At 65.9% G+C, this 55,878-nt stretch carries 57 protein-coding genes (2 of these 57 cut by a window edge); 50 read left to right on the top strand and 7 right to left on the bottom strand.

From position 1 onward, the window contains the following. From EJO66_RS03000 to EJO66_RS02865, 27 genes are all read left to right on the top strand, one after another. On the top strand, positions 1-116 hold the 3' end of the coding sequence (locus tag EJO66_RS03000) for a shikimate kinase (RefSeq protein WP_124957437.1). It extends 433 nt beyond the left edge of the window; 116 of the gene's 549 nt are visible here — the last part of the coding sequence; its start codon lies beyond the left edge, outside the window; it ends in the stop codon at positions 114-116. A 32-nt stretch (positions 117-148) separates the two neighbouring features. Further along, positions 149-1,261, top strand: coding sequence for a 3-dehydroquinate synthase (gene aroB, locus EJO66_RS02995; RefSeq protein ID WP_125964575.1), 1,113 nt, complete (start codon positions 149-151; stop codon positions 1,259-1,261). 22 nt (positions 1,262-1,283) lie between these two features. Further along, entirely contained in the window at positions 1,284-2,414 is a 1,131-nt protein-coding gene (locus tag EJO66_RS02990) for a deoxyguanosinetriphosphate triphosphohydrolase (protein ID WP_125964574.1), read from the top strand. Then, positions 2,411-3,673: an MFS transporter gene (locus EJO66_RS02985; protein ID WP_124957434.1), complete on the top strand. Its 1,263-nt coding sequence runs from the start codon at positions 2,411-2,413 to the stop codon at positions 3,671-3,673. The genes EJO66_RS02990 and EJO66_RS02985 overlap by 4 nt, the downstream gene beginning before the upstream one ends. After that, complete coding sequence (locus EJO66_RS02980) at positions 3,670-4,245, top strand: DUF1415 domain-containing protein (RefSeq protein WP_124957433.1); 576 nt, start codon at positions 3,670-3,672, stop codon at positions 4,243-4,245. Before EJO66_RS02985 ends, EJO66_RS02980 begins: the two co-directional genes overlap by 4 nt. Then, positions 4,242-5,123, top strand: coding sequence for a class I SAM-dependent methyltransferase (locus EJO66_RS02975; protein WP_125964573.1), 882 nt, complete (start codon positions 4,242-4,244; stop codon positions 5,121-5,123). Before EJO66_RS02980 ends, EJO66_RS02975 begins: the two co-directional genes overlap by 4 nt. A gap of 39 nt (positions 5,124-5,162) precedes the next feature. Then, positions 5,163-5,858: a transposase gene (locus EJO66_RS02970; protein WP_124957431.1), complete on the top strand. Its 696-nt coding sequence runs from the start codon at positions 5,163-5,165 to the stop codon at positions 5,856-5,858. 183 nt (positions 5,859-6,041) lie between these two features. Then, on the top strand, positions 6,042-10,790 hold the full coding sequence (locus tag EJO66_RS02965) for a glutamate synthase-related protein (RefSeq protein WP_124957430.1): 4,749 nt from the start codon (positions 6,042-6,044) through the stop codon (positions 10,788-10,790). Positions 10,791-10,824: 34 nt separating this feature from the next. Beyond that, positions 10,825-12,303: a glutamate synthase subunit beta gene (locus tag EJO66_RS02960; protein WP_124957429.1), complete on the top strand. Its 1,479-nt coding sequence runs from the start codon at positions 10,825-10,827 to the stop codon at positions 12,301-12,303. A gap of 65 nt (positions 12,304-12,368) precedes the next feature. Further along, the gene (locus EJO66_RS02950) at positions 12,369-13,229 is read left to right on the top strand and encodes an ABC transporter ATP-binding protein (protein WP_124957428.1); all 861 of its coding nucleotides are present in this window, start codon (positions 12,369-12,371) and stop codon (positions 13,227-13,229) included. A 25-nt stretch (positions 13,230-13,254) separates the two neighbouring features. After that, a complete protein-coding gene (gene mlaE, locus EJO66_RS02945) occupies positions 13,255-14,037 on the top strand; it encodes a lipid asymmetry maintenance ABC transporter permease subunit MlaE (RefSeq protein WP_124957427.1) in 783 nt (260 codons plus the stop codon). 38 nt (positions 14,038-14,075) lie between these two features. Beyond that, complete coding sequence (gene mlaD, locus EJO66_RS02940; RefSeq protein WP_124957426.1) at positions 14,076-14,567, top strand: outer membrane lipid asymmetry maintenance protein MlaD; 492 nt, start codon at positions 14,076-14,078, stop codon at positions 14,565-14,567. Continuing rightward, complete coding sequence (locus tag EJO66_RS02935) at positions 14,564-15,310, top strand: MlaA family lipoprotein (RefSeq protein WP_124957425.1); 747 nt, start codon at positions 14,564-14,566, stop codon at positions 15,308-15,310. Before mlaD ends, EJO66_RS02935 begins: the two co-directional genes overlap by 4 nt. Before the next feature lie 186 nt (positions 15,311-15,496). Continuing rightward, positions 15,497-16,156 (top strand): MlaC/ttg2D family ABC transporter substrate-binding protein, encoded by a 660-nt coding sequence (locus tag EJO66_RS02930; RefSeq protein ID WP_124957424.1) that lies wholly within the window; start codon positions 15,497-15,499, stop codon positions 16,154-16,156. A 4-nt stretch (positions 16,157-16,160) separates the two neighbouring features. Then, positions 16,161-16,433, top strand: a complete 273-nt coding sequence (locus EJO66_RS02925; protein WP_124957423.1) for an STAS domain-containing protein — start codon at positions 16,161-16,163, stop codon at positions 16,431-16,433. Positions 16,434-16,520: 87 nt separating this feature from the next. Then, positions 16,521-17,468, top strand: a complete 948-nt coding sequence (locus EJO66_RS02920; RefSeq protein WP_124957422.1) for an ABC transporter ATP-binding protein — start codon at positions 16,521-16,523, stop codon at positions 17,466-17,468. Between the two features lie 5 nt (positions 17,469-17,473). Further along, on the top strand, positions 17,474-18,229 hold the full coding sequence (locus EJO66_RS02915; protein ID WP_124957500.1) for an ABC transporter permease: 756 nt from the start codon (positions 17,474-17,476) through the stop codon (positions 18,227-18,229). A 19-nt stretch (positions 18,230-18,248) separates the two neighbouring features. Further along, entirely contained in the window at positions 18,249-18,491 is a 243-nt protein-coding gene (locus EJO66_RS02910; protein WP_012746311.1) for a BolA family protein, read from the top strand. A 38-nt stretch (positions 18,492-18,529) separates the two neighbouring features. Beyond that, the gene (gene murA, locus EJO66_RS02905) at positions 18,530-19,819 is read left to right on the top strand and encodes a UDP-N-acetylglucosamine 1-carboxyvinyltransferase (RefSeq protein WP_124957421.1); all 1,290 of its coding nucleotides are present in this window, start codon (positions 18,530-18,532) and stop codon (positions 19,817-19,819) included. Next, the gene (gene hisG, locus EJO66_RS02900; protein WP_021005882.1) at positions 19,816-20,457 is read left to right on the top strand and encodes an ATP phosphoribosyltransferase; all 642 of its coding nucleotides are present in this window, start codon (positions 19,816-19,818) and stop codon (positions 20,455-20,457) included. The genes murA and hisG overlap by 4 nt, the downstream gene beginning before the upstream one ends. A 19-nt stretch (positions 20,458-20,476) precedes the next feature. Next, entirely contained in the window at positions 20,477-21,847 is a 1,371-nt protein-coding gene (hisD, locus tag EJO66_RS02895) for a histidinol dehydrogenase (protein WP_125964572.1), read from the top strand. Between the two features lie 34 nt (positions 21,848-21,881). Further along, complete coding sequence (locus EJO66_RS02890; RefSeq protein ID WP_124957419.1) at positions 21,882-22,253, top strand: hypothetical protein; 372 nt, start codon at positions 21,882-21,884, stop codon at positions 22,251-22,253. Then, positions 22,250-23,341, top strand: a complete 1,092-nt coding sequence (hisC, locus tag EJO66_RS02885; protein ID WP_124957418.1) for a histidinol-phosphate transaminase — start codon at positions 22,250-22,252, stop codon at positions 23,339-23,341. Before EJO66_RS02890 ends, hisC begins: the two co-directional genes overlap by 4 nt. Continuing rightward, the gene (hisB, locus tag EJO66_RS02880; protein ID WP_124957417.1) at positions 23,338-23,961 is read left to right on the top strand and encodes an imidazoleglycerol-phosphate dehydratase HisB; all 624 of its coding nucleotides are present in this window, start codon (positions 23,338-23,340) and stop codon (positions 23,959-23,961) included. The genes hisC and hisB overlap by 4 nt, the downstream gene beginning before the upstream one ends. A 19-nt stretch (positions 23,962-23,980) precedes the next feature. Further along, the gene (gene hisH, locus EJO66_RS02875; protein WP_124957416.1) at positions 23,981-24,637 is read left to right on the top strand and encodes an imidazole glycerol phosphate synthase subunit HisH; all 657 of its coding nucleotides are present in this window, start codon (positions 23,981-23,983) and stop codon (positions 24,635-24,637) included. Between the two features lie 63 nt (positions 24,638-24,700). Then, entirely contained in the window at positions 24,701-25,444 is a 744-nt protein-coding gene (gene hisA / locus EJO66_RS02870; protein ID WP_012746319.1) for a 1-(5-phosphoribosyl)-5-[(5-phosphoribosylamino)methylideneamino]imidazole-4-carboxamide isomerase, read from the top strand. 23 nt (positions 25,445-25,467) lie between these two features. Then, complete coding sequence (locus EJO66_RS02865) at positions 25,468-26,643, top strand: AAA family ATPase (protein ID WP_124957415.1); 1,176 nt, start codon at positions 25,468-25,470, stop codon at positions 26,641-26,643. A 12-nt stretch (positions 26,644-26,655) separates the two neighbouring features. On the opposite strand, the gene EJO66_RS02860 is transcribed toward EJO66_RS02865, so the two are convergent. Together EJO66_RS02860 and EJO66_RS02855 are read right to left on the bottom strand one after the other, a co-directional pair. Continuing rightward, positions 26,656-27,573 (bottom strand): amino acid ABC transporter substrate-binding protein, encoded by a 918-nt coding sequence (locus EJO66_RS02860; protein WP_125964571.1) that lies wholly within the window; start codon positions 27,571-27,573, stop codon positions 26,656-26,658. 8 nt (positions 27,574-27,581) lie between these two features. After that, positions 27,582-28,889 (bottom strand): dicarboxylate/amino acid:cation symporter, encoded by a 1,308-nt coding sequence (locus tag EJO66_RS02855; protein WP_124957413.1) that lies wholly within the window; start codon positions 28,887-28,889, stop codon positions 27,582-27,584. Between the two features lie 194 nt (positions 28,890-29,083). Between EJO66_RS02855 and EJO66_RS02850 the strand changes: the two genes are divergently transcribed. The 9 genes from EJO66_RS02850 (at position 29,084) to tatC (ending at position 33,960) form a co-directional block, all read left to right on the top strand. Beyond that, positions 29,084-29,920 (top strand): D-hexose-6-phosphate mutarotase, encoded by an 837-nt coding sequence (locus tag EJO66_RS02850; RefSeq protein ID WP_124957412.1) that lies wholly within the window; start codon positions 29,084-29,086, stop codon positions 29,918-29,920. A 21-nt stretch (positions 29,921-29,941) separates the two neighbouring features. Further along, positions 29,942-30,721, top strand: coding sequence for an imidazole glycerol phosphate synthase subunit HisF (gene hisF / locus EJO66_RS02845; RefSeq protein ID WP_124957411.1), 780 nt, complete (start codon positions 29,942-29,944; stop codon positions 30,719-30,721). A gap of 30 nt (positions 30,722-30,751) precedes the next feature. Beyond that, positions 30,752-31,150, top strand: a complete 399-nt coding sequence (hisI, locus tag EJO66_RS02840; protein WP_185738262.1) for a phosphoribosyl-AMP cyclohydrolase — start codon at positions 30,752-30,754, stop codon at positions 31,148-31,150. After that, the gene (locus EJO66_RS02835) at positions 31,147-31,527 is read left to right on the top strand and encodes a phosphoribosyl-ATP diphosphatase (RefSeq protein ID WP_124957409.1); all 381 of its coding nucleotides are present in this window, start codon (positions 31,147-31,149) and stop codon (positions 31,525-31,527) included. The genes hisI and EJO66_RS02835 overlap by 4 nt, the downstream gene beginning before the upstream one ends. An 11-nt stretch (positions 31,528-31,538) precedes the next feature. After that, positions 31,539-31,928, top strand: a complete 390-nt coding sequence (locus EJO66_RS02830; protein ID WP_124957408.1) for a DUF4870 family protein — start codon at positions 31,539-31,541, stop codon at positions 31,926-31,928. Continuing rightward, entirely contained in the window at positions 31,918-32,277 is a 360-nt protein-coding gene (locus EJO66_RS02825; protein ID WP_124957407.1) for a histidine triad nucleotide-binding protein, read from the top strand. The genes EJO66_RS02830 and EJO66_RS02825 overlap by 11 nt, the downstream gene beginning before the upstream one ends. Positions 32,278-32,342: 65 nt before the next feature. Further along, positions 32,343-32,594: a Sec-independent protein translocase subunit TatA gene (gene tatA / locus EJO66_RS02820; RefSeq protein ID WP_124957406.1), complete on the top strand. Its 252-nt coding sequence runs from the start codon at positions 32,343-32,345 to the stop codon at positions 32,592-32,594. A gap of 13 nt (positions 32,595-32,607) precedes the next feature. Continuing rightward, the gene (gene tatB / locus EJO66_RS02815; protein WP_124957405.1) at positions 32,608-33,066 is read left to right on the top strand and encodes a Sec-independent protein translocase protein TatB; all 459 of its coding nucleotides are present in this window, start codon (positions 32,608-32,610) and stop codon (positions 33,064-33,066) included. A gap of 78 nt (positions 33,067-33,144) precedes the next feature. After that, on the top strand, positions 33,145-33,960 hold the full coding sequence (gene tatC / locus EJO66_RS02810) for a twin-arginine translocase subunit TatC (RefSeq protein ID WP_124957404.1): 816 nt from the start codon (positions 33,145-33,147) through the stop codon (positions 33,958-33,960). Between the two features lie 4 nt (positions 33,961-33,964). Here tatC and EJO66_RS02805 read toward each other — a convergent pair whose 3' ends face one another. Further along, positions 33,965-35,125, bottom strand: coding sequence for a trypsin-like peptidase domain-containing protein (locus tag EJO66_RS02805; protein ID WP_124957403.1), 1,161 nt, complete (start codon positions 35,123-35,125; stop codon positions 33,965-33,967). A gap of 288 nt (positions 35,126-35,413) precedes the next feature. On the opposite strand from EJO66_RS02805, the gene EJO66_RS02800 reads away from it, so the two are divergent. From EJO66_RS02800 to pdxA, 3 genes are read left to right on the top strand one after another with little or no spacing between them, the layout of a single operon-like run. Then, entirely contained in the window at positions 35,414-36,757 is a 1,344-nt protein-coding gene (locus EJO66_RS02800) for an MFS transporter (protein ID WP_124957402.1), read from the top strand. Continuing rightward, positions 36,754-37,527 (top strand): Nif3-like dinuclear metal center hexameric protein, encoded by a 774-nt coding sequence (locus EJO66_RS02795; protein WP_124957401.1) that lies wholly within the window; start codon positions 36,754-36,756, stop codon positions 37,525-37,527. Before EJO66_RS02800 ends, EJO66_RS02795 begins: the two co-directional genes overlap by 4 nt. Next, positions 37,524-38,582, top strand: a complete 1,059-nt coding sequence (pdxA, locus tag EJO66_RS02790; protein ID WP_124957400.1) for a 4-hydroxythreonine-4-phosphate dehydrogenase PdxA — start codon at positions 37,524-37,526, stop codon at positions 38,580-38,582. The genes EJO66_RS02795 and pdxA overlap by 4 nt, the downstream gene beginning before the upstream one ends. A gap of 23 nt (positions 38,583-38,605) precedes the next feature. On the opposite strand, the gene mscL is transcribed toward pdxA, so the two are convergent. Beyond that, positions 38,606-39,037, bottom strand: coding sequence for a large conductance mechanosensitive channel protein MscL (mscL, locus tag EJO66_RS02785; RefSeq protein ID WP_124957399.1), 432 nt, complete (start codon positions 39,035-39,037; stop codon positions 38,606-38,608). A gap of 111 nt (positions 39,038-39,148) precedes the next feature. On the opposite strand from mscL, the gene EJO66_RS02780 reads away from it, so the two are divergent. The 9 genes from EJO66_RS02780 (at position 39,149) to EJO66_RS02740 (ending at position 49,920) form a co-directional block, all read left to right on the top strand. Further along, complete coding sequence (locus EJO66_RS02780) at positions 39,149-39,841, top strand: phosphatase PAP2 family protein (RefSeq protein ID WP_124957398.1); 693 nt, start codon at positions 39,149-39,151, stop codon at positions 39,839-39,841. A 370-nt stretch (positions 39,842-40,211) separates the two neighbouring features. Further along, positions 40,212-41,375: a polysaccharide biosynthesis/export family protein gene (locus tag EJO66_RS02775; protein WP_124957397.1), complete on the top strand. Its 1,164-nt coding sequence runs from the start codon at positions 40,212-40,214 to the stop codon at positions 41,373-41,375. Continuing rightward, entirely contained in the window at positions 41,372-41,827 is a 456-nt protein-coding gene (locus EJO66_RS02770) for a low molecular weight protein-tyrosine-phosphatase (RefSeq protein WP_124957396.1), read from the top strand. The genes EJO66_RS02775 and EJO66_RS02770 overlap by 4 nt, the downstream gene beginning before the upstream one ends. Then, the gene (locus EJO66_RS02765; protein ID WP_124957395.1) at positions 41,824-44,076 is read left to right on the top strand and encodes a polysaccharide biosynthesis tyrosine autokinase; all 2,253 of its coding nucleotides are present in this window, start codon (positions 41,824-41,826) and stop codon (positions 44,074-44,076) included. The genes EJO66_RS02770 and EJO66_RS02765 overlap by 4 nt, the downstream gene beginning before the upstream one ends. 342 nt (positions 44,077-44,418) lie before the next feature. Then, complete coding sequence (locus EJO66_RS02760; RefSeq protein ID WP_124957394.1) at positions 44,419-45,132, top strand: sugar transferase; 714 nt, start codon at positions 44,419-44,421, stop codon at positions 45,130-45,132. Positions 45,133-45,171: 39 nt separating this feature from the next. Next, positions 45,172-46,320 carry a polysaccharide pyruvyl transferase family protein gene (locus tag EJO66_RS02755; RefSeq protein ID WP_223262183.1) on the top strand — a complete coding sequence of 383 codons (1,149 nt, stop codon included), beginning with the start codon at positions 45,172-45,174 and terminating at the stop codon, positions 46,318-46,320. 9 nt (positions 46,321-46,329) lie between these two features. Then, a complete protein-coding gene (locus EJO66_RS02750) occupies positions 46,330-47,397 on the top strand; it encodes a glycosyltransferase family 4 protein (RefSeq protein ID WP_124957392.1) in 1,068 nt (355 codons plus the stop codon). Continuing rightward, positions 47,397-48,674, top strand: a complete 1,278-nt coding sequence (locus EJO66_RS02745) for a glycoside hydrolase 5 family protein (RefSeq protein WP_240648498.1) — start codon at positions 47,397-47,399, stop codon at positions 48,672-48,674. Before EJO66_RS02750 ends, EJO66_RS02745 begins: the two co-directional genes overlap by 1 nt. Positions 48,675-48,690: 16 nt before the next feature. Continuing rightward, positions 48,691-49,920 carry a lipopolysaccharide biosynthesis protein gene (locus EJO66_RS02740; protein WP_124957390.1) on the top strand — a complete coding sequence of 410 codons (1,230 nt, stop codon included), beginning with the start codon at positions 48,691-48,693 and terminating at the stop codon, positions 49,918-49,920. Positions 49,921-49,984: 64 nt separating this feature from the next. Here the strand turns inward: EJO66_RS02740 and EJO66_RS02735 are convergent, their stop codons facing one another. The 3 genes from EJO66_RS02735 to EJO66_RS02725 form a co-directional block, all read right to left on the bottom strand. Further along, entirely contained in the window at positions 49,985-53,080 is a 3,096-nt protein-coding gene (locus tag EJO66_RS02735; protein WP_124957389.1) for a YjbH domain-containing protein, read from the bottom strand. Beyond that, positions 53,077-53,697 (bottom strand): YjbF family lipoprotein, encoded by a 621-nt coding sequence (locus tag EJO66_RS02730; RefSeq protein WP_164547762.1) that lies wholly within the window; start codon positions 53,695-53,697, stop codon positions 53,077-53,079. The genes EJO66_RS02735 and EJO66_RS02730 overlap by 4 nt, the downstream gene beginning before the upstream one ends. 134 nt (positions 53,698-53,831) lie before the next feature. Then, positions 53,832-54,125 carry a hypothetical protein gene (locus tag EJO66_RS02725; protein ID WP_125964569.1) on the bottom strand — a complete coding sequence of 98 codons (294 nt, stop codon included), beginning with the start codon at positions 54,123-54,125 and terminating at the stop codon, positions 53,832-53,834. A gap of 283 nt (positions 54,126-54,408) precedes the next feature. On the opposite strand from EJO66_RS02725, the gene petA reads away from it, so the two are divergent. Together petA and EJO66_RS02715 are read left to right on the top strand one after the other, a co-directional pair. Continuing rightward, positions 54,409-55,026 carry a ubiquinol-cytochrome c reductase iron-sulfur subunit gene (gene petA, locus EJO66_RS02720; RefSeq protein WP_124957387.1) on the top strand — a complete coding sequence of 206 codons (618 nt, stop codon included), beginning with the start codon at positions 54,409-54,411 and terminating at the stop codon, positions 55,024-55,026. Between the two features lie 14 nt (positions 55,027-55,040). Next, on the top strand, positions 55,041-55,878 hold the 5' portion of the coding sequence (locus EJO66_RS02715; RefSeq protein ID WP_124957386.1) for a cytochrome b. Its footprint extends 599 nt past the window's final position; the window shows 838 of its 1,437 coding nt (coding positions 1-838); the start codon lies at positions 55,041-55,043; the stop codon falls past the right edge of the window.

The following is a 55,878-nucleotide window of genomic DNA, read 5'->3' as shown; positions in this document are numbered from 1 at the left end:
AGGTGGTCGACACCGGGCGCCCCTCGATCGCCATGCTGGTCAACATCATCGTGATGCAGCTGGAGCTTGCCGGCATCGTGGCTGCGGGCACGCCGCCCGAAGAGCCCTCCGACTGAAGCGCCGGCGCGCAGCGCCTAAACTCGCTGCCATGCCATTGCCCGCACCTTCCGCATCGCCAGAACGCGTCGACATCCAGCTCGGCGAACGCAGCTACCCGATCCTGATCGGCGCCGGCCTGCTGGACGATCCCCAGAGCTTCGCCGCCGTGCCCGCGGCCGCCAGCGCGCTGGTCGTCAGCAACACCACCGTGGCGCCGCTCTACGCCAAGGCCCTGCGCCAAGCGCTGGCCGGGCGCTTTCGCACCGTCCACCTGCTCGAGCTGCCCGACGGCGAGGTGCACAAGAATCTGCGGACCCTGAACCTGATCTTCGATGCCTTGCTCGGCCACGGCAGCGACCGCAAGACCGTGCTGTTCGCCCTCGGCGGCGGCGTGGTGGGGGACATGACCGGCTTTGCCGCCGCCAGCTACATGCGCGGCGTGCCTTTCGTTCAGGTGCCGACCACGCTGCTGGCGCAGGTCGATTCGTCGGTCGGCGGCAAGACCGCCATCAACCACCCGCTCGGCAAGAACATGATCGGCGCCTTCTACCAGCCGCAGCTCGTGGTGTGCGACCTGGACACGCTGCAGACGCTGCCGCCGCGCGAACTGAGCGCGGGCCTGGCCGAGGTCATCAAGTACGGCCCGATCCACGACATGGCGTTCTTCGACTGGATCGAGGCGAATGTCGACGCCCTCGTGGCACGCGAGCCCGCCGCGCTGGCCTACGCGGTCAAGCGCAGCTGCGAGATCAAGGCGCTGGTCGTCGGCCAGGACGAGCGCGAGACCGGCCTGCGTGCCATCCTGAACTTCGGCCACACCTTCGGCCATGCGGTCGAGTCGGGCCTGGGCTACGGCGAGTGGCTGCATGGCGAAGCGGTCGGCTGCGGCATGGTGATGGCGGCGCACCTGTCGCAGCGGCTCGGCGGCGTCGATGCGGCGTTCGTCGAACGGCTCACGCGGCTGATCGAACGCGCCGGCCTGCCGACCGTCGGCCCCGCGCTGGGCGCCGACCGGTACCTCGAACTGATGCGGGTCGACAAGAAATCCGAGGCGGGCGAGATCCGCTTCGTGGTGATCGACAAGCCGGGCTCCGCCGCCGTGAGCAGTGCGCCCGATGCATTGGTGCGCGAAGTGCTCGCGCAGTGCTGCCGGGCGGAATGAGCGCGGTGCCGAGGGTGCATCGATGAGCCTCGCGGCCTATGCCTGCCACCCGGCGCGCTCGCGTGGGAGGCGCCATGCCGAGCCGCCGGCGCCCACGCGCGACGCCTTCCAGCGTGACCGCGACCGCATCGTGCATTCCACCGCGTTCCGGCGGCTGGTCTACAAGACGCAGGTCTTCCTGAACCACGAAGGCGACCTGTTTCGCACCCGGCTCACGCATTCGCTCGAAGTCGCACAGCTGGGCCGCTCCATCGCGCGCGCGCTGCGCATCAACGAAGACCTGGTGGAGGCGATCGCCCTCGCGCACGACCTCGGCCACACGCCGTTCGGCCATGCGGGCCAGGACGCGCTCAACGCCTGCATGGAAGGCCACGGCGGCTTCGAGCACAACCTGCAGAGCCTGCGCGTGGTCGACGCCCTGGAGCACCGCTATCCGCAATACGACGGCCTGAATCTCAGCTTCGAGACGCGCGAGGGCATCCTCAAGCACTGCTCGCGCGCCAATGCCGAGCGCCTGGAGGCGGGTGAGCCCAACGGCGTGGCGCGCCGCTTCCTGGATCGCACGCAGCCGGGCCTCGAGGCGCAGCTTTGCAACCTGGCCGACGCGATCGCCTACAACGCGCACGACATCGACGACGGCGTGCGCTCCGGGCTCATCAATGTCGAGCAGCTCGGCGAGGTGGAGCTGTTCGAGCGCTACCGTCGCGAAGCGCTGGCCGAATATCCCCGACTGGAAGGGCGGCGCGTGCTCTACGAAACCATCCGGCGCATGCTGAGCGCCCAGGTCTACGATGTGATCGACGCCACCCGCGCGGCCCTGGAAACAGCGAGGCCGGCCGATGCCGACGGCGTGCGCACCGCGCCGCCCCTCGTCGCGTTCAGCGAAACAATGCAGGCGCAATCGAACGAGCTCAAGGCCTTCCTGTTCCGCAACCTCTACCGCCATCCGCAAGTGAGGCAGACCACCGACCAGGCGCAGCAGGTGGTGCGGGAACTGTTCGAAGCCTATCTGGAGCGCGGCGCCGAGATGCCTGTTTCCTATGCAGACCGCCGCGACCGGCATCGCGCCGTGGCCGACTACATCGCCGGCATGACCGACCGCTTCGCCATGCGCGAGCATGAACGGCTGACCGGCCGGCGAGGGATTTCATGAGTTCTGCGGCCGTCGCGTCCGCGCGCGTCCCTGCCGCCGCTTTTGCGGTGGTGCTGGGCGGCGTCAGCGCCGCGCTGCACCTGGGCAAGCTGCCGCCCGCCGTGCCGGCGCTGCAGGCGTCGCTCGGCATCGACCTGGTCGAGGCCGGGTTCCTGCTGTCGCTGGTGCAGGTGGCGAGCATGAGCCTGGGACTGATCGCCGGACTCGCGGCCGACACGATTGGTCTGCGCCGCAGCATGCTGACCGGCCTCGTGGTGCTGACGGTGGCGAGCCTGCTGGGCGGCGCCGTCGGTGCGGGGCTCCTGGGCGGCGCCTTTGCGGTGCAATGGCTGCTCGGGCTGCGCGCGCTCGAAGGCATCGGCTTTCTGCTGGCGGTCATGCCGGGACCGGGGCTGATCCGCGCATTGACCCCTGCTGGTGCGGACAAGGCCGCGCTGGGCGTATGGGGCGCCTACATGCCGCTGGGCGTTGCGCTTGCGCTGCTCTTCGGGCCGGCGCTGATCGCCTGGGGCGGATGGGCCGACTGGTGGTGGACGCTGTCGGCCGTGTCGGCCGCCGCGGCGCTCTGGCTGTGGCTGGCGGTGCCCGCGGATGCGTTGCGCACGGGTGCGGCGCGCGGCATGGCCGGCGGCTGGCCGTTGCGACTGCGTGCCACCGTCGGAGCGCGCGCACCCTGGATGATCGCGCTGACCTTCGCCGTGTATTCGGCCCAGTGGATGGCGGTGATCGGCTTTCTTCCGGCCATCTATGCCGGTGCCGGCGTGCCGGCCGGCTGGGGCGCGGTGCTCACTGCGGCGGCGGCGGCGATGAACATCGCCGGCAACGTCGCGGGCGGCCGCTGGCTGCAGCGCGGCGTCGCGCCCGAGCGCCTGCTCCGGGCGGGATTCCTGGCGATGGCGCTGGGCGGTTTTGCGGCCTTCGCGCAGGTGGGGCAGGGCGCCGACGCACTCGGCCTCCCGCCGGTGCTTCGCTATGCCGCGGTCTGCGTTTTTTCACTGGGCGGCGGCATGGTGCCGGCGACGCTGTTCCTGCTCGGGGTCCGGCTGGCGCCTGGTCCGTCCACGGTCTCCACCACCGTCGGACTCATGCAGCAGGCGTCTTCGCTGGGGCAGTTCCTGGCGCCGCCGGCGGTGGCCTGGGTGGCCTTGCGTGCCGGCGGCTGGCACTGGACGTGGACCGCCACGCTCGCATGCTCGCTGGCGGGCATGGCCCTGGCGCGGCGCCTCGGCAAAATCCGCCCTTCGGCGGAGGTGGCATGACCAGCCCGGCGACAATCGATGCCATCCAGGCCGAAGCCGACATGCGGCGCTGGCTCGAACGCGCGGTGATCGGGCTCAACCTGTGCCCGTTCGCGAAGGCGGTGCACGCGAAGGCGCAGATCCGCTATGCCGTGTACCTGCCCACCGACGAAGCCGCGCTGATCGACGCGCTCCTGGCAGAGGCCGATGAACTCGCCGCGCTCGATGCCTCCGTGCGCGACACCACCTTGCTGATAGCACCCAACACCTTGGCCGATTTCCTGGACTTCAACGACTTCACGGCACGCGCCGAACGCCGGCTCGCGCGCGCGGGCTTCGACGGCGTGTTCCAGCTCGCGAGCTTTCATCCGCATTTCCAGTTCGCGGGCACCGATGCCGACGACATCGGCAACGCTACCAACCGTGCGCCTTACCCCACGCTGCATCTGCTGCGCGAAGACAGCGTGAGCCGGGCGGTCGAGGCCTTTCCGGAGGCCGAGGCCATTTTCGAACGCAACATCGAGACGCTCGAAGCGCTGGGGCCGGACGGCTGGGCCGCGCTGGACGTCGGTCCCGGGAGCGCCCGGCCATGAACGTGCCGGCGACCAGGGCCGTGAAGACGGCCAAGACCGCCAAGGCCGAAGCCGAGCTGGCGGAGGTTTTGCGTCCAGGCCAGTCCATCGAGCTCCTGAAGGAACTGCACATCCTCACGCGCGAAGGCCGGCTCAACCAGGATTCGCGGCGCAAGCTCAAGCAGGTCTACCACCTGTTCCAGTTCATCGAGCAGCTGCTGCGCGAACTGCCGGGCGGCGGCGCGGAAGCCACGCTGGCCGACCATGGCGCGGGCAAGTCGTACCTGGGCTTCATCATCTACGACCTGTTCTTCCGCTCGCGCGAGGGCGGCCATGTCTACGGCATCGAGACGCGCAGCGAACTGGTCGAGAAATCGCGTGCATTGGCACGCCAGCTCGGCTTCGACCGCATGTCCTTCCTGAACCTCACCGTGGCCGAGTCGGCCCAGGCGAGCGAACTGCCGGAGCGCATCGACGTGGTCACCGCGCTGCACGCCTGCGACACGGCCACCGACGACGCGATCGCCTTCGGGCTCGCGAAGAAGGCGCGCTGCATGGTGCTGGTGCCCTGCTGCCAAGCTGAGGTGGCGGCCTGCCTGCGAGAAACCAAGGCGCTGGCCCTTTCGCGTACGCCATTGGCCGAACTCTGGCGCCATCCGCTGCACACCCGCGAGATCGGCAGCCAGCTCACCAACGTGCTGCGCTGCCTGTATCTCGAGGCCAATGGCTACAGCGTCACCGTCACCGAACTGGTGGGCTGGGAGCACAGCATGAAGAACGAGCTGATCCTGGCGCGCCACACCGGCCAGCGCAAGGCCGGTGCGGCGGCGCGGCTCGGCGAGCTGCTGTCGCAGTTCGGGCTCGACACCCTGGGCCAGACGCGGTTTCGTCTGCCCTGAACGCCCGCCGAAGCGCGTTGCGTCACGTCTCGTCACGCCATGGCCCGCCTGCCCCGCCTCACGCTCCCCGGCCTGCCGCACCACGTGATCCAGCGCGGCAACAACCGCCAGGCCATCTTCATCGACCGCGCGGACCACGAGCGGCTGCTCGGCCTGCTGGCGGAGGCAGCCCCGCGCTTCGGCGTGGCGCTGCATGCCTATGTGCTGATGGACAACCATTTCCATCTGCTGGCAACGCCCGACACGACCACCGGGCTGCCCCAATTCATGCAGGCGGTGGGGCGCAGCTACGTGCGCTATTTCAACGACCGCCATGGCCGCAGCGGCACCCTGTGGGAAGGGCGCTACAGGTCGACGCTGATCCAGACCGACCGCTATCTGCTGACCTGCATGGCGTACATCGATCTGAATCCCGTGCGGGCCGGCCTGGTGTCGGACGCGCGCGACTTTCCATGGTCCAGCCATGGGCACTACGCGGGCCTGCGGCATGACAAGCTGCTGACGCCGCATCCGCTGTACTGGGATCTGGGCAACACGCCCTTTGCCCGCGAGGCGGCGTACGTCGAACTGGTGCGCGGCGGCGTGCGCGCGGCCGACCAGGGCACGCTGACCGAAGCGACCTTGCGGGGCTGGGCGGCCGGCGATGCGGATTTTCTTGCGTCGCTTCAGAAGGCAACCGAACGCCGCGTCGCCAAAGCCAAGGCCGGGCGTCCGCCCGCAGCCTCCGATTCTTGAGCTGATGCCTTCTCCTCTTCGCGGGGCGGTGGAAGTTTTGCTGCTTTTTTTGATGTGTCCCTAATTTTATTCTGACTAGAAAAGTCGGGATTTAATTAGAATCTGACCCTATTTAAAGTGTTTGGCATTCTTTGTGCATCGCAATATCCTTCTCATCCCTGCGAAAAACTGAAGGAGTGCGCCATGACGACGGCTGCCGAGATCGAACATCTCCAACAACACGGTCTGTATTCCGGTGCCGATGAGCACGATGCCTGCGGCGTCGGCTTCGTCGCGCACATCAAGGGCGAGAAGAGCCATGCCATCGTGCTGCAGGGCCTGAAGATCCTCGAAAACCTCGACCATCGCGGCGCAGTGGGCGCTGACAAGCTGATGGGCGACGGCGCCGGCATCCTGATCCAGCTGCCCGACCGCCTCTACCGCGAAGAGATGGCCAAGCAGGGCGTCACGCTGCCGCCGCCCGGCGAATACGGCGTCGGCATGATCTTCCTGCCCAAGGAGCACGCTTCGCGCGAAGCCTGCGAGCAGGAAATGGAACGCGCCATCAAGGCCGAAGGCCAGGTGCTGCTGGGCTGGCGCGACGTGCCGGTGAACCGCGACATGCCCATGTCGCCCACGGTGCGCGCCAAGGAGCCGCTGCTGCGCCAGGTGTTCATCGGCCGCGGCAACGACGTGATCGTGCAGGACGCGCTGGAACGCAAGCTCTACGTGATCCGCAAGACCGCCAGCGCCAACATCCAGCGCCTGAAGCTCAAGCACAGCAAGGAATACTACGTTCCGAGCATGTCCAGCCGCACCGTGGTCTACAAGGGCCTGCTGCTCGCCGACCAGGTCGGCACCTACTACCTGGACCTGCAGGACAAGCGCTGCGTCTCGGCGCTGGGCCTCGTGCACCAGCGCTTCTCGACCAACACCTTCCCCGAGTGGCCGCTGGCCCACCCGTACCGCTACGTCGCCCACAACGGCGAAATCAACACGGTCAAGGGCAACTACAACTGGATGAAGGCGCGCGAAGGCGTCATGTCCTCGCCCGTGCTGGGCGCCGACCTGCAGAAGCTCTATCCCATCAGCTTTGCCGGCCAGTCCGACACCGCCACCTTCGACAACTGCCTCGAGCTCCTGACGATGGCCGGCTACCCCATCAGCCAGGCCGTGATGATGATGATTCCCGAGCCCTGGGAACAGCACGCCACCATGGACCCGCGCCGCCGCGCGTTCTACGAATACCACGCCGCCATGCTGGAGCCCTGGGACGGCCCGGCCTCCATCGTGTTCACCGACGGCCGCCAGATCGGCGCCACGCTCGACCGCAACGGCCTGCGCCCGTCGCGCTACTGCGTGACCGACGACGACCTGGTCATCATGGCCTCGGAATCGGGCGTGCTGCCCGTGCCCGAGCAGAAGATCGTGCGCAAGTGGCGCCTGCAGCCCGGCAAGATGTTCCTGATCGACCTGGAGCAGGGCCGCATGATCGACGACGAGGAGGTCAAGGCCACCCTCGCCAACAGCAAGCCCTACAAGCAGTGGATCGAGAACCTGCGCATCAAGCTGGACAGCGTCGAGGCCGAGCCGGTCCCCGCGCCGGTCTCGCAGGTGGCGCTGCTCGACCGCCAGCAGGCCTTCGGCTACACCCAGGAAGACATCAAGTTCCTGATGAGCCCGATGGCGCAGGCCGGCGAAGAGGGCATCGGCTCCATGGGCAACGACAGCCCGCTGGCCGTGCTCTCCAGCAAGAACAAGCCGCTGTACAACTACTTCAAGCAGCTGTTCGCGCAGGTGACCAACCCGCCGATCGACCCGATCCGCGAGGCGATCGTGATGTCGCTGGTGTCCTTCATCGGCCCCAAGCCCAACCTGCTGGACATCAATCAGGTCAACCCGCCCATGCGGCTCGAGGTGAGCCAGCCGATCCTCGACTTCGCCGACATGGCCAAGCTGCGCGACATCGGCACCTACACGCAGGGCAAGTTCAAGAGCTACGTGCTCGACATCACCTACCCGCTCGCCTGGGGCTACGAGGGCGTCGAAGCCAAGCTCGCGTCGCTGTGCGCCGAAGCGGTGGACGCCATCAAGGGCGGCCACAACATCCTGATCGTGAGCGACCGCGGCGTGAGCCCGACGCAGGTGGCAATCCCCGCCGTGCTGGCGCTGTCGGCCGTGCACCAGTACCTGGTGCGCGAGGGCCTGCGCACCACCGCCGGCCTGGTGGTGGAAACCGGCTCTGCGCGCGAAGTGCATCACTTCGGCGTGCTCGCGGGCTACGGCGCGGAAGCCGTGCACCCCTACCTCGCGATGGAAACGCTGGCGGCCATGCACGCCGATCTGCCGGGCGACATGAGCGCGGAGAAGGCGGTCTACAACTACGTCAAGGCCATCGGCAAGGGTCTGTCCAAGATCATGTCGAAGATGGGTGTCAGCACCTACATGAGCTACTGCGGCGCGCAGCTGTTCGAAGCCATCGGCCTCAACACGGAGACGGTCAACAAGTACTTCACCGGCACCGCCAGCCGCGTCGAGGGCATCGGCGTGTTCGAGATCGCCGAGGAAGCCATCCGCATGCACAAGGCCGCGTTCGGCGACGACCCGGTGCTCTCCAACATGCTCGACGCCGGCGGCGAATACGCCTGGCGCACGCGCGGCGAAGAGCACATGTGGACGCCCGACGCCATTGCCAAGCTGCAGCACAGCACGCGCTCCAACAACTGGAACACCTACAAGGAATACGCGCAGCTCATCAACGACCAGAACCGCCGCCATCTCACGCTGCGCGGCCTGTTCGAGTTCAAGCTGGATCCGGCCAAGGCCATTCCGGTGGACGAGGTCGAGCCTGCTGCCGAGATCGTCAAGCGCTTTGCAACGGGCGCGATGTCGCTCGGCTCGATCAGCACCGAGGCGCACTCCACGCTCGCCATTGCCATGAACCGCATCGGCGGCAAGAGCAACACGGGCGAGGGCGGCGAAGACCCGGCGCGCTACCGCAACGAGCTCAAGGGCATCCCGATCAAGCAGGGCGACACGCTCAAGAGCGTGATCGGCGCGGCCAACGTCGAGGTCGACCTGCCCCTGAAGGACGGCGACTCGCTGCGTTCGCGCATCAAGCAGGTGGCTTCGGGGCGCTTCGGCGTCACGGCCGAGTACCTGCATTCGGCCGACCAGATCCAGATCAAGATGGCGCAGGGCGCCAAGCCGGGCGAGGGCGGCCAGCTGCCGGGCGGCAAGGTCACCGAGTACATCGGCAAGCAGCGCTACGCGGTGCCGGGCGTGGGCCTGATCTCGCCGCCGCCGCACCACGACATCTACTCGATCGAAGACCTCGCGCAGCTGATCCACGACCTGAAGAACGCCGCGCCGCATGCGAGCATCAGCGTCAAGCTGGTGAGCGAAATCGGCGTGGGCACCATCGCGGCGGGCGTTGCCAAGTGCAAGAGCGACCACGTGGTGATCGCGGGCCATGACGGCGGCACCGGTGCATCGCCCTGGTCGTCGATCAAGCACGCGGGCAGCCCGTGGGAAATCGGCCTGGCCGAAACGCAGCAGACGCTGGTGCTCAACCGCCTGCGCAGCCGCATCCGCGTGCAGGCCGACGGCCAGATGAAGACCGGCCGCGACGTCGCCATCGGCGCGCTGCTGGGCGCCGACGAGTTCGGCTTTGCGACGGCCCCGCTGGTGGTCGAGGGCTGCATCATGATGCGCAAGTGCCACCTGAACACCTGCCCGGTGGGCGTGGCCACGCAAGACCCGATCCTGCGCAAGAAGTTCTCGGGCAAGCCCGAGCACGTCGTCAACTACTTCTTCTTCGTGGCCGAGGAAGTGCGCCAGATCATGGCCCAGCTCGGCATCCGCAAGTTCGACGACCTGATCGGCCGCGCCGACCTGCTCGACATGCGCAAGGGCATCGAGCACTGGAAGGCGTCCGGCCTGGACTTCAGCCGCCTGTTCGCGCTGCCGATCGTGCCGGCCGAAGTGCCTCGCTACCACGTCGAGAACCAGGACCACGGCCTGGAGCGTGCGCTCGACGTCAAGCTCATCGAGAAGTCGCGTCCGGCCATCGAGCGGGGCGAGAAGGTGCAGTTCATCGAGGTGGCGCGCAACGTCAACCGCTCGGTGGGCGCCATGCTGTCGGGCGCGCTGACCAAGGTGCATCCGCAGGGCCTGCCCGACGACTCGATCCGCATCCAGCTCGAGGGCACGGGCGGCCAGTCGTTCGGCGCGTTTCTCGCGCGCGGCATCACGCTCTACCTGATCGGCGATGCCAACGACTACACCGGCAAGGGCCTGTCGGGCGGCCGCGTGGTGGTGCGCCCGAGCCTCGACTTCCGCGGTGAAGCGGTGCGCAACACCATCGTGGGCAACACCGCGCTCTACGGCGCGACCACCGGCGAGGCCTACCTCTGCGGCGTGGCCGGCGAGCGCTTTGCCGTACGCCTCTCGGGTGCCACGGCCGTTGTCGAAGGCACGGGCGACCATGGCTGCGAATACATGACGGGCGGCACGGTCGCGGTGCTCGGCAAGACGGGCCGCAACTTCGCTGCCGGCATGAGCGGCGGCGTGGCCTTCGTCTACGACGAGGACGGCCAGTTCGCCACGCGCTGCAACCTCTCGATGGTGTCGCTCGACAAGGTGCTGACCTCGGCCGAGCAGACGGCAAGCATGCACCGCAAGGTCTGGCACGGCGGCGAGACCGACGAGGCCCAGCTCAAGAAGCTGCTCGAAGAGCACCACCGCTGGACCGGCAGCAAGCGTGCGCGCGAACTGCTCGACAACTGGGCGGTGTCGCGCACCAAGTTCGTCAAGGTGTTCCCGAACGAGTACAAGCGTGCGCTCGCCGAACTGCACGACCGCAAGGTCGAACTCACGAGCAGCGGCAACAACGCGCACATGGGCCTGGAGCCGCATGCGTTGGTCGCACCCGCCACGACGGCTGCGGTCTGAGCGGCAACGAAAACGAAGAACAGAGGAAAGCACGATGGGAAAGATCACCGGCTTCATGGAGCATGAGCGCATCGAAGAGGGCTACAAGCCTGTCAACGAGCGCGTCAAGCACTACAAGGAATTCGTCGTTGGCCTGACGCCCGAGCAGGCCAAGGTGCAGGGCGCGCGCTGCATGGACTGCGGCACGCCGTTCTGCAACAGCGGCTGCCCGGTCAACAACATCATTCCGGACTTCAACGACCTCGTGTATCGCAACGACTGGCAAAACGCCTTCGCGGTGCTCGACTCGACCAACAACTTCCCCGAGTTCACCGGCCGCATCTGCCCCGCGCCCTGCGAGGCGGCCTGCGTGCTCAACGTGAACGACGACGCGATCGGCATCAAGTCGATCGAGCACGCGATCATCGACCGCGCCTGGGACGAAGGCTGGGTGGCACCGCGCGTTGCCAAGCACAAGACCGGCAAGAAGGTGGCGGTGGTGGGTTCGGGCCCGGCCGGCATGGCGGCGGCGCAGCAGCTCGCGCGCGCCGGCCACGATGTGACGCTGTTCGAGAAGAACGACCGCATCGGCGGCCTGCTGCGCTACGGCATCCCCGACTTCAAGATGGAGAAGACCCACATCGACCGCCGCGTCGAGCAGATGAAGGCCGAGGGCGTGACCTTCCGCACCGGCGTGATGGTCGGCGCCGCGAAGGATCCGCTGGGCAAGGGTTCCAAGGTCACGAACCTGGCCAAGGAAACCCTCACGCCCGAGCAGTTGCAGAAAGACTTCGATGCCGTGCTGCTGACCGGCGGTGCCGAGCAGTCGCGCGACCTGCCGGTGCCGGGCCGCGACCTCGACGGCATTCATTTTGCGATGGAGTTCCTGCCGCAGCAGAACCGCGTCAACGCGGGCGACAAGGTCAAGGGCCAGCTGCGCGCCGACGGCAAGCACGTGATCGTGATCGGCGGCGGCGACACCGGCTCCGACTGCGTGGGCACCAGCAACCGCCACGGCGCGGCCAGCGTCACCCAGTTCGAGCTGATGCCGCAGCCGCCCGAGGAAGAAAACCGCCCGCTGACCTGGCCCTACTGGCCGATCAAGCTGCGCACCAGTTCCAGCCATGAGGAAGGCTGCGAGCGCGAGTTCGCCATCTCCACCAAGGAATTCATCGGCGAAAAGGGCAAGGTCACCGGCCTGAAGACCGTGCGCGTGGAGTGGAAAGACGGCCGCATGCAGGAAGTGGCCGGCAGCGAGCAGATCCTCAAGGCCGACCTCGTGCTGCTGGCCATGGGCTTTGTGAGCCCGGTGGCCAACGTGCTGGATGCCTTCGGCGTCGAGAAGGACGCACGCGGCAACGCCAAGGCCACGGTCGATTTCATCGGCGGCTATGCCACCAACGTCCCGAAGGTGTTTGCGGCGGGCGACATCCGCCGCGGCCAGTCGCTGGTAGTCTGGGCAATTCGCGAAGGACGCCAGGCCGCGCGCTCGGTGGACGAGTTCCTGATGGGATTCAGCGACTTGCCGCGCTGATTTTTGTTTCAGTTTTGCGGGGCCGGCCACGGCCCCGCTATCATTCGCGGAAACCGCATGCCGGGATGCCTGAGAAGGTGCCCGGCTTTTTTATTGAGATGGAATCAGCCGCACCACTGCCACACCCCTTTGTCGAGTTCCGCGACGTTTCGTTCGGCTACGGCGCTCGGGCGATCCTCGGCGGTGTGTCGTTTGCCGTGCCGCGCGGCAAGGTGACGGCGCTGATGGGCGCCTCGGGCGGCGGCAAGACCACCGTGCTGCGGCTCATCGGTGGCCAGCAGCGGGCGCAGCGCGGCGAGGTGCTTTTCGATGGCCAGGACGTCGGCAGGTTCGACGCCGCCGGGCTGTACAAGGCGCGGCGCCGCATGGGCATGCTGTTCCAGTTCGGTGCCCTGTTCACCGACATGAGCGTTTTCGACAACGTCGCGTTTCCGCTGCGCGAGCATACGCAGCTTTCGGAAGCGCTGGTGCGCGATATCGTGCTCATGAAGCTCGACGCAGTCGGCTTGCGCGGCGCGCGCGACCTGATGCCCAGCGAGGTGTCCGGCGGCATGGCGCGGCGCGTGGCCCTGGCGCGCGCCATTGCGCTCGACCCCGATCTCGTGATGTACGACGAGCCCTTTGCCGGCCTCGACCCGATTTCCCTGGGCACGGCGGCGCGGCTGATCCGCCAGCTCAACGACACGCTGGGGCTGACCAGCATCGTCGTGTCGCACGATCTCGAGGAAACCTTCCGTATCGCCGACCACGTGATCATCCTGGCCAACGGCGGCATCGCCGCACAAGGCACGCCTGCAGAGGTGCGCGAGAGCGCCGATCCATTGGTGCATCAGTTCGTCAATGCCTTGCCCGACGGGCCGGTGCACTTCCACTACCCCGTGGTCGGCATCGAGGAAGACTTCGGCAATGAAGGAGGGCGGGTATGAGCGCAGCGCTGGGCAGGGGGCAGGCATGAGCTGGTGGAAGCCCGCCGACATCGGCTTTGCCGTGCGCAGCAAGCTGGCCGACCTGGGCCACGGCGCCAAGCTGTTCCTGCGCCTGCTGGTGCAGGGGGCACGAAGCTTGCAGCGCTTCGGGCTGGTGCGCGACCAGATCCACTTCCTCGGCAACTACTCGTTGGCCATCATCGCGGTGTCGGGGCTTTTCGTCGGCTTCGTGCTGGGCCTGCAGATGTACTACGCGCTGCAGCGCTACGGTTCTTCCGAGGCGCTCGGCCTCCTGGTGGCGCTGAGCCTGGTGCGCGAGCTCGGGCCTGTGGTGGCGGCCTTGCTGTTCACGGGGCGCGCCGGCACTTCGCTCACCGCGGAGATCGGCCTCATGAAGGCCGGCGAGCAGCTCAGCGCCATGGAGATGATGGCGGTCGACCCAGTGCAGCGCATTCTTGCGCCGCGTTTCTGGGCCGGCGTGATCACGATGCCGCTGCTGGCGGCCGTGTTCAGCGCGGTCGGCATCATGGGCGGCTATGTGGTGGGCGTGCTGATGCTGGGTGTGGACCCGGGCGCGTTCTGGGGCCAGATGCAGGGCGGCGTCGACGTCTGGCGCGACGTGGGCAACGGCGTGATCAAGAGCATCGTGTTCGGCTTCACCGTGACCTTCATCGCGCTGCTGCAGGGCTACGAGGCCCAGCCCACGCCCGAAGGCGTGTCGCGCGCGACCACGCGCACGGTGGTCATGGCGTCGCTTTCGGTGCTCGGGCTCGACTTCCTGCTCACGGCCATGATGTTCAGTATTTGAAGGAGCCCCGGCTCCAATCGTTCTAGAGAGTGCAAACCATGCAACGTTCCACCAACGACATCTGGGTCGGCCTGTTCGTCTTGATCGGCGGCGCGGCGCTGCTGTTCCTCGCGCTGCAGTCGGCCAACCTGCTGAGCCTGAACTTCCAGAAAACCTACAACGTCACCGCGCGTTTCGACAACATCGGCGGACTCAAGCCGCAAACGGCTGTCAAGAGCGCCGGCGTGGTGGTCGGCCGTGTGGAATCCATCTCGTTCGACGACAAGTCATTTCAGGCCAGCGTCACACTGGCATTGCAAAACCGTTACAGTTTTCCCAAGGACAGTTCGCTCAAGATCCTGACCAGTGGCCTGCTCGGCGAGCAGTACATCGGGATCGAGGCGGGCGCCGAGGAGAAGAACCTGCAAGCCGGCGACACCGTCACCGCGACCCAATCGGCCGTGGTGCTGGAAAACCTGATCAGCCAGTTCCTCTACAGCAAGGCGGCCGAAGGAAGTACCTCGACGCCGGGAACAGCCAACAAGAAATGAAAACAAGCTTTTTTTCGTCCTTCGCTATCAATAGGATAGCGAAACATGCCCGCTGGGTGGGGGCTGCAGCCGCTTTTTCGCTCATTGCAGGATGTGCGACCGGGCCCCAGGCCAATCCGGCCGACCCGTTCGAGCCCATGAACCGGGGCGTCACCCGCTTCAACGACACGGTCGACGAGGCCGTGCTCGTGCCCGTGGCCACCGCCTACCAGCGCGTGCTGCCTTCCATGGTGCGCACCGGCGTGGGCAATTTCTTCGGCAACCTGGGTGACGTCTGGAGCTTTGCCAACAGCGTGGCCCAGCTCAAGCTGCAGAACAGCGCCGAGACCTTCATGCGGGTCAACGTCAACACTTTCTTCGGCCTTGGCGGCCTTCTCGACATTGCCACCGAGGCCGGCATCGACCGCCACGAGGAAGATTTCGGCCAGACGCTCGGCCGCTGGGGCGTGGGCGCCGGCCCGTACGTGGTACTGCCGGTGTTCGGCCCGTCGACCCTGCGCGACACGGCCGCATTGCCGGTGGACCGCGCCGGCAGCGTGCTCGGCAACATGAACGACGTGGCCTGGCGCAATTCGCTGGCATTCCTGGAGGCCGTCGATACGCGGGCGAAGTACCTGCGCGCCGGCCGCCTGCTCGATGATGCGGCGCTCGACAAGTACACCTTCACGCGCGACGCCTTCCTGCAGCACCGCCGCAACGACGTCTACGACGGCAATCCGCCGGACGACGAGGGCGGAAAATAAAGCACAGAAAGGCGCGAAATAGAGGCTTTTCGCGGGCGGACGAGCGGTTTTCCTGCTTGCATCCCGTTTCAAGGCTTCACCTGCGCTTCAGGAACCCGGTCGGCCGGGAGCCTGTCGAACACGTTCTTTTCCAGGAGGCGCGGCTTCAATCCGTGCCTTGCGGATTTTCAACTCGAGGGAATTGCCATGAACAACAAGATCTTGCAACGACGCGGTTTTGGCCGCCTGGTGCTGGCCAGCGCCCTGCTTTTCGGCGCCGCCACGGCTTTCGTGCGTCCGGCCCATGCCGCCGACGAAGCGCCCGATGCGCTGGTCAAGCGCCTGTCGACCGACGTGCTCGAAACCATCAAGGCCGACACTTCCATCAAGGCTGGCGACGTCAGCAAGATCATGGTGCTGGTCGACAGCAAGATCATGCCCAACGTCAACTTCCAGCGCATGACGGCTTCCGCCGTCGGCCCGGCATGGCGCCAGGCCACGCCCGAGCAGCAAAAGCGGCTGCAGGAAGAATTCAAGACTCTGCTGGTGCGCACCTACGCTGGCGCGCTCGACCAGGTGAGCGACCAGACGGTCACGGTGCGTCCGTTCCGCGGTTCGCCTGAAGACACCGAAGTGCTGGTTCGCACCGAGGTCAAGGGCCGGGGCGATCCGGTGCAACTCGACTACCGGCTCGAGAAAACGCCCGGCCAGGGCGGCGGCTGGAAGGTCTACAACCTCAATGTGCTGGGCGTCTGGCTGGTCGACACCTACCGCACCCAGTTCTCGCAGGAAATCAACGCCCGCGGCATCGACGGCCTGATTGCAGCGCTGGCGGCGCGCAACAAGGGCAACAACGGCAAGAGCTGACGCCATGCTGGTCCTGCCCTCCAAACTCACCCACGACGAAGCCCCGGCCTGCATGCGCATGCTGCAGCAGGGGTTGACGGGGCAGACCGACACATCCACGGTGGTGGACGCCAGCGCGCTGGCGCAGTTCGATTCCTCGGCCTTGGCGGTGCTCCTGGAATGCCGCCGCGAATCGAGCGCGCTCGGCCGGGGCTTCGCGGTCAAGGGGCTTTCGCCGCGGCTGCGCGAATTGGCCGCGCTCTACGGTATCGCGGGGCTTCTGCCGGCGGCGCCCTGATCGCTGGCGGTCCGGCAACGGCCGCGTCAGGGCATCCGGCCGCCGCCAAGCGGCCTGCGGGGCGGGCCCGTAAAATCGCCGGCTCCCATGCCCGCGATCTCATTCCAATCGGTCTCCAAGACCTACCCTCCCTCCAGACAGCAGCGGGCCCAAGGCAAGCAGGGGCTGCGCGCCGTCGACGAGGTCAGCTTCCAGATCGAGCCGGGCGAGTTCTTCGGCCTGCTCGGGCCCAATGGCGCGGGCAAGACCACGCTCATCAGCATGCTCGCCGGGCTGTCGCGCCCCACGGCCGGGGCCATCAGCGTCCATGGCTTCGACGTGCAGCGCGACTATGCCGAGGCCCGGCGCCAGCTCGGCATCGTGCCGCAGGAGCTGGTGTTCGACCCCTTCTTCAACGTGCGCGAATCGCTGCGCATCCAGTCGGGCTACTTCGGCATCAAGAACAACGAGCCCTGGATCGACGAGCTGCTGCAAAGCCTGGGCCTGGCCGACAAGGCCACGGCCAACATGCGCCAGCTCTCGGGCGGCATGAAGCGCCGGGTGCTGGTGGCGCAGGCGCTGGTGCACAAGCCGCCGGTCATCGTTCTGGACGAGCCCACCGCCGGGGTCGACGTCGAGTTGCGCCAGACGCTCTGGCAGTTTGTCGCCAGGCTCAACAAGGAGGGCAGCACTGTGCTGCTCACCACCCACTATCTCGAAGAGGCCGAGGCGCTGTGCAGCCGCATCGCGATGCTCAAGCTCGGCAAGGTGATCGCCCTGGACCGCACCAGCGAGCTCTTGAAGTCGGCCGCCAGCAACGTGCTGCGCTTCAAGACCGACGCCATGCTGCCCTGGGCCATCGCGCAGCATGCGCGCATCACCGGGCGCATCGTGCAACTGCCGGCGCAGAACGCCCATGAAGTCGAACAACTGCTGGCCGCGATCCGCGAAGCCGGCGTCGCCGTGGAAGACGTGGAAATGCGCAAGGCCGACCTGGAAGACGTGTTCATCGACCTGATGGCGGGCGAGCAGACGCCGCTGGAGGTTGCGAGATGATGGCGGTGACGGGTTGGCGCGCGCTGCTCTACAAGGAAACGCTGCGCTTCTGGAAGGTCGGCTTCCAGACCGTCGGCGCGCCGGTGCTCACCGCGCTGCTCTACCTGATGGTGTTCGGCCATGTGCTCGAAGACCACGTGAAGGTCTACGGCTCGGTTGGCTACACCGCCTTCCTGGTGCCGGGCCTCGTGATGATGAGCGTGCTGCAGAACGCCTTCGCCAACAGCTCGTCGTCGATCATCCAGAGCAAGATCATGGGCAACCTGGTGTTCGTGCTGCTCACGCCGCTGTCGCACTGGGGCTGGTTCTTCGCCTACGTGGGCTCGTCGGTGATCCGCGGGCTGGCCGTGGGTCTCGGCGTGTTCGCGGTCACGATGTTCTTCGCCATGCCGAGCTTCGTTGCGCCGCTCTGGATTCTGGTGTTCGCGCTGCTGGGCTCCGCCATGCTCGGCACGCTGGGGCTCATTGCCGGGCTCTGGGCCGAGAAGTTCGACCAGATGGCGGTGTTCCAGAACTTCCTGATCATGCCCATGACCTTTCTGTCGGGCGTTTTCTATTCGATCGGTTCGCTGCCGCCGTTCTGGCAGGGCGTGAGCCACCTGAACCCGTTCTTCTACATGATCGACGGCTTCCGCTACGGTTTCTTCGGCGTGAGCGACGCCTCGCCGTGGCTGAGCCTGGGCATCGTCGGCGCCGCATGGCTGGTGGTGAGTGCGATCGCCGTCCACCTGCTGCGCATCGGCTACAAAATCCGCGGTTGACCGCTTTTTCCAGACCCCCATGACCGCCGAACAACTCCAGGCCCTGATCCAGTCCCATCTTCCCTGCGAGCACATCACGCTCGAAGGCGACGGCCGGCATTGGTACGCCACCATCGTATCGGCCGAATTCGAGGGCAAGCGCGCGATTCAGCGCCACCAGCGGGTCTACGCGACCCTGGGTGCGAAAATGCATACCGACGAGGTGCATGCGCTCTCGATGAAGACCTACACGCCGGCCGAATGGGCGGCGTTGGAAAAATAACTCTCCGGCCCCCGGGGCCCTGATTCGCTGGAAATTCGATGGACAAACTTCTGATTCGCGGCGGGCGCCAGCTCCGCGGCGAGGTACTCATTTCCGGCGCCAAGAACGCAGCCCTGCCGGAGCTGTGCGCCGCGCTGCTGACCGGCCAGCCCGTGACGCTGCACAACGTGCCGCGCCTGCAGGACGTGTCGACCATGCTCAAGCTGGTGCGCAACATGGGCGTTTCGGCCGAGCGCGACGACAACGGCACGGTACGGCTCGAAGCGGGCGACCTCAGCAACCCCGAGGCGCCCTACGAACTGGTGAAGACCATGCGCGCCTCCGTGCTGGCGCTGGGCCCGCTGCTCGCGCGCTTCGGCCATGCCAAGGTGTCGCTGCCGGGCGGCTGCGCCATCGGCTCGCGGCCGGTCGACCAGCACATCAAGGGCCTGCAGGCCATGGGCGCGGAGATCGTGGTCGAGCACGGCTACATGATCGCCAGCCTGCCGGCCGGGCGCACGCGCCTGAAGGGCGCGCGCATCCTGACCGACATGGTCACCGTCACCGGCACCGAGAACTTCCTCATGGCCGCGGCGCTGGCCGAGGGCGAAACGCTGCTCGAGAACGCCGCGCAGGAGCCCGAAATCGTCGACCTGGCCGAGATGCTGATCCGCATGGGCGCGAAGATCGAAGGCCACGGCACCAGCCACATCCGCATCCAGGGCGTCGAGAAGCTGCACGGCTGCGAGCATGCCGTGGTGGCCGACCGCATCGAGGCCGGCACCTTCCTGTGCGCTGTTGCGGCCACTGGCGGCGACGTGTTCCTGCGCCATGCGCGCGCCGACCACATGGACGCGGTGATCGACAAGCTGCGCGACGCCGGCTGCACCGTCGCGGCGCAAGAGGGCGGCGTGCGCATCAGCTCCAGCGCCCCGGCCTGCGAGCACCTCAAGGCGCAGAGCTTCAGCACCACCGAATACCCGGGCTTCCCGACCGACATGCAGGCCCAGTTCATGGCCCTGAACGTGATCGCGCGCGGCGCCTCGATGGTCACCGAGACCATCTTCGAGAACCGCTTCATGCACGTGAACGAGATGGTGCGCCTGGGTGCCACGATCCACGTCGAGGGCAAGGTGGCGATGGTCGAGGGCGTGCAGCAGCTCTCGGGCGCCACCGTGATGGCAACCGACCTGCGCGCCTCGGCCAGCCTCGTGATCGCCGGCCTCGTGGCCGATGGCGAGACGCTGGTCGACCGCATCTACCACCTGGACCGCGGCTACGACCGCATGGAAGCCAAGCTGCGCGGCCTGGGCGCGGACATCGAACGCATCTCGGGAGCTGCCGCATGATCACCCTGGCGCTTTCGAAGGGCCGCATCTTCGAAGAGACGATGCCGCTGCTGGCCGCCGCCGGCATCGAGGTCACCGAAGACCCCGAAAAATCGCGCAAGCTGATCCTGGCCACCACCCGGCCCGACGTGCGCGTGGTGCTGGTGCGCGCCTCCGATGTGCCCACCTACGTGCAGTACGGCGGCGCAGACCTCGGCGTGACCGGCCTGGACGTGCTGCTGGAAAACGGCAACCAGGGCATGTACCAGCCGCTGGACCTGCGCATTGCGGCCTGCCGCCTCAGCGTGGCGGTGCGCGCCGACTACGACTACGCCTCGGCCGTGAAGCAGGGCTCGCGCCTGCGGGTCGCCACCAAGTACGTGGGCCTGGCGCGCGACTTCTTCGCCACCAAGGGCGTGCACGTGGACCTGATCAAGCTCTACGGCAGCATGGAGCTCGCGCCGCTCACCGGCCTGGCCGACGCCATCGTCGACCTGGTCTCGACCGGCAGCACGCTCAAGGCCAACCACCTGGTCGAGGTCGAGCGCATCATGGACATCAGCGCGCGCCTCGTGGTCAACCAGGCTGCGCTCAAGCTCAAGCGCGAGCCGATCCGCCGCATCATCGACGCCTTCGCGTCGGCCATTCCTTCCGCCTGACTTCCGCCCGAACCCTCCCATGACTCCGAAAGCAGCCCCCGTCCGCCTCTCCACGGCTTCAGCCGGCTTCGACGCTGAATTCAAGGCGCGGCTGCATTGGTCCGCGGATGCCGATGCGGCCATCGAGAAGGTGGTGGCGGACATCCTGGCCGATGTGCAGAAGCGCGGGGACGAGGCGGTGCTGGAGTACACGCGCCGCTTCGACGGCCTCGGCGCTGCGGCCGTGGCGGAACTCGAACTGACGCAGGCCGATTTCAAGGAAGCCTTCGACTCGCTGCCTGTCGCCCAGCGCGATGCGCTGCGGGCCGCGGCCGACCGCGTGCGCAGCTACCACGAGGCGCAGAAGAAGGCCAGCGGCGAGAGCTGGAGCTACCGCGACGTGGACGGAACGCTGCTGGGCCAGAAGGTCACGCCGCTCGACCGCGTGGGCATCTACGTGCCCGGCGGCAAGGCCGCCTATCCGTCCAGCCTGTTGATGAACGCCATTCCGGCCCACGTGGCGGGCGTCGGCGAAATCATCATGGTGGTTCCCACGCCCGCGAAGGGCAGCGTGGCCACGGGCGGCTCGGGCGGGCAGTCGTCCACCAGGGGCGAGCGCAATGTGCTGGTGCTCGCCGCCGCCTACGTGGCAGGCGTCACGCGCGCCTTCACGATCGGCGGCGCGCAGGCCGTGGCCGCGCTGGCCTACGGTACGGCCACCATCCCGGCAGTCGACAAGATCACCGGCCCCGGCAACGCGTACGTCGCAGCCGCCAAGCGCCGCGTGTTCGGCACCGTGGGCATCGACATGATCGCGGGCCCGAGCGAAATCCTCGTCTTGGCCGACGGCAGCACGCCGCCCGACTGGGTGGCGATGGACCTGTTCAGCCAGGCCGAACACGACGAGCTCGCACAAAGCATCCTGCTGTGCCCCGACGCCGCGTACATCGACCGCGTGCAGGCGGAGATCGACCGCCTGCTGCCCGGCATGCCGCGCGCCGAAATCATCGCGGCTTCGCTCAACGGCCGCGGCGCGCTCATCCACACCAAGAGCATGGAAGAGGCCTGCGAGATCAGCAACCGCATCGCCCCGGAACACCTGGAGGTGAGCAGCAGCGAGCCGCAGCGCTGGGAGCCGCTGCTGCGCCACGCCGGCGCGATCTTCCTCGGCGCCTTCACCAGCGAGAGCCTGGGCGACTACTGCGCGGGCCCCAACCACGTGCTGCCCACGAGCGGCACGGCGCGCTTCTCGAGCCCGCTGGGCGTGTACGACTTCCAGAAGCGCTCCAGCCTCATCGAAGTGAGCGAAGCCGGCGCGCAGGTGCTCGGCCCCATTGCCGTCACGCTGGCCGAAGGCGAAGGCCTGCAGGCGCACGCCGAAGCGGCACGCATGCGCCTGCGCAGGGTCTGAAGCCCCCCCCCGCCGCCGGCAGGAGCAAAGCAAGATGGCTCGACGCCGTTCTTTTCATCGTTCGCGCGCGGCGGCATGGCTGCTGGCGCTCGCGGCTGCGGGCTCGGCGCACGCCATGAGCATCCGCGAACTGCGCACGCTGGAAGCGAGCGAAAAGGACGGCAAGGCCTACGCGAGCTACTACCTCGTCGGCGTGCTCGAGGGCCTGCGCGAAGGCGTGGAGGCCTCGCAGCGCAACGGCCAGAAGCCGGTCTTCTGCGTCGAGGGCCGCCGCCTGGAGCCTTCGATGGCACGCTCCCTCTACCAAACAGAGCTGACCCGCAACGCCGACAGCTACGAAGCCGACATGCCCGTTCAACTGGTCATGGCCGGCGCCCTCAGAAACAGCTACCGCTGCACCCGATGACATCTTCTTTCCCCGCCGCCCGCCCGATCGACCGCATCCGCTCCGACGTGCAGTCCATGCATGCCTATGCGGTGCAGGACGCACGCGGCTTCGTCAAGCTCGACGCCATGGAAAACCCCTTCGGCCTGCCGCCCGCGCTGCAGGCCGAGCTTGGCGCGCGGCTCGGCGCGCTGGCGCTCAACCGCTATCCGGGCGAACGCGGCGCCGACCTGCAGCGCGCGCTGGCTGCGCACGCACAGATGCCCGAGGGCTTTTCGCTGATGCTGGGCAACGGCTCCGACGAACTGATCTCGCTGCTCGCCATTGCCTGCGACATGCCCGGCGCCGCGGTGCTCGCGCCCGTGCCCGGCTTCGTGATGTACGCGATGAGCGCGCAACTGCAGGGCCTGCGTTTCGTCGGCGTGCCCCTCACGGCCGACTTCGAGCTCGACGAGGCGGCCATGCTCGCCGCCATCGCGCGCGAGAAGCCGGCCATCGTGTACCTGGCGTATCCGAACAATCCCACCGCCAACCTCTGGGACGATGCCGCCATCGAGAAGATCGTGCAGGCCCAGGGCGAGCAGGGCGGCTTGGTGGTGATCGACGAGGCCTACCAGCCCTTTGCGGCCAAGAGCTACATCGACCGCATCGCGCGGCATGGCCATGTGCTCCTGATGCGCACGCTCAGCAAGTTCGGCCTGGCTGGCATCCGGCTCGGCTACCTCATGGGCCCGGCCGCGCTGGTCGCGCAGATCGACAAGGTGCGCCCGCCCTACAACATCAGTGTGCTCAACTGCGAATGCGCACTGTTCGCGCTCGAGCATGCCGAGGTGTTCGAGGCCCAGGCGCGGCAGATCCGCGACGAGCGCCACCGCCTCATGATGGGGCTGGGCCGCCTTGCGGGCGTGAAGGCCTGGCCGAGCGATGCCAACATGATCCTGGTGCGCGTGCCCGATGCCGCCAAGGCCTTCGAGGGCATGAAGGCGCGCGGGATTCTTGTGAAGAACGTTTCTAAAATGCACGAACTGCTCGCGAACTGCCTGCGCCTCACCGTCGGAACGGCCGACGAGAATGCGCGGATGCTCGCGGCACTCGAAGCCTCACTATGACCACCCCCCAAACAGCCGACACGGGCACCGCCGACCGCACCGCATCGGTCACCCGCAACACCGCCGAGACCAAGATCACCGTCAGCGTCAACCTGGACGGCACGGGCAAGGCCAGGCTCTCCACGGGCATCGGCTTTTTCGACCACATGCTCGACCAGATCGCCCGCCACGGCCTGATCGACCTCGAGATCGACTGCCAGGGCGACCTGCACATCGACGGCCACCACACGGTGGAAGACGTGGGCATCACCCTGGGCCAGGCGGTGGCCAAGGCCGTGGGCGACAAGAAGGGCATCCGCCGCTACGGGCACGCCTACGTGCCGCTGGACGAGGCGCTGAGCCGCGTCGTCATCGATTTCTCGGGCCGTCCCGGCCTGGTGATGCACGTGCCGTTCACGAGCGGCATGATCGGCACCTTCGACAGCCAGCTCACCTACGAGTTCTTCCAGGGCTTCGTCAACCACGCCTTCGTCACGCTGCACATCGACAACCTCAAGGGCGTCAACGCACACCACCAGTGCGAAACCGTGTTCAAGGCCTTTGCGCGCGCGATGCGCGGCGCGCTCGAACTCGACCCACGCTCCGTGGGCGTCATTCCATCGACCAAAGGTTCGCTCTGAGCACCCTCGTCGCCAAGCTATGAAATCTGTAGCAAATACCGTCGCCGTGGTCGACTACGGCATGGGCAACCTGCGCTCCGTCTCGCAGGCCGTGCAGCATGCGGCCGACCAGGTGGGCGTGCAGGTCTTCGTCACCTCCGACCCCGAGGTGGTGCGCAAGGCCACGCGCGTGGTGCTGCCGGGGCAGGGCGCCATGCCCGACTGCATGCGCGAGCTGCGCGACTCCGGCCTGCAGGAGTCGGTGCTCGAAGCCGCGGCAAGCAAGCCGCTCTTCGGCGTGTGCGTGGGCATGCAGATGCTGCTGTCGCGCAGCGACGAAGGCCCGACCGACGGGCTCGGGCTGATTCCGGGCGAAGTCGTCAAGTTCGACCTGGCGGGCCGCCTGCAGCCCGACGGCAGCCGCTTCAAGGTCCCGCAGATGGGCTGGAACCAGGTGCGCCAGGCCCGGCCGCACCCCGTGTGGGCAGGCGTGCCGGACATGAGCTACTTCTATTTCGTGCACAGCTTCTATGCGCGGCCGGCCGACAGCCGGCACAGCGTGGGCGAGGCCGATTACGGGGCATGCTTTACCGCTGCCGTCGCACGCGATAACATTTTTGCCACCCAGTTCCACCCGGAGAAGAGTGCGGACCATGGGTTGCAGCTCTACCGAAATTTCCTCCACTGGAATCCCTGACCTTATATTCCCGCCCGGGCCGAAGCTTCCTCAGCCCGGATTCCGCACACTCGCGTCACTTCCATGCTCCTCATTCCCGCCATTGATCTCAAAGACGGCCACTGCGTTCGCCTCAAGCAGGGCGACATGGACCAGTCCACCATCTTCAGCGAAGACCCGGCCGCCATGGCCCGCAAGTGGGTCGAGGCCGGCGCGCGGCGGCTGCACCTGGTCGACCTGAATGGCGCCTTCGCCGGCAAGCCGCAGAACCACGCGGCCATCAAGGCGATCCTGCGCGAGGTGGGCGACGACATTCCGGTGCAGCTGGGCGGCGGCATCCGCGATCTCGACACCATCGAGCGCTACATCGACGACGGCCTGCGCTACGTGATCATCGGCACGGCCGCGGTCAAGAACCCGGGCTTCCTGAAGGACGCCTGCGTGGCCTTCGGCGGCCACATCATCGTGGGGCTCGACGCGAAGGACGGCAAGGTCGCCACCGACGGTTGGAGCAAGCTCACGGGCCACGAGGTGGCCGACCTCGGCAAGAAGTTCGAGGACTACGGCGTCGAATCGATCATCTACACCGACATCGGCCGCGACGGCATGCTCTCGGGCATCAACATCGATGCGACCGTCAAGCTCGCGCAGGCCCTGACCATCCCGGTGATCGCCTCGGGCGGCCTGTCGAACATGGCCGACATCGACCAGCTCTGCGCGGTCGAGTCCGAAGGCGTCGAAGGCGTGATCTGCGGCCGGGCCATCTATTCGGGCGACCTCGACTTCGCCGCTGCGCAGGCCCGCGCGGACGAGCTCGCCGGCGCCTGAGGCGCTTCCTTCTGTAGCGCGGCGTGCTTTCCGCGCTTGCCATCGCCAACTACCGCTCGCTGCGCCAGCTGACGGTGCCGCTCGGGCGGCTCACGGTGGTGACCGGGCCCAATGGCAGCGGCAAGTCCAGCGTCTACCGCGCGATGCGGCTGTTGGCCGAGATTGCCAACGGCGGCGTGATCCGCTCGCTGGTGCGCGAGGGCGGGCTCGCTTCCACCCTGTGGGCCGGGCCGGAGCGTTTTTCGGCCGCCATGCTGCGCGGCGATACCCCGGTGCAGGGCACTGTGCGCAGCGAGCCCGTGAACCTGCGGCTCGGCTTCTCGGGCGTCGAGATGAGCGACTTCGGCTACGCCATCGACATCGGCCTTCCAGTGCCGCGCGAGACAGCCTTTGGCGGAGATCCGGAAATCAAGCGCGAGGCCATCTGGAGCGGCCCGGTTCTGCGGCCCGCCACGCAACTGGTCGACCGCAAGGGCGCAGCGCTGCGGTTGCGCGGCGAGCGCAGCGGAAGCTGGCAGGCGGTGGGGCGGCCCATCGCCCACTTCGCCAGCATGATGACCGAGTACGCCGATCCGCACGCCGCGCCCGAGATGCTCGCGCTGCGCGAGCAGATGCGCTCCTGGCGCTTCTACGACCACTTCCGCTCCGACGCCGATGCGCCCGCGCGCCAGCCGCAGCTCGGCACCTACACGCCGGTGCTCGCCAACGATGGTGCCGACCTGGCCGCCGCGCTGCAGACCATCCGCGAGATCGGCGACGGCGAGGCGCTCGACCGCGCCGTGGACGATGCATTTCCAGGCGCCCGCATCCAGGTGCGGGTGAACGAAGACCGCTTCGAAACGCTGATGCACCAGCATGGCCTGTTGCGGCCGCTGACGGCGGCGGAGCTTTCGGACGGCACCTTGCGCTACCTGCTCTGGATTGCCGCGCTGCTGACGCCCCGGCCGCCGGCGCTCCTGGTGCTCAACGAGCCGGAGACCAGCCTGCATCCCGACCTGCTGCCCGCGCTTGGCCGGTTGATCGCGCAGGCCGCGCGCGGGTCGCAAGTGATCGTGGTGTCGCATGCCGCGCGGCTGATTGCCGCGCTCGAAGACAGCAATGATCTGCAATCGGTGGTGCTCGAAAAGCGCTTCGGCGAAACCCGCATCGCCAATCTCGACATGAGCGGGATTCCGCATTGGGCGTGGCCCGCGCGCTGACCGCCGGCGCGGTCATTCCGCCTTTACCGCCATCGTCTGGATGATCGCTTGCAGCTGCGCGCTCATCGGCAGGTCGATGCTTTCCCCGGTGGGCAGCTTGCGCAGGAACCAGCGCTTGTACTGGCGCTCGATTTCGCCGTCCTGCGCCAGCACCTGGAAGGCGTCGTTGATCACCTTGGCCAATTGCGTATCGCCCTTGCGGTACATGATGCCGTAGGGGTCGTAAGAGAGGTAGTCGCCGACCACCTCGTACTGGGCTTTTGCGGCTTCCCGCGCGATCAGGCCGTAAAGCAGCACGTCATCGGTGGCAAAGGCGTCGGCCTGGCCGCTTTTCATCAGCCCGAAGGAATCGGCGTGATCCCGCGCCACCCGCAGGTCGATATCGAGCTTGAACTTCTGCGACAGCTCGCGCAGCGTCTTCTCGTTGGTGGTGCCCGCGGTGACGGCCACCCGCTTGCCGGCCAGGTCGCGGAACGACTTGATCGGCGACCCCTTCTTCACCAGCACCTTGGTGCCCGAGACGAAGATCGTGGGCGAAAAGCTCACGCGCTTTTGCCGCTCGAGGTTGTTGGTGGTCGAGCCGCATTCGAGATCGACCGTGCCGCGCTCGACCGCATCCATGCGCGAATCGGAGGTCACCGGCACCCACTTGATCGCGAGGCTCTTGTTCACCGCCTCTTCAATGGCCGTGACCAATTCGCGGCAGAGCTCGATCGAATAGCCGACGGGCTCCTGGCGTGCATTGAGAAAGGAAAACGGCACCGACGACTCGCGGTAGCCGATGGCGACGGTGCCACTCTCGCGCACCTTGGCAAGGGTGCCGGTCAGCATCGCAGGAGCTTCCTGCGCCTGCACGGCGGCGCCCGCGGCAAGGGCGGCCGCCGCCAGCAGGCCGGCAATGAAAACCGGCAGCCTGGCCCTGGGCTTCATGGCGAGCCTCACGCGTGTGCCGGATGGGCAAGGGTGGCTGCGGCTTCGGCGTCGAGCGTCTTCGCATTCACCGCCGCGTCGCTCTCGGAGAGCAGTTCGCCCTCCCACTTCGCGACCACGGCCGTGGCGATGGAGTTGCCCACCGCGTTGGTGGCCGAGCGCCCCATGTCCAGGAAAGTGTCGACGCCCAGGATCAGCAGCAGGCCGGCTTCCGGAATGTCGAAGTGGTTGAGCGTGGCGGCAATCACCACCAGCGAGGCGCGCGGCACGCCGGCCATGCCCTTGGAGGTGAGCATCAGGATGAGCAGCATCGTGATCTGCGTGCTCAGCGGCATGTGGATGTTGTAGGCCTGCGCGATGAAGAGCACGGCAAAGGTGCAGTACATCATCGAGCCGTCCAGGTTGAACGAATAGCCCATCGGCATCACGAAGCTGGAGATCTTGCGCTTGACGCCGAAACGGTCGAGCGCCTGCAGGATCTTCGGGTAGGCCGCTTCCGAGCTGGCCGTGGCGAACGAAAGCAGGAAGGCTTCCTTGATGAGCGCCATCAGCTTGAACACCCGGCGTCCCAGGAACGACACCCCCGCAAGAATCAGCACGCCCCACAGCACGAAGAGGCCCAGGTAGAAGTCGCCCATGAAGACCGCGAACTTCAGCAGGATGCCCAGGCCGTTCGTCGCAACGGTGGCAGCCATGGCGGCCATGACGGCAAGGGGCGCCAGCTTCATCACGTAGCCGGTGATCTTGAGCATGGCGTGCGAGAGTTCGTCGATGGCGGCCACCAGCGTCCTGGCCTTGTCGCCGAGCGAAGCGAGCGCCACGCCGAAGAACATCGAGAACACCACGATCTGCAGGATCTCGTTGTTGGCCATGGCCTCGGCGAAAGACTTTGGAACCAGGTGGCTCACGAAGTCCTTGAGGGTGAACTTCGCGGTGGCCAGGTTGGCCGAAGCGCCGATGTCCGGCAGCGGCAGTCCCAGGTTTTCGCCGGGCTTCAAAAGGTTGGCCATCACCAGGCCGATGAGCAGCGAAATGAGCGAAGCGGTAAAGAACCAGCCGAGCGACTTGCCGAACACGCGGCCCACCGACTTGGCGTCGCCCATGTGCGCAATGCCCACCACCAGCGTGGAAAACACCAGCGGCCCGATCAGCATCTTGATGAGGCGCAGAAACACGTCCGACACAATCGACACGTAGCCTGCGATCTGCGCCGCTGCCTTCTTGTCGGGGAAGCTCGTGAAGATCATGTAGCCGACAAGAATGCCGACCACCATGGCGATCAGGATCCAGGCGGCGGCCGGCAGTTTTCTCTTCATGCGTTTTCTCTTCGATCTGTATGTATGGTTTTGGGGTGCGCACGGACCTGCCGGCGGCTGTGCTTTTGTGCGGCGGCAAAAGGGTATCCAAGAAGGCCCCCTCGGTGCAACCAGCAGCACCACGGCTTCGATGAGGTCTTAAGTGTCCATTGCCGGTTTTGCGCGCGGGATTTTCCGCTGCCTACAATTCCTCCATGGACATCAATCCGATCGAGTTTCGCGGCCAACCGGCGCTTCGCGCCACCAGTACCGACGGGGGTGCTTTCACCGTGTCTCTACATGGGGCGCAACTGCTTTCGTGGACCACGGCAGGTGGTGTCGAGCGGCTCTACCTGAGCCCACGCGCGGTGTTCGATGGGGTGGCCGCAATCCGCGGCGGCGTGCCCATCTGCTGCCCTCAATTCAACCAGCGCGGCATGTTGCCCAAGCATGGATTCATGCGCAATCTGCCTTGGGAAAACAGAGGTATCGACGCCACATCGGGCGAACTGAGCCTGCGGCTGCGCGACAGCGAGGCCACGCGCAAGCTCTGGCCGCACGCTTTCGAGGCGCGCCTGCAGATCGGCATGGCCGCGGGCCGGCTGCGCACCACGCTGACCCTGCTCAACATCGGCCATGGCCCGTTCAGCTTTGCTGCGGCCCTGCACACCTACCTGCGCGTCGACGATATTGCGCAGGTGCGCCTCGAGGGCCTGCAGGGTGCCAACCGCTGGGATTCGCTGCGCGACGACCGCCACGTGGAAACGGCCCCGGCGCTGCGTTTCGATGCCGAGTTCGACAGCGTCTATGCCGCTCCCGCGAAGCCGCTGCGCCTGGTGCAGCCCAGCGGAACGCTCGAAATTGCGCAAAGCGCCAGCTGCAGCGAAACCGTGGTCTGGAACCCCGGTGCCGTGCTTGGTGCGAAACTCGCCGACATGCCCGAAGATGGCTACAGGCACATGCTGTGCGTGGAGGCCGCGCGCATCGACGAGCAGGTACTGCTCGCGCCCGGCGCCCAATGGCAGGGCTGGCAGCAGCTTCGCGTTCTCTGATTTCCTCCCTTACGACCGACCATGCTTGCAAAACGCATCATTCCCTGTCTCGACGTCACCGGCGGCCGCGTGGTCAAGGGCGTCAACTTTCTCGAGCTGCGCGACGCCGGAGACCCGGTGGAGATTGCAGCGCGCTACAACGCACAGGGTGCCGACGAGCTCACTTTTCTCGACATCACGGCCACCAGCGACGGCCGCGACCTGATCCTGCCGATCATCGAGGCGGTGGCCTCGCAGGTCTTCATTCCATTGACGGTGGGGGGCGGCGTGCGCACCGTGGCCGACGTGCGCCGGCTGCTCAATGCGGGCGCCGACAAGACCAGCTTCAATTCGGCGGCCATTGCCGATCCGCAGGTGATCAACGACGCCTCGCAGAAGTACGGCTCGCAATGCATCGTCGTGGCCATCGACGCCAAGCGCCGCAGCCCCGAAGAAGCGGCCACGCGCGGCGCGGGCTGGGACGTGTACAGCCACGGCGGCCGCAAGAACACCGGCCTGGACGCCGTCGAATGGGCGATCGAGATGGTGCGCCGCGGTGCCGGCGAAATCCTGCTCACGAGCATGGACCGCGACGGCACCAAGAGCGGCTTCGACCTCGAGCTCACCCGCGCAGTCAGCGACGCCGTCGACGTGCCGGTGATCGCCTCGGGCGGCGTGGGCAGCCTCGACGACCTTGCCGACGGCATCCAGACCGGCGGCGCCGACGCAGTGCTGGCCGCCAGCATCTTCCACTACGGCGAGCACACGGTCGGCGAAGCGAAAGCCCGCATGGCCGCGCGGGGCATTCCCGTTCGGACCTGATCCGCTTCCGGGCCGCCCGGGGGTGGGACAATATCGTCCATGAACTGGCTTGACGAAGTGAAATGGGATGCGAACGGGCTGGTGCCCGTGATCGCGCAGGAACAGGGCAGCAACGACGTGCTGATGTTCGCCTGGATGAACCGCGAGGCGCTCCAAAAGACTGCCGAGCTTGGCCGCGCGGTGTATTTCAGCCGTTCGCGCAACAGGCTGTGGTTCAAGGGCGAGGAATCGGGCCACGTGCAGACCGTGCACGAGATCCGCCTGGACTGCGACAACGACGTCGTGCTGCTCAAGGTCACCCAGCTCGGCCACGAGCCCGGCATTGCCTGCCACACCGGCCGCCACAGCTGCTTCTTCAGCAAGTACGAGAACGGCCAATGGAGCGTGGTCGAGCCGGTCCTGAAAGACCCGGAGTCGATCTACAAATGACGGCCACGGTGAACACCTCGGATGCCCTCGCACGCCTTGCGGCGGTCATCGAAAGCCGCCTGCCCGCACGCGGCGGCGACCCCGACAAGAGCTACGTGGCGCGCTTGCTGCACAAGGGCCCCGATGCCTTTCTCAAGAAGATCGGCGAGGAAGCCACCGAGGTGGTCATGGCCGCCAAGGATGCCGACCATGGCGGCGACCGCGCGAAAATAGTGAACGAAGTGGCCGACCTGTGGTTCCACACCATGGTGGCGCTGGCGCACTACGGTTTCTCGCCCGGCGAGGTGATTGCGGAGCTCGAGCGCCGCGAGGGCACCAGCGGCATCGAGGAAAAAGCCTTGCGCAAGGCACAGGCCCGCGAGGCATCCAACGATTGAAAGGACGTCCCATGGCCAACGACATCGTGAATGTGGAACCCGACGACTCGCTCAAGACCTGGGGCTGGATCAGCTATATCCTGCACCTGATCGTGGCCATTGGCGCCGTCCTGCCGGGGGCGCAGGCCTCGGTGGCGCTGCTGCTGGTGGCGCTGCTGATCGATTTCATCAAGCGCGACGACGCGGCCGGCACTTGGCAGGCCACGCATTTCAGCTGGCGCATCCGCTCGGTGCTGTGGGCGGGCCTGCTGTACATCCTGACCGCATGGCTCTGGCTGCTCTTTCTCGTGCCGGGCTGGATCGCCTGGAGCCTCATTTCGCTGTGGTTTCTCTACCGGATCGTGAAGGGCATGATCCGCATGAACGGCAGCCGTCCCATGGAACCCAAAGATGTCATCTGATCCGAACTGCGTCTTCTGCAAAATCATCGACGGCAAGATTCCTTCGCGCAAGGTCTACGAGGACGACGAGCTGTTCGGCTTTCACGACATCGCCCCCTGGGCGCCGGTGCATTTCATGCTGGTGCCCAAGCGGCACATCGCCTCGATGGCGCAACTCACCCCCGACGATGCCGCGCTGATGGGCAGGATCATGACGCTGGCACCCAGGCTCGCGCTGGAACAGGGCTGCAGGCCCTATCCGGAGGGCGGCTACCGGGTCGTCGTCAACACCGGCACCGAGGGTGGGCAGGAGGTTCACCATCTCCATGTGCACGTCATGGGCGGCCCCCGCCCGTGGCTGCGCGGCTGAATCCCATTAATCCGAACTGTCACATTCAGCCCGACTAAAATCGGACACATTCTTAGGAGTCTTCCATGGGTTCTTTTTCTATCTGGCACTGGCTGATCGTGCTGCTCGTCGTGGTCATGATCTTCGGCACCAAGAAGCTGCGGAACATGGGTTCCGACCTTGGTGGCGCCGTCAAGGGCTTCAAGGACGGCATGAAGGACGGCACCACCACCGCCGATGCACCCGCCGCTTCGTCGGCTCCTGCGGCGCAGGTGACCGGCCAGCCGGCCAACAGCGACAAGTCCACGATCGACGTCGAAGCGCGTCAGAAGTCCTGAGCGCAGGTCATAAGTGCTCGACCTCGGCATTGAGAAGCTGGCGCTCATCGGCGTCGTGGCTCTGATCGTCATCGGGCCGGAAAAGCTGCCCCGGGTGGCGCGCACCGTCGGCACCCTGCTGGGCAAGGCGCAGCGCTACGTGAACGACGTCAAGGCTGAAGTCAACCGCTCGATGGAGCTGGACGAACTGCGCAAGATGAAGGGCACGGTGGAAGATGCCGCGCGGGACGTCGAGCAGAGCATCCACAGCGGCGCAAGCGAACTCGAGAAGCAGTTCTCCGGCTCGGGCGAGACCCTTTCGGCCCTGGCCGAACCCGAGCCCGCGGTGCCGGAATACAGGCATCCCCGCAAGAACTGGCGCCTGAAGCAGGGCGCCACGCCGCAGTGGTACAAGGCGCGCAACGGCGTGCGCACCAAGGCGCTTTCGGGTGCCGCGCGCGTCGCCCGCTTCCGTCCCCACAAGATCAACTAGCGGCTTTCCCACCAGCGCGTTCCTCGTGCGCCGCACGCCGGCCGAAGCCACGCTTTTCTCCTGCTTTTTCTCCTTCCAATGGCCGATTCCGACAACAAGAACAAAGACGCAGAAGACGAGCTGGCGGGCACCGAACAACCGTTCGTGCAACATCTGGTCGAGCTGCGCGACCGGCTGCTCTATTGCGTCTACGGCCTGGCGGTCGCGGGCATCCTGCTGGCCATCTGGCCCGGCCCGGGCGGGCTGATCGACCTGATCGCGATGCCGATCCGCGCGCACATGCCGCCGGACGCCAAGCTCATCGCCATTGGCGTGTTCTCGCCGTTCTTCGTGCCGCTCAAGGTGCTCATGATGACGGCGGTGCTGCTGGCGCTGCCCTGGCTCATGTACCAGGCCTGGATGTTCATTGCGCCGGGGCTCTACAGCCATGAAAAGCGCTTTGCGCTGCCGCTGATCTTCTTCGGCAGCCTGCTGGCCTACGGCGGCATCGCCTTCGTGCAGTTCTTCGTGCTGGACAAGATGTTCAGCTTCATCCAGAAGTTCACGCCGGCCGCGGTGGCGGCCACGCCCGACATCTCCTCGTATGTCGAAGCCATTCTCTCGCTCTACATCGCGTTCGGCGTCGCCTTCCAGGTGCCGATCGTCGTGATGCTGCTGGTGCGCTTCGAGATGGTGACCATCGAGAAGCTGCGCTCGTTCCGCGGCTACTTCATCGTGGTGGCCTTCGTGATCGCCGCGGTGCTCACGCCCCCGGACGTGGTGTCGCAGCTCGCGCTGGCGGTGCCGATGTGCCTGCTCTACGAGGTGGGCATCATCGGCGCCCGCTATTTCGCAGGGGGCAAGAAATCATCCGAAGAGAAGGAAGAAAGCGCGGATTCCTCCGCGTCTTCCTGACCGGTCATTCGGGCTGGTTCGGCACTTGCCGCATCGGGCTCCTGGGCCGCAGGCCCGGCATCACGTCCAGTTCCATCTTGTCGGTGCCGCGCTGCAGCGCGAAGCGCGCGGTGCTGCCGGGCTTGAGGCCGGCCACGGCGGTCAGCAGGGCCTGCACGTTGTCGGTCTTCTTTTCGCCGACCGAGGTGATCACGTCGCCTGGACGGATGCCGGCCTTGGCCGCGGGGCCGTTCTGCAGCACGCCAGTGATGATGACGCCGGCATCGGCCTTCACGCCGAAGGTTTCGGCCAGTTCGGGCGAGAGTTCGTTCGGCTCGACACCGATCCATCCGCGGCGCACCTGGCCGTCCTTCACGATGCCCTCGAGCACGATTTTCGCCATGGAAACCGGAATCGCGAAGCCGATGCCCATGCTGCCGCCCGAGCGCGAATAGATGGCGGTGTTGACGCCCTGCAGGTTGCCGTTCACGTCGATCAGCGCGCCGCCCGAATTGCCGGGGTTGATGGCCGCGTCGGTCTGGATGAAGTTCTCGAAGTTGTTGATGCCGAGCTGGTTGCGCCCAAGCGCCGAGACGATGCCGCTGGTGACCGTCTGGCCCACGCCGAAGGGATTGCCGATGGCCAGCACCTGGTCGCCCACCTGGAGCTCGTCGGAATTGCCCAGCACGATCGCGGGCAGCTTGTCCATCTCGATCTTGAGCACGGCCAGGTCGGTGTCCGGGTCGGTGCCGATCACCTTGGCGCGCGTGTGGCGGCTGTCGTTGAGCGTGACCTCGATTTCGTCCGCGCCTTCGACCACGTGGTTGTTGGTGAGGATGTAGCCCTCGGCACTCACGATCACGCCGCTGCCCAGGCCGACCTGGGGCTGGTCGCCCTGGTCGCCGAAGAAAAAGCGGAACCACGGATCGTTGCTGCGGGGATGGCGCTGCGCGGCCTTGCTGGTGTTGATGCTCACGACGGCCGGCGAGGCTTTCCTGGCCGCCGCGCTCAGGCTGCCGGCGACCGGCACGGATGGGGCGCCCGACGGCGCCTCGACGATCGACACCACGCCGCCCAGGGAGGTGGCGCGGCGGTTGATCCATTCGGGTTTGAGTGTTGCAACGACGAAGTAGGCCGCCAGAAGGACGGTCACGGCTTGGGCAAAGAGCAGCCAGGTGCGTTTCATGAAGCTTTGGATAGAACGGGGGAACGCGCCGTCCACGCGGCGCCAACGGGTCCATTGTCCCTCAACCCCCGTCTGCCAGAAACCGCGCGGTGCGGTCGAGAATGACAAAGGTCTTGTGCGCCAATAAGGGATAACCCTTAGCATTGCGCAACGAGCCCACACGGCTCCGAGCTCCGGCCTTCCGCGCCGCCCATCCGGTGGACGCGGCCAGGCGTTTCGCCGGCGCGCCGATCTTCCGCTTCCCATCCCTCGGCGGCCCGGCGCGCGGCAACGACCTTCCTGCCCGCCATGACTTCTCACGCAATCTCCCCGGACGGCACGCAGCCGGCACCGGCGCGCACGCTCGGCGCGCGCGACTACAAGACCCTGGCCCTGTCCGCGCTCGGCGGAACGCTGGAGTTCTACGACTTCGTCATCTACGTGTTCTTCGCCACCGTGCTGGGCGCGCTTTTCTTTCCCGCCGACATGCCCGACTGGCTGCGGCAGCTCCAGACTTTCGGCATCTTCGCCGCCGGCTACCTGGCCCGCCCGGTGGGCGGTATCGTCATTGCGCATTTCGGCGACCTGCTCGGCCGCAAGCGCATGTTCACACTGTCGATCTTCCTGATGGCGGCGCCCACGCTGGTCATCGGCCTGTTGCCCACCTACGCGAGCATCGGCATTGCCGCACCCTTGCTGCTGCTGGCGATGCGCGTGCTGCAGGGCGCGGCCATTGGCGGCGAGATGCCCGGCGCCTGGGTGTTCATCGGCGAGCACGTGCCGGCGCAGCGCTACGGGTTCGGCATCGGCGCGCTGACTTCGGGCATCACGGGCGGCATCCTGCTGGGCTCGCTGGTGGCCGTGGCCATCAACCGCCACTATTCGCCGGCGGAGGTGAGCGGCTTTGCCTGGCGCATTCCCTTCGTGCTGGGCGGGGTGTTCGGCCTCGTCTCGGTGTACCTGCGCCGCTTCCTGCACGAGACGCCGGTCTTCAGGGAGCTGGCAGACCGCAAGACGGTGGCGCGCGAGCTGCCGCTGCGCACCGTGCTGCGCGAGCACCGCGCGGCCAGCGTCTACGTGGCGCTCCTGACCTGGGTGCTGTCGGCCGCCATCGTGGTGGTGGTGCTGTACACGCCCACCTACCTGCAGAAGGTGCACCACATTCCGGCTGCGCTGGCGCTGGAAGCCAACGCCCTTGCCACGCTGACCCTGACCATCGGCTGCGTGCTGGCCGGCTGGGCCAGCGACCGCATCGGCACGCGTGCCGTGATGCTCGTCGGATGGGGCGGGTTGTTCGCAACGGCCTATCTTTTCTACACGGGACTGCCCGGCACGCCGGCCACGCTGTTCTGGCACTACGGCCTGGTGGGATTGTTCGTGGGCACCATCGCCACGGTGCCGATTGCGGGCGTGCGCGCGTTTCCGGCGCCGGTGCGCTTCACGGGGCTTTCGTTCGCCTACAACATGTCGTATGCCGTGTTCGGCGGCCTGACGCCGGTGATCCTCACGCTCTGGCTGCAGCGCGACACCATGGCGCCGGCGCACTACGTCGCCGTGCTGGCCGGGCTGGGTTTCGTGCTGGCCCTGTGGCCATTGGCGGCGCGCGGCCATGCGATGCGCGACGGCATCGGGAGCGCGACAATGGCGCGATGAGCACCACTCGCCATGAATTGCTGCATGCCTTCGACCTGCTCCTTGCGCCGTCGCGCTTCAAGGACTACGGACCCAATGGCCTGCAGGTCGAGGGCCGCACCGTGGTGCGGAAGATCGTCTCCGGCGTCACGGCGAGCCGCGCGCTCATCGAGGCCGCCATCCATGCCGAGGCCGACGCCATCTTCGTGCACCACGGCCTGTTCTGGCGCGGCCAGGACGGCTGCGTCACCGGCTGGATGAAGCAGCGCCTGGGGCTGCTGCTGGGCGACGACGTCAACCTGTTCGCCTATCACCTGCCGCTCGATGCGCATCCGGAGCTTGGCAACAACGCGCAGCTCGGCCTGCAGCTCGGCTTGCTCGCCCATGCCGGATCGGCGGGGCGCTTCGGCGACCAGGAGCTCGGCTTCCTGGGCGCACTCGAAAACGCAGAGACCTTTCCCAATGCCAAGGCGCTGGCCGCCCATGCGGAAAAGGTGCTGAAGCGGCCCGTCACCCTGGTGGACACGGCGCACCGCCCGATCAGGAACATCGCGTGGTGCACGGGTGGCGCCCAGGGCTATTTCGAGGCCGCCATTGCCGCCGGCGCCGACGCCTTCATCACCGGGGAGATCTCCGAACCGCAGGCCCACTACGCCCGCGAAATGGGCGTCGCCTTCCTGGCCTGCGGCCACCATGCCACCGAGCGCTACGGCGCCCAGGCGGTGGCCGGGCACGTGGCGGCCCAGCTCGGGCTGAAGCACGAGTTCATCGACATCGACAATCCGGCATGAGCGGCCAGGTTCCCCTCGCTCCTGTCGCCATCACGCTGGGCGATCCCGCGGGCATCGGTCCGGAAATCATCGCCAAGGCCTTCCGCCAGGCGCCTGACGCCACGCGCGGCGCTTTCGTGGCCGGCGACGTGGCCGCGATGCGCCGGGCATCGCAGGCGCTGGCGCTGCCCGGGCAACCTGCCTGGCCGGTGGCGCAGATCGCGCACATCGCCGAAGCGGCCGCGGTGCCGCCGGGCTGCATCCCGGTGCTGCAGGTGGTGGCCGCACCGGCGGAAAACATCGTGCCGGGCCGGATCGGTGCCGAAGCCGGCCGCGTGGCCGGCGATTGCGTGGTCTGGGCTGCACGCGCCGCATTGCGCGGCGAGATCGCCGCCATCGTCACGGCGCCGCTGCACAAGGAAGCACTGGCCGCGGCCGGGTTTCCCTATCCCGGCCATACCGAGCTGCTGCAGGCCGAGGCCGCCGCGCATGCGGGCGTCGCGGTGGACGGCATGCCGGTGCGCATGATGCTGGCCAACGACGAACTGCGCACCGTGCTGGTGAGCATTCACATGTCGTTGCGCGACGCCATCACGGCCGTGAGCTTCGGCAGCGTGCTGGAGACGCTGCGCATCACCCACCGTGCCTTGCAGCGCATGCTCGGGCGGGCGCCGCGCATCGGCGTGGCCGGCCTCAATCCGCATGCGGGCGAGGGCGGCCTGTTCGGCTCCGAAGAGCGCGACATCATTGCACCGGCCATTGCGGCGGCCCATGCCGAAGGCATCGACGCCCAGGGACCTTACGCGCCCGACACCGTCTTCATGCGTGCGCGTGCCAGGCCCGGGGTGCCGGGAAGCGGCGAGTTCGATGTGGTGATTGCGATGTACCACGACCAGGGCCTGATCCCGGTCAAGTACCTTGGCGTGGAGAAGGGCGTGAACGTGACGCTGGGCCTGCCGCTGGTGCGCACCAGCCCCGACCATGGCACCGCATTCGATATCGCAGGCACGGGACGGGCCGATGCGTCGAGCCTCGTCGAGGCGCTGCGCATGGCCAGAACGCTGGCGGGCGCCTGATCAGGAAGGCGCGCGGGGGCGGCTCAGGGGCGCTTCAGGCTGTCGCGGATTTCGCGCAGGAGGGCGATGTCTTCCGGCGGTGCCACCGGTGCCGCGGGCGCCTCCGCCTGCGTCTTGCGCAGCTTGTTGATCTGCTTGACCATCATGAAGATGATGAAGGCAAGGATCACGAAGTTGACCGCGATGGTGATGAAGTTGCCATAGGCCAGCACCGGCACGCCGGCCTTCTTGAGGTCGGCCAGGTTGTTGGCGACACCCGCCGGCGCGGTGCCCAGCACCATGTACAGGTTCGAGAAATCCAGCTTGCCGAACACCAGCCCGACAAGCGGCATGATGATGTCGGCAACGATCGAATCGACGATCTTCCCGAATGCCGCGCCAATGATCACGCCGACGGCGAGATCGATCACGTTGCCCTTGACGGCGAATTCCTTGAACTCACTGAGGATGCTCATGATTTCAATATGCTCCAGGAGCGCTGGTGTTGAAGGTGCCGCAAGTATGCCTTCGGAACGGCTCCGGCCGGCGATCGCGCACCAATAGAAAATCGCACTTATTTCACATTAATGAATAATTTCTGGTTAATTGCCACCGGCTTCGGTGACAGCGGCTTCCTGTTGCCCACCGCTTTGGGAATTGCAATTTGGCTTGCCATCGATCGCAGCACGCGCCCGGCGGCGGTGCGGTGGACGCTGCTATTTGGCGGTTGCGGTTTCATCGTGATGCTGTCCAAGCTTCTCTTCATGGGCTGGGGCATTGGCAGCGCCCATTTCGATTTCATCGGCTTCAGTGGGCATACCGCGCTGGCAACCAGCGTCTGGCCGGTCGTTTTCTGGCTGGCGGCGCGGCGCCGCGCACCAAACGTGCGCATGGCGGCTGCGGTATCGGGATGGGTATGGGGCGTCTTCATCGGTGTGTCGCGGCTGGCCCTCGAAGTTCACTCCACCGCGGAGGTCGTCACGGGGGCCCTGCTTGGAACAGTTGTAAGCACAAGCTTTTTGCTGTTGCATTGGCGCCAGTCCATGCAGGTCAGAACACCACGCTGGCTGGCCTTGGCGATGGCGCTGCCGCTCCTCTTTTTCATAGTGGGGCGGCCTGCACCCACTCAGGACGCGCTGGAGGCCCTTGCAGCGTGGATGGCGGGCATCGAGCGCCCGTTCACCCGTGCCGATCTCCTGCAGAACCGCAGGGCTGTGCGCCAGCCTGCCAACAGCACACAGTTCCTTACAAAAGAGCAAAGCTTTTCAATGAGCGAGTGACGCGGAAGATTTGTGGCCAGAGCGCCACAATTGCTCTGCGCAACCAGTTAATTGATAGTTCACATTTGCAAACTGCAGCACACAGTTGCAAGCGTGCCATCGAAGCCCTTTTCCCCAATGAAAAAGGCACTTCAGGCATTGATCCCCGAGATAACCCCATTGGGTCCCGGGTTAATCCGCATATAGACACATTTTTTGCATCTATTGAACGGAAAAGGGTCAATGTGCAGGCAGCGACAATTCGCTCAGCCCGCCTGTCCATGATGCGCGGGCTTTGCTTTGACAAACCGCGGCAAAAAAAGTCCCGCCCAATATCAACTGGGCTCGGGCCTTGCATATGAATCGCGGCTGCTGAAAACCAATTTGTGCAATGGGGATCAATTTGACACGCTTCGTGAACCCGAAGGGGTGGGGTTTTGCCCTAATGGGCGCGTTATTGCTGCAGGGCTGCGCACCGGGCTTCAATTCCATGGGCGCCTACGAGGCGGACCAGAGCCTGCCGCCGGAGTTCCAGTACCTGCCGGCCGATGGTGCGCCGGATGGCGTCATCACGTCCATTTCGCCGGCACTGATCCGCACCATGGCGGAGTCGCAGCCGACCGCCGTTGCGCCGGAAGTGAAGGCGCTTTTCGGCGAATCGCCGGTCTACACCATCGGCCCGGGCGACGTCGTGGGCGTGATCGTCTACGACCATCCGGAACTGCTGCCGAATGCCGGCGCGGTGATCACGCAGCAGGCAGACCCGACCGGCATCAGCGTGGCGCCCGGCTTCATCGTCGGCGCGGACGGACAGATCACATTCCCCTACATCGGCCGCGTCAAGCTTCAGGGGCTGACCGAAATCGAGGCCTCCGACCTCATCGCGAGCCGCATCGCCACCTACATCAAGGCGCCGCAGGTCACGGTGCGCATCCAGTCCTTCCGAAGCCGCCGCGCCTTCGTCGAGGGCGAAGTGCGAAACCCGGGGTTGCAGATCTTCACCGACGTGCCGATGACGCTGGCCGAAGCCATCAGCCGGGCCGGCGGCATCACCGCCAACGGCGACCGCTCGTTCGTGACGCTCACGCGCGGCGACAGGACCACGCTCATCAACCTGCCCAACCTGCAGGACCTGGGCGCCGATGCCAGCAGGATTCCGCTGCGCAATGGCGACGTGGTCCAGGTGCGGCACCGCGACGAGAGCAAGGTGTTCGTGATGGGCGAAATTGCCCGTCCGTCGGCGCTGCTCATGCACAACGGGCGGCTCAGCCTCAACGAGGCGCTGGGCGAGGCCGGCGGCCCCAACCTGACTTCGGCCAACACGGGCCAGATCTACGTCATCCGCAACAACGCGCGGGGCTTGCCGGCCATCTTCCACCTGAATGCCAAGAACCCGGCGGCGCTGGGCCTGGCCGAGCGCTTCCCGCTGCAGCCGCGCGACGTCGTCTACATCGATTCGGTGCCGCTGGTCACCTGGAACCGCCTGGCCAGCCTGATCCTGCCGGCCGCGCAAGTGATCAACGCCGGCGACGAAGTCTGGAGCCGCCACAGATGAAATCCGTCCTGACAGTCTGCATCGGCAACATCTGCCGCAGCCCGATGGCCGAAGGCATCCTGGCCGCGGGCCTGCCGCATCTTCGCGTGGTGTCGGCCGGCACCGGCGCTCTCGTGGGCAAGCCGGCCGACGCAATGGCGCAGAAGCTCATGCAGGAGCGCGGCATCGACATTTCCGGCCACCTGGCGCAGCAGGTGAACCAGCTGCTGTGCCGGCAGGCGGACCTGATCCTGGTCATGGACATGGCGCAGCGCCGCCATCTCGAGTCGGCCTACCCCTTCGTGCGCGGCAAGGTCTTTCGCATTGCCGAGGCCGCCAAGCAGGACGTGCCCGATCCCTACAAACAGGACGAGGCGGCCTTCGAGCATGCCCTGGCCCTCATCGACGTGGGAGCCAGGACTTGGATCGACCGCATTTTGAAAATTACAAAACCTGAGCAGCAACCGACATGAACGCACCCCAGCAAGCCGCCCTGCCGATGCCCGCGCTGGAAGAGGAGAACGACGGGTTCAAACTCGTCGAGTACCTGGACATCCTGATCGACCACCGGTGGTTCATTGCCATCGTGGTTGCCGTGGCCTTGCTGCTTGGCATGGCCTACGCCCTTTTCGGGCAGCCGATGTACGAAACGAACGTGGCCGTGCAGGTCGAGGACTCCGGCAATTCGGCGGGCAGCTTCCTGGGCGATGCGGCGTCGTCGCTGCTGAGCGTGAAGACACCGGCCGCGGGCGAGATCGAAATCATCAAGTCGCGCGCCATCCTCGGCCAGGCGGTGGAGAACACCAAGCTGTACATCAGCGCGCAGCCGCGCTATGCACCCATCGTGGGCAGCTGGCTCGCGCGGCGCGCCACCGAGCTGTCGGACCCGGGCTTCATGGGGCTGTCCGGCTACGTGACCGGGGCCGAGGCGATCATGGTTCCGCAGTTCGACGTACCCGCGGATCTCGAAGCGAAACAGTTCATGCTGACCCTCGGGCCGGACAACCGCTACGAGCTGCTCGTTCCCAACGTCGACACGCCGCTCAAGGGCACCGTCGGAACCCCGCTCGTGGCCAACGTTCCGGGCGGCAGCCTCCGGCTGCTGGTCAGCGCCGTCAGCGCCAAGCCGGGCGCGCAGTTCCAGCTGGCCCGCAATTCCAGGCAACTGGCGCTGCTGTCGCTGCAGGACAACCTCAAGGTCGTCGAAAAAGGCAAGCAGTCCGGCGTTCTCGACGTCAGCCTGAAAAGCCCGAACCCGGAAAAGCTGACGCAGCTGCTCAATGAAATCGGGCGGCTCTATGTCCGCCAGAACATCGAGCGCAAGGCTGCCGAGGCCGAGAAGACCCTGGGCTTCCTGGACACCGCACTGCCGCAATTCAAGAAGCAGCTCGAGCAGTCCGAAGATCTCTACAACCGCTATCGAAACGAAAACGGCACCGTCAGCCTCGACGACGAGGCCAAGAATGCGCTGGCCCAGACGGTCGACCTGCAATCCAAATTGCTCGAAGCCGAGCAGAAGCGGCGAGAACTTTCGGCGCGCTTCACCGACAAGCACCCGAATCTCCAGACGCTGGACGCGCAGATTTCAGCGTGGAGAAGCCAGATTTCGGCGGTCGATTCGCGCATCCGGAAGATGCCGCTGCTGCAGCAGAACACCGTTCAGATGCAGCGCGACATCAAGGTCAACACCGACCTCTACGTGTCGCTCCTGAACAGCTCGCTGCAGATGCGGCTGGCCAAGGAAGGCAAGGTCGGCAACGTGCGCCTGCTGGACGACGCCATCGTCCCCGAGGAGCCCGTCTGGCCCAAGCGGCCGCTGATCATCGCGCTGGCCCTGCTGCTGGGCCTGGCGGCCGGCGTCGTGCTCGCCATTGTCAAGAACTCGCTGTTCGGCGGCATCCGCAATCCGAGCGAGATCGAGATGCACACGGGCCTCAACGTGTACAGCAGCATCCCGTTGAGCTCCGCCCAGCGGATGATCGACAAGAACATCGAGAGCAGGGCGCCGGGGATGCACATTCTGGCGCTCCAGCAATCGGAGGATCCCGCGGTGGAAAGCCTGCGCAGCCTGCGGACTGCGTTGCAATTTGCCATGCTGGAAGCGCCCAACAACCGCCTGCTCATCTCCGGCGCGACGCCGGGTGTCGGAAAGACCTTTGTTTCGGTCAATTTCGCGGCCATTACCGCTGCGTCAGGAAAGAAGGTCCTGCTGATCGACGCCGACTTGCGCAAGGGCCGGGTTAATCAATTCTTCTCCCTTTCCCGGTCGTCCGGTCTTTCGGAATTGATTGCTGGCACGCTGGGCGTCGAAAAAGCCATTCGCTCGTCGATCCTGCCGAATCTGGATGTCATGACGACCGGCATGCTGCCGCCCAACCCGGCGGAATTGCTCATGAGCGATTCTTTTTCCCAGATCCTGGAAAAGCTTTCGCCGGATTACGACCTTGTGATTATCGACACGGCGCCTGTGCTGGTGGCGGCGGACACCGCATCGGTGGCGCCGCTCGCGGGCTCTCTTCTGCTCGTGGCCCGGGCGGAAAAGACGCACCTTGGCGAATTGAACGAAAGCGTCAGAAGGCTGGCGCACGCGGGCTGCTCGGCCAATGGCGTAATTTTGAATGCTATGGACTTATCCCGGCGCCATGCGGGTAGCAGCAGCTACAAATACGGCGGTTACCGTTACACACACTATAAATACAAAAACAACAGGGATACCACCTAGCCTGGCGGGCAGTTTCTGAGAAAATTCAGCGAGATTGTGATAATTATCACATTACGCACTAAATCGGTGCCATCAATCAAACGCTAATAACAAAGGACTAGGGGCAAGTGCGTCGCTCTTTTGTATTACGTATTTGGATCGCTCGGCCTGCGCATTGATTTTTCTGCGCTGCAACCTTCACGGCTTCCGTGCAAGGCCGTATTGGCCTGAAAACCAAGCCGCCACGTATCACTGAACCCGAAAGGGACAAGCGCCTGCTTGTAAGACGAAAGGTTCCCCTGCAATGAGAGTTCTCAAGCTGCAAATTTGCCTCCACTTCGAATGTGAGAAGGGAGCATTCCTATGACGAATTTCCGCCATGAAGAGTCGATGGCACCCGCAGGCGAGGAAGCAATCGGCGCCATCGCGGATGACATGGCATGGGTCAGGGTCCGCCATCCCGCCATGCTGCGCGCCGGAAAAAGAGCGGTGGACGTTGCCGCCGCGCTGTTCTTTTTCTGCGCTTTCGGCTGGCTTTACGTCCTGATCGGCCTTGGGGTGCTCATCACTTCCGGAGCGCCTGTCCTGTACTCCCAGCCGCGATTCGGGCGGGGAGGGCGCGTGTTCAAGTTCTACAAGTTCCGCTCGATGCTGCCGAACTCCGCCCAGATCCTCGAGGAGCACCTCAGGAACGATCCGGTCGCGCGCCAGCAGTGGGACGACTATCAAAAGCTCGAAAACGACCCGCGCATCACGCGCTTCGGCAAGTTCATCCGCAAGACCAGCCTGGACGAGCTGCCGCAGTTCTGGAATGTGCTCGTGGGCGACATGAGCCTGGTCGGCCCCCGGCCGTGCATGCTCGACCAGAAGATCCTGTACGGGGCGGACTGGTCGTTCTATTGCGCCGTCCGGCCCGGCATCACGGGCCTGTGGCAGGTCAGCGGGCGCAACCAGCTGAGCTACAAGAAACGCGTGGCGCTGGATGTCTCCTACGTCGAGACGCTTTCGGTCGGCCGGGATATCGGCATCTTCATCAGGACCATCTGGGTGGTCGCCGTGGGCCACGGGTCGCGATGAGCGGCTTGGCTTCGAAGGCAATCGATGCTTGATTCACAGATGAAAAAGATCCTTATCTGCGCCGTGCCCTTCAGCGACAACCTGGGTGACGGGGTCATTGCAGCATCCCTGGCTCATATTGCCGGCCTGAAGTATCCGCAGGCGAGGGTCGAATTCCTGGACATTGCCGGCCGCCTCGGCTTCGAGGAAGAAAACCTGCGTGGCGGCGGCGCATTCCGGCTCTTTGCGAAGTTGCCTTCGCTCATCAGGTCGGTGATCGTGTTCCTGTATTGCCTCAAAGGCTATTTTCTCGGCTGGCGGAAGAACTGGAAGGCCGCGGTCGACGACGCGGACCTGATCGTCATTGGCGGTGGCCAGCTGTTTTGCGATGTGGCGCTCAATTTTCCGGCGAAGCTGTTTCTCCTGAGCAGGCTGCTGCGTGGAAAGAAGGTGGTGATCCTGTCGGTTGGGGTGACGGCGAAATGGTCTTTTCTCGGGCGCTTTCTGGTCGGGCGATTCTTGAAAAATGCGAGGCCCGCCTTCTACGCCACGCGCGACCAGGAATCGGCCAGCAACCTGCACAATTATTTTCGGATTCCGAGGAGCGACATACAGGTCGTGCCCGACCCGGCGCTCATTTGCGCCGATGCTTTCTCGGAAGAGCTTTCGCCGGAAAAGAATTGGGACATCGGAATTTGCGTCAGCAGCCTCGATGCCCTGGTCATGAATTCCGAATACGAAAGCTCCAATTCGACGCAGTCGGCCAAGTTTTTTGCCACCTTGGCCGAATCATTGCGGGCCGAGGGAAAGCGGGTGCTTTATTTCACGAACGGCGCCTCCGAAGACAACAAGGTCCTGGAAGAAATTTCCTCGGCCTCCGATGCGCCGAAATCGATTTTTCTCGTTCCCCGACACCCGGACGAACTCGTTGCCTTGATCAGCGCCTGCTCGTGCATCGTGGCCCACCGGCTGCACGCGAATATCGTGGCCTACGGTTTGAACATTCCGTCCATAGGGATGAATTGGGACAAGAAGGTGGAGTCGTTTTTCGAACTGACCGGCAGAAAGCGCTACCTCTTCGACTTGTCGCCCCGGGTTGAAAAGCTGGGCACCTCGGTGCTGGGCTTGCTGGATGACCGGCACCCGGACCGGAAAGCGCTCGACGCATTGAGAAGCCAGGTGGTGGCCGGTATCCATGCATTGATCTGATTGGCACCTATGAAGATATTGCACGTTGCCGAAACGCTCAAGGGCGGGCTCGAAACCTATCTTCGGCTGGTTTCGGGCTTTCAGCAGAACTCTCCCGTGATCAGCCAGGCAAAGTTCATATTGCCCGGTCCGGTGGAGTGGCTGAACTCCCAGGACACGCATGTGGTCCCCACGGCCCGCAGTCCTCTCGCCCTTGCGAGCTACGCCGCCGAGATCAAGAAAATCATCCGCTCGGAGCGCCCCACGGTGCTGCACCTGCACAGCTCGATTCCGGGCGGGATCGTTCGCGCCATGGCGCTGCTCGGCCAGGTGCCGGCCGAGACCAAGATCGTCTATTGCTCCCATGGCTGGGCCTTCGACCAGGTCGGGCCTTCGTACAAGAAGTCGATCTATCGATGGATCGAATGGCTGCTTTCCCATTGGAGCGACGCGATCATCTGCATCAGCGGCCACGAGTTCCGGGTTGCCGAGAAATTCGGCATCAAGCGGTGCAAGTGCATTCCGAACGGAATTCAGCCCACCACTCCCATTCCGGAGAACACGGTGGCTCCCAAGGCCCCGGCACGGCCCCGAAGGATCCTTTTCGTGGGGCGGCTCGATCGGCAGAAGGGCATCGACGCCTTGCTCGACGCCTATGCCCGCGTCCAGCCTGGCTTCAAGCTCGTGATCGTGGGTGGCGCCGTCAGAAACGATCTTTCCCTTGCGCGTTCGAGCGAGATCGAGTTCGCGGGATGGCTCGAGAAGGACGAACTCGAAGAAGCCTACAGGTCGTGCGACGCGGTCATCGTTCCCTCCCGGTGGGAAGGCTTCGGCCTTGTCGCGGTCGAGGCCATGGCCCGGAGCAAGCCGGTTTTTGCATCCGCCGTGGGCGGTCTCGTCGACATCGTCGAAGACAACAGGAACGGACGGCTGTTTTCGCTCGACGGGCTGGACGACGTGCTGCGCGAGATCGATCGGATCTCCGATGAGGAATTGCAGCGGATGGGGCGTGCCGGACGGGAGATCTTCGAAGAGAAATACACCGCCGACCGAATGAACGCCGCCATCCTGGACTTGTACAAGGAGTCGGTACAGTGATGAAGTCTTCATCTTTTTCCTCCGTTGCGGGGCGTTTGCTGAGTGCAATCAGGCTGCTGTGCGCTTCGGCGGCGCTGGCGGCCGTGGCCTGCGCGGCGCAGGCCCGCGGCATCGCCGAACTGGGCACGGAATATCCGGTCGCGCTGAGCGTGCAGATCGACCCGGCCACCATCACGAACGAGGATCTGAACGAGATCAGGGCATCGGGCTTCGAATTCGTGAGATTCGGCGCGCGGCCGCCGCTCAAGAGCGTCAACCCTGCATCGGTCGATTATTCGGGCCTGATCAAGCGCGTGAAAAACGCCAGGCTCCAGGCGATCGTGACCTTGTTCGGGGGCCGGGAGATCTGGGGGCAGAGTCCGGCGGAGGCGGGCGAAGGCCAGCGCGAAAAGCTGTTCGCCAAGTTCGCGCTCGAATTCATGAGCGCGCACGCGGCCGATGTTGCCGTCTGGGAATTGTGGAACGAGCCCGACCACAAGACCTTCCTGAACCCGGCGCTTTTTTCGAGCTTTGAAACCGCGACCGCCGAGTTCTGCCGCAGCATCGCGCAAATGAAGACCCCGCCGAAGATCCTCATGGGATTCGGCTTTGCGAAGCTTCCCTTCAGCCCGGGCCAGGTTCCGCCGCAGCTCGAGAATGCCTTCGTGTCGGCGGCCAAGGCCGACTGCCTGACGGACATATCGATCCATCCTTACCGCTCCATTCCGGAAACCGCCATTGCGGACTATGCAAAGCTGCGCGCGAAGCTGGACCAGCAGCAGCTCGCAAAGGTCGGGATCGTCGCTTCCGAGTGGGGCTATGCCTCCTACCTGCCGGTCCGGGACCGCAACACCCAGGCTTCGCTGATCCTGCGGGAGTACCTGACCAACGTGGCCGCAGGCATCAAGCTGCTGAATCTCTATGCCTGGCAGGACCGGGGAACCTCCGCCATTTCGAGGGAAGACAACTTCGGGCTCAAGTCGAAGGGCGGCGAGAAGAAGGAAGCCTTTTCGAGCCTTACCGAATTCCTCAAGATCGCCAGGAATTCCAAGAAGGTTTCGTACCAGAGCAATGCCGGCCTGAACAAGCTGGTGCTGAGCCGCGGCAATTCCTTGCTGCACGTGGTGTGGACGCAGAGCGCCGAGCAGAACGTGCTGGTTCCCGCGGAGAAGGGAAAGAAGTGCACGCGGGTCGACTTCTTCCCGCAAGTGCGCCACGGGAGCTGCGGCAGCCCCGCCGACGGAGGCTTTGCTGTCAAGGCCACCGACTATCCGGTCCTGCTTTCCATTTCGGATTAGGGTGAACAGGCCCAGGATGGCGTCCCTGTCCGGAATTCGAAAACGCCTCGGAGGTCCGATCTATGCAGTTGCAGACCAGTGCATCTACAGCGCGAGCCAGCTGCTGCTGAGCTTTGCGCTGGCACGGGCGCTGTCGCCCTCCGACTTCGGCATTGCCTCGGCGTTCCTGGCGATCGTCAGCTTCCAGTACATCGTGCATACGGCGGTGGTGCACGAGCCGCTGCTGATCAAGCGCTATTACGCGGGTTGGTCCGCCGCCTGGTGGAGCTGGGCGCTCGTGCTGGCGGTTTCCATCGCCGGTTTCCTGGCCTGGCAGTTCACGAGTTTTCCGGGGCCGCTCCGCTGGGCCGGCGTGGCCCTGATCGCGGGCTATGAAATATTCTGGATTTCCCGAAGCATCCTGCTCGTGGGACGCCGCTACCTGGCGCTCTGCGCATCCGGCGTGCTGATCTGCATCGGATACGTGGCGGTCCTGATCGGCCTGAAGCCTGCCTCGTGGACGCAGGCGCTGCTGTGGATCGCCGTCATCCAGCTGCCTTTTGCCATCCTGGTGGCGATGAGCCTGCGCCAGGTGATGGCACCGCTGCCGGCACCCGCCGACGCCCGGGCCCTGACGCTCGGGGAGGCCGCCAGCTACGGATGGAAGGCAAGCCTTTCGCAGTTCATGAGCTGGATCATGACGGGAGGCGCCATCCTGCTGCTGGGCTCGTCGGCGGACTCGGTGCAGGGCGGGCTGCTGAAGATCTACATCACCTTCCTGCTGCCGATGCAGTACGTGCTGCTTGCGCTGGGCTACTACATCCTGCCAAGGCTGGCGGCCGGCTGGACATCCGATCGGCGCAAGGACGCCTTTCGCCTGTTCGTCAAGTTCGTCGTCTTCGGTTTCCTGGTGGCCGAGATCGGCGGAATCCTGCTGGGCCTGCTGGGCCCCTACCTGGTGGTGCTGGCCTTCGGCAGGAACTACGGCGGAATGGATTTTTCGCCGTTCTTCTACGCGCCCGCCATCTTCGGCCTGACCATGTGCCTGCGGACGGGATTCAGGGCCGCCGGCCGGCCCGGTGCTCTTCTGTGGTGCTCGATCTTCGGTGCGCTGGTGTTTGCCGCTGCCATGCTCGCGGCCACACCGCCGATCTCCTACATCCAGACCATCAACGCCATGACGCTGGGCTTTGCCTGCATGGCGGCCGTGATGATGGTCTGGCTGTTCTTCATCATGCGCGCAGCCGGTTCGGATCAGCCCGGCTGATTCCTGTTGTTCGAAAGCCCTGCCGCACGGGTGAGCGCGGCAGGGGGCTGGCGGCCGCGCCGCGTCAGCGCGGCCGTTCGAAGTTCAGGATGTTGTCGCCCGTGCCCGGCGTGCCGCTGTCCGGCGGCGCGAACTTGTAGGCGCTCGGGTCGCGGGCCGAGGTCATCTCGTAGAGCGGGTGGATCCGGCCGAGCCGCGCACCGCCGTCGCGCACCAGCGGGGCCCAGGCGAAGTTGGCGGTGAACTTGTTCGAGCGCGGCAGCAGCGCGTCGAAGGGAATGGAAAGGTAGATGCCCTTGTCGAAGCTGCCTTCGCCGAACTGCCTGGCCGATACGTTGGTCTTGGTGGCGTAGGCGCCGAGCACCACGCCGTTGTCGAAGCGGCGGCTGATGTCGATGGTGACGCCGCGGTCGCCCGCCAGGTACTGGCCGGCGCTGATCTTGGCCAGCACGCCGTGCCAGCCGGTGTCCCAGTAGAGCGTGGCGTGGCCGGTGTTCACCTTGTAGTCGCGCAGGCCGAAGTCCTGTTCGAAGTCGCGCTGGCGCACGTGGTTGAAGTCGACGCCGAAGGCGATCCGGCTGCGCCATGGCCGGTAGAGCCATTCCGCGCCGACGCCCGCATACATGGTTTCAAGGGCACCGCCGTAGACGCTGTAGTACTGGTTGTCGGAGAGCCTGCCGACGTGCGTCAGCTGAAGCACCGGCATGGTCAGGCGCTTGGAGGTGACGTACTCGCGCTGGAGGGTTCGCACGCGGGGCAGGTTGCTGCCTGCCGTGTAGGTGAACTTGTCGAAGTTGTCGACCATGCGCAGGTTCAGCGCGCCGTTGATCCAGGTGCTGGGCGTGAAGCGGTATTCCGCCACCGCCTGCACGCCGATCTGGTAAAGCAGGAATGCGTTGGGCCCGCCGAGGATCTGGCCGAGGCTGGGCGTGAGGCCGATGCTGAACTTGTCGCTGCGGCGCTCCCACGGGCCGAGGGCCTTGTTGTCGGCCGTGGCCGAAGAGGCATCTGCGGATGCGGCCGCAGTGTGGGCGCTGCTGCCCGGCGGAACGAAGGTGGCCGGATCTCCCGAGCCCACCGGCGGGGGCGCGTAGTCGCGCTGGCTGGCCGCACGAACCTCGCCGGGCGTTCGCGCCTGGTAGTGCGCCGTCACCCATTCGTTGCGATTGACCACTTGCGCGTGCATCGGCAGGCCCCGCTCCGAGTAGTGGAGCACGAAGTTCTTGATCGAGGCCGGCGCATCGCGATGCAGCACGGCAATGATCTTCTCGACCCGCACATCCCGGTAGACCGTGGCGCTTTCGGTGATCCACACATGCAGCATCTGGCCCTGCGGTGCGATGCGCTGGATGGTCCAGTCCGTGCGGCTTTCGATGTCGGCTGCGGTGGCCGCCCAGCCCGGCGGGGCAGCCGGCGGGTCCGGCGAAAAGCTCGGCGCCGGCGGGTCTGCCGCCTTGGGCATCTGCATCGTGGCCAGGTTGGTCTGCAGCGTGATGCCCAGCATCACCTTGTTGCCGCGTTCGAAGCCGGCCGAGAAAGACACGCCGGGGGAGTAGCGGTACTCCAGGCCGATGTTGAACGGGGAGCGCTGCCGCTGGGGGTTGTCGAGCGGCTCGTTCTTGTAGTCGTTGCCGTCGTATTCGAGCTTGAGCGTCAGCGGGTCCCAGGGCGTGCGCCATTGCACGCCGCCAAAGAGCGCGGCAGGTCCGCGAAAGAGCCGGCCGAAGTTGGCGCCGCCCCAGGTCGTCTCGCTGACGCGGGTCTTGAAGCGGCTGTTCAGCAAGCCGAAGGGATTGCTGATGTTGCCGCTGCTCCCCAGGTAGCCCCAGCCGATGCCGAGGCTGAAATCCAGGTCGCCATGGCGCTTGCTTGCCACCAGGTACTCGGACGAAAAGAGGCCGGTGCCGCCGATGTCGCGAAAGCCCAGGGCGACCTCGGGCAGGTAGGCCGACTCCTTCCACAGCCGCGCCTTCAGGTCGATGCTCTTGTCCTTGTAGCCCTGGTTGCTGAGGCCGATGCCGTAGATCCGGTTGCTGATGGAGGTGTAGCGAAAGCCCGCTTCCAGCCAGTCCAGCGGCTGGAACATGACGTTCAGCCGCGTGTAGGGCGAGACGTGCGTGAGCGAGGCCCGCATGTCGCCCGCCTGGCCCATGCGCGCCGTGGGTGTCTGCAGCAGGCCGGTTTCGCCCCAGTCGTTGCCGCTGGTGCGCAGCGCCCGGTACTGCGGCGCCGCCTCGGGGCGCACGGAGATGGCGGTCGATGGCGCCGGCGCGGCGGGTGCCGGCGGTACATCGGGCAAGGCAGCTAGGGCGGGCGGCGCAGCGGATGCGGCGATGGCCGCGGCCGGTACCGCGGCACCCGCCGGAGGCTGCAGGACCGCACCGCCTTGCGGCGAAGGCCCTTGCGTGGCCAGAAACTTGATGATGCCCTCGGAGATCGCCTCCAGGTCGTCCATGCCGCGCGGCGCGGCCCAGACCCATGCGCCCGGCGCCGGCTCGTTCGACGGATGCGCATTCCAGTGCGCCACGCCCACGCGGGCGGTGCGCCCGTCGGGCTGGGCGACCCAGGCCCAGTCGTGCTTGCCCTCGGGGCTGCAGGCGGCGACGTAGTCCCACGCCGTGCGGCCGGGTTCGTGGGCCACCTGGCAAAGCTGTCCATCGGGCTGCAGGACCGAGATGGTCTTCAGCACGGGCGGCGGCGCCACCAGTTGCTGGCCGGCCGTCAGCACCGGATCTTCTTCCGGATGCGCCTGGAGCCAGCGCGGATCAACGATGCCGAGCGCGACGCGGCCGGTCACCGGCAGGCCCTGCAGCCAAGCCATCAACTGCTTGCGCCGGCCCTGCTCTTCCCGCGGCACGCGCCGGCCGGCGGCATCGAGCCGCAGCAGCAGGGTGTTCTTCAGGAACTGCTGCGCCAGGCGCTCTTGCGGGATGCGCCATGCCAATCCCGGGGAGGCCGTTTCGGCCGGCTGGCGCAGCAGCCAGGCGCTCAGCCGCTCGCCGGGACGGATGTCTGCGTCGTCAGCGGGTGATTTGTTGTCGACGGGGCTGTTGCCCGGAGGCTGCGCGCCGGCGGCGCAACTCGCTGCCAGTGCGCAGGCCACCGCCGCGCGAAGAGGCCAGGGATGTCTGCCGATGCCACGCAGGAGCGAACTGCTCATGTACCAGCGCTCGCCGCTGCGACGGGTGCTGGAGGGGAAGGCGTCCACTGCTCGAAGCTCATACACAGATCATTGGAAATACATTGCTCGGAATAGACGACCCGGGGCGCGCCGCCCGCTTGCGAAACGCCAAAGCGTGCCGGCGGCAGCGAGGCGCTCGCCGGATGCGAGACGCTGCGCTCCTCGTACCAGCGCAGCGAAGCGGCAGCCGTGCCGGCCAGGGCGGTCTGCTGCGGTGCAGCAATGGGCGTCCGCACGATCTCGTCGCGAATGCCGAACCGGTAGCCCGGCATCATGTCGCGCTCGCGCTGGTAGGTCTTCGGGGCTGCGCCGTTCGCATCGCCGGTCCACGCGGGCAGGCTGGAAAAGCGCACCTCGCGCCAGTCGGTGCTGAGGCCGGTGGTTCCCACGAGGCGCCCGTCGAGCAGCCTCACGACCTCGCCGTTGCCGCTGTACCAGACCTCGACAGCGCCTTCGGGGCGCTTGTCGATGTAGCCGAGCACCATGAAGACCGTCTGCTCGCCGACGGCTACCCGCAAATAGCGGTAATTCGGGTTGAAGGTGGGTTGGGGCGCCGCGGCGTTGCCGCCATAGATATACCGCGCCGTGGCCAGCATGGCCGAGGATCCGGAAGAACAGCCGCCAACGCCCAAAAGAAATGCCGACAAAAGGCAGCATTCAATAAGTCGCGTGGCCAGACCAACGCGCGGAGCCCTTGGCGAATGCCCTCCCGCGAAGAGGGCCCGCACGTTTAATTCGTGCCGGTCGTGCCTGTACCCGTGCCTGTGCCGCCGGTGCCGCCCGTACCGCTGCCGCCACCGCTGTTGCCGCCGTTCCCGCTGCCAACGGCAGCCGCCAGTCCAACGGCGGCCGCGACGCCACCGGCCTGCTGTGCCGTGATGCGGCCGAATGCGGAATTGGTTGCACCGGTGGCGCTGGCCGGCTGAGGGCCGGGCGTCTGGACCGGCGGGGGTGTTTGTGCCAAGGCCGAGGAAATGCTCAGCGCAGCAATGAAAGTGGCAGAAATCAGGGGGGCGATTAGCATGGCAAATATCCTCTCAATTAGCAGTTAACAGTTGAGACAAGATTAGCAGTTAGCGAAGTGTGCCGCAACTAATTTAGCCCTTGAGACATCTTTTACGCGTGCAAATCGTTGTGTCGAAATGTCTTGTAAATCAGGACTAATTCATTGTTATTAATTGCCTCTTTCGCATGGCCGGGAATGCGCATTCGCGCAGCTCCCGGCCGGCCCCGTTGAATATGCGCGCAACAGCCCGCTACAATCGCCGGTTGACCCTGCTCCAGCGAAGAAGACTTAGAGGATCCCCATGAGTGACATGACCTCCGGCTCCCCCCGGATCGACACAAGCAAGCGGACGTGGTTAATCGCATCCAGCTGTGCCGGCGTAGCGGGAGGCGTGGCCACCGCGATTCCCTTTGTGAGTACGTTCCAGCCCTCCGAGAAGGCCAAGGCCGCGGGCGCTGCCGTCGAGGTGGACATCGGCGGCCTCAAGGTCGGCGAGAAGATCACTGTCGAGTGGCGCGGCAAGCCCGTCTGGATCCTCAAGCGCTCGCCCGAGCAAGTGGCCGAGCTCCCCAAGCTCGACGGCCAGCTGGCCGATCCGCTCTCCAAGCGGCACCCCGACGAATTCACCCCCAAGTACGCGCAGAACGAACACCGCTCGATCAAGCCCGACGTGCTGGTGGTGGTGGGCATCTGCACCCACCTCGGCTGCTCGCCGGTCGACCGCCTCCAGGCCGGCCCGCAGCCGTCGCTGCCCAGCGACTGGGAAGGCGGCTTCCTCTGCCCTTGCCACGGTTCCACGTTCGATCTGGCAGGCCGCGTCTTCAAGAACAAGCCCGCGCCCGACAACCTGCCTGTGCCCCCGCACATGTACCTGTCGGACACCAAGCTCCTGATCGGTGAAGACTCCAAGAAGGCCTGAGGCAGAAGAACGACATGGCTGAATTCCACGAAATTTCCCCCAACGCGCCCGCGGGCGAGAAGCTGCTGAACTGGGTCGACAACCGCTTCCCGCTGAGCAAGCTCTGGAACGACCAGTGGGGCAAGTACTACGCGCCCAAGAATTTCAACTTCTGGTACATCTTCGGCTCGTTGGCGATGCTGGTCCTGGTGATCCAGATCGTCACCGGCATCTTCCTGGTGATGCACTACAAGCCCGACGCGAACCAGGCGTTCGCATCGGTCGAGTACATCATGCGCGACGTGCCCTGGGGCTGGCTCATCCGCTACATCCACTCGACGGGCGCCTCGGCGTTCTTTATCGTGGTGTACCTGCACATGTTCCGCGGCCTCATGTACGGCAGCTACCGCAAGCCGCGCGAGCTGATCTGGGTCTTCGGCTGCGCGATCTTCCTGTGCCTGATGGCCGAGGCCTTCATGGGCTACCTGCTGCCATGGGGCCAGATGAGCTACTGGGGCGCCCAGGTGATCGTGAACCTGTTCGCGGCCATCCCGTTCATCGGTCCTGACCTCGCGCTGCTGATCCGCGGCGACTACGTGGTGAGCGACGCCACGCTGAACCGCTTCTTCAGCTTCCACGTGATCGCCGTGCCGCTGGTGCTGCTCGGCCTGGTGGTGGCCCACCTGATCGCGCTGCACGAAGTGGGTTCCAACAACCCCGACGGCATCGAGATCAAGGCCAAGCGCGGCCCCGACGGCCATCCGCTGGACGGCATTCCGTCGCATCCGTACTACACGGTGCACGACATCTTCGGCGTGGTGGTGTTCCTCACGATCTTCTCGGCCGTGATCTTCTTCGCGCCGGAAGCGGGCG

Source organism: Variovorax beijingensis (assembly GCF_003951285.1).
GTDB lineage: Bacteria > Pseudomonadota > Gammaproteobacteria > Burkholderiales > Burkholderiaceae_C > Variovorax > Variovorax beijingensis.
This window is presented reverse-complemented; position numbering and strand designations above follow the sequence as displayed.

Coding starts and splice junctions, on each gene's coding strand:
- EJO66_RS02925 (WP_124957423.1), top strand. CDS start 16,161: ATGCTGGTCCTGCCCTCCAAACTCACCCACGACGAAGCCCCGGCCTGC.
- EJO66_RS02960 (WP_124957429.1), top strand. CDS start 10,825: ATGGGAAAGATCACCGGCTTCATGGAGCATGAGCGCATCGAAGAGGGC.
- EJO66_RS02770 (WP_124957396.1), top strand. CDS start 41,372: ATGAAATCCGTCCTGACAGTCTGCATCGGCAACATCTGCCGCAGCCCG.
- hisB (WP_124957417.1), top strand. CDS start 23,338: ATGACCACCCCCCAAACAGCCGACACGGGCACCGCCGACCGCACCGCA.
- tatC (WP_124957404.1), top strand. CDS start 33,145: ATGGCCGATTCCGACAACAAGAACAAAGACGCAGAAGACGAGCTGGCG.
- EJO66_RS02780 (WP_124957398.1), top strand. CDS start 39,149: ATGAATAATTTCTGGTTAATTGCCACCGGCTTCGGTGACAGCGGCTTC.
- EJO66_RS02795 (WP_124957401.1), top strand. CDS start 36,754: ATGAGCACCACTCGCCATGAATTGCTGCATGCCTTCGACCTGCTCCTT.
- EJO66_RS02750 (WP_124957392.1), top strand. CDS start 46,330: ATGAAGATATTGCACGTTGCCGAAACGCTCAAGGGCGGGCTCGAAACC.
- hisH (WP_124957416.1), top strand. CDS start 23,981: ATGAAATCTGTAGCAAATACCGTCGCCGTGGTCGACTACGGCATGGGC.
- EJO66_RS02860 (WP_125964571.1), bottom strand. CDS start 27,573: ATGAAGCCCAGGGCCAGGCTGCCGGTTTTCATTGCCGGCCTGCTGGCG.
- hisD (WP_125964572.1), top strand. CDS start 20,477: ATGACTCCGAAAGCAGCCCCCGTCCGCCTCTCCACGGCTTCAGCCGGC.
- aroB (WP_125964575.1), top strand. CDS start 149: ATGCCATTGCCCGCACCTTCCGCATCGCCAGAACGCGTCGACATCCAG.
- EJO66_RS02775 (WP_124957397.1), top strand. CDS start 40,212: ATGGGGATCAATTTGACACGCTTCGTGAACCCGAAGGGGTGGGGTTTT.
- EJO66_RS02825 (WP_124957407.1), top strand. CDS start 31,918: ATGTCATCTGATCCGAACTGCGTCTTCTGCAAAATCATCGACGGCAAG.
- EJO66_RS02950 (WP_124957428.1), top strand. CDS start 12,369: ATGCCTGAGAAGGTGCCCGGCTTTTTTATTGAGATGGAATCAGCCGCA.
- EJO66_RS02910 (WP_012746311.1), top strand. CDS start 18,249: ATGACCGCCGAACAACTCCAGGCCCTGATCCAGTCCCATCTTCCCTGC.
- EJO66_RS02760 (WP_124957394.1), top strand. CDS start 44,419: ATGACGAATTTCCGCCATGAAGAGTCGATGGCACCCGCAGGCGAGGAA.
- EJO66_RS02765 (WP_124957395.1), top strand. CDS start 41,824: ATGAACGCACCCCAGCAAGCCGCCCTGCCGATGCCCGCGCTGGAAGAG.
- EJO66_RS02735 (WP_124957389.1), bottom strand. CDS start 53,080: ATGAGCAGTTCGCTCCTGCGTGGCATCGGCAGACATCCCTGGCCTCTT.
- EJO66_RS02990 (WP_125964574.1), top strand. CDS start 1,284: ATGAGCCTCGCGGCCTATGCCTGCCACCCGGCGCGCTCGCGTGGGAGG.
- EJO66_RS02855 (WP_124957413.1), bottom strand. CDS start 28,889: ATGAAGAGAAAACTGCCGGCCGCCGCCTGGATCCTGATCGCCATGGTG.
- EJO66_RS02725 (WP_125964569.1), bottom strand. CDS start 54,125: ATGCTAATCGCCCCCCTGATTTCTGCCACTTTCATTGCTGCGCTGAGC.
- EJO66_RS02930 (WP_124957424.1), top strand. CDS start 15,497: ATGAACAACAAGATCTTGCAACGACGCGGTTTTGGCCGCCTGGTGCTG.
- hisG (WP_021005882.1), top strand. CDS start 19,816: ATGATCACCCTGGCGCTTTCGAAGGGCCGCATCTTCGAAGAGACGATG.
- mscL (WP_124957399.1), bottom strand. CDS start 39,037: ATGAGCATCCTCAGTGAGTTCAAGGAATTCGCCGTCAAGGGCAACGTG.
- EJO66_RS02805 (WP_124957403.1), bottom strand. CDS start 35,125: ATGAAACGCACCTGGCTGCTCTTTGCCCAAGCCGTGACCGTCCTTCTG.
- EJO66_RS02920 (WP_124957422.1), top strand. CDS start 16,521: ATGCCCGCGATCTCATTCCAATCGGTCTCCAAGACCTACCCTCCCTCC.
- EJO66_RS02935 (WP_124957425.1), top strand. CDS start 14,564: ATGAAAACAAGCTTTTTTTCGTCCTTCGCTATCAATAGGATAGCGAAA.
- petA (WP_124957387.1), top strand. CDS start 54,409: ATGAGTGACATGACCTCCGGCTCCCCCCGGATCGACACAAGCAAGCGG.
- hisA (WP_012746319.1), top strand. CDS start 24,701: ATGCTCCTCATTCCCGCCATTGATCTCAAAGACGGCCACTGCGTTCGC.
- EJO66_RS02740 (WP_124957390.1), top strand. CDS start 48,691: ATGGCGTCCCTGTCCGGAATTCGAAAACGCCTCGGAGGTCCGATCTAT.
- hisF (WP_124957411.1), top strand. CDS start 29,942: ATGCTTGCAAAACGCATCATTCCCTGTCTCGACGTCACCGGCGGCCGC.
- hisC (WP_124957418.1), top strand. CDS start 22,250: ATGACATCTTCTTTCCCCGCCGCCCGCCCGATCGACCGCATCCGCTCC.
- tatA (WP_124957406.1), top strand. CDS start 32,343: ATGGGTTCTTTTTCTATCTGGCACTGGCTGATCGTGCTGCTCGTCGTG.
- EJO66_RS02755 (WP_223262183.1), top strand. CDS start 45,172: ATGAAAAAGATCCTTATCTGCGCCGTGCCCTTCAGCGACAACCTGGGT.
- murA (WP_124957421.1), top strand. CDS start 18,530: ATGGACAAACTTCTGATTCGCGGCGGGCGCCAGCTCCGCGGCGAGGTA.
- EJO66_RS02800 (WP_124957402.1), top strand. CDS start 35,414: ATGACTTCTCACGCAATCTCCCCGGACGGCACGCAGCCGGCACCGGCG.
- EJO66_RS02835 (WP_124957409.1), top strand. CDS start 31,147: ATGACGGCCACGGTGAACACCTCGGATGCCCTCGCACGCCTTGCGGCG.
- mlaD (WP_124957426.1), top strand. CDS start 14,076: ATGCAACGTTCCACCAACGACATCTGGGTCGGCCTGTTCGTCTTGATC.
- EJO66_RS02965 (WP_124957430.1), top strand. CDS start 6,042: ATGACGACGGCTGCCGAGATCGAACATCTCCAACAACACGGTCTGTAT.
- EJO66_RS02975 (WP_125964573.1), top strand. CDS start 4,242: ATGAACGTGCCGGCGACCAGGGCCGTGAAGACGGCCAAGACCGCCAAG.
- EJO66_RS02890 (WP_124957419.1), top strand. CDS start 21,882: ATGGCTCGACGCCGTTCTTTTCATCGTTCGCGCGCGGCGGCATGGCTG.
- pdxA (WP_124957400.1), top strand. CDS start 37,524: ATGAGCGGCCAGGTTCCCCTCGCTCCTGTCGCCATCACGCTGGGCGAT.
- EJO66_RS02970 (WP_124957431.1), top strand. CDS start 5,163: ATGGCCCGCCTGCCCCGCCTCACGCTCCCCGGCCTGCCGCACCACGTG.
- EJO66_RS02730 (WP_164547762.1), bottom strand. CDS start 53,697: ATGCTGGCCACGGCGCGGTATATCTATGGCGGCAACGCCGCGGCGCCC.
- mlaE (WP_124957427.1), top strand. CDS start 13,255: ATGAGCTGGTGGAAGCCCGCCGACATCGGCTTTGCCGTGCGCAGCAAG.
- EJO66_RS02745 (WP_240648498.1), top strand. CDS start 47,397: ATGAAGTCTTCATCTTTTTCCTCCGTTGCGGGGCGTTTGCTGAGTGCA.
- EJO66_RS02830 (WP_124957408.1), top strand. CDS start 31,539: ATGGCCAACGACATCGTGAATGTGGAACCCGACGACTCGCTCAAGACC.
- EJO66_RS02850 (WP_124957412.1), top strand. CDS start 29,084: ATGGACATCAATCCGATCGAGTTTCGCGGCCAACCGGCGCTTCGCGCC.
- EJO66_RS02980 (WP_124957433.1), top strand. CDS start 3,670: ATGACCAGCCCGGCGACAATCGATGCCATCCAGGCCGAAGCCGACATG.
- EJO66_RS02985 (WP_124957434.1), top strand. CDS start 2,411: ATGAGTTCTGCGGCCGTCGCGTCCGCGCGCGTCCCTGCCGCCGCTTTT.